We start from the raw sequence: 57,671 nt of genomic DNA on the forward strand, positions 1-57,671 counted from the left end.
GGGGCATGATGTTCCCGTTCCTCGCGGCCGTGTCCGAGGCAAACATCCCCTTGATCTTCGTGTTCGGGGCCCTGGTCCACGGCGGCTTCTACTCCTTCTCCAACGCGACGTGGCCCTCGTTCTACGCCGAAATGTTCCCGACGCCGGTGCGCTCGACCGGTCTCGCACTGGGAACCCAGGTGGGCTTCGCCATATCCGGCGGGTTCGTCCCGGTCATTGCGGCGGCCCTCAACGGCAGCGGCATGGACAACTGGGTCATGCCCGCGCTGTTCGTGATGCTCGTGTGCGTGTGTGTGGCCGTCGTCGCGCTCACGGCCAAGGAAACGGCCAAGCGCCCGCTCGAGAACATCGACAACCTCCACATGTCGCGGACCGAGGCGCTCGAGGTCGTCCGGCTCGAGCGCAAGGGAGGCATCGATCCGGAGAGCTCGAACGCGAGCGGGTCGGCGAAGACCACCGTCATCGACTAGGCCCCGCACGCTTCACTGCGGCTCGCTTCATCGCCGCTCGCTCCATCCCCGCTCGCCGCATCCCCGCACGCTCCTTCCCGTGGCAGGGAGGGCGACCCCTCAGCGGGACAGGAGCGAGTGGGTGTACTGGCTGGCCATGCGGACCGGAGCGTTGGGGGCGCCGTAGCCGCCGTACCCGTCCAATCGCTGCACGACCTCGAAGAACAGGCTTCCCACGGTCTGCGTGTAGAAGTGCAGGAATTCTCCACGACCGTCCCGGTCGTACAGGAGGTTCAGCGAGGAGAGCTCCTCGATCTTGGCATCGGGCAGATCGAACCGTGCCCGCAGGTCCTCGTAGTAGTTGTGCGGGATCGGGAGGAACCGCAGTCCGGAAGCCTGGGCCCTCCGGGCCAGACGGACGACGTCGGTGCATGCGAACGCGATGTGCTCGACCTCGGGCTCACTGCCCAGGTCCGGGGCCACGTTCAACGGGAGCCGGACGCTGCCGGATTCGTTGCGCACGACCTGCGAGCTGACCAGGCCGGTCGGCCCAGGGACGTCTTGGGACGGCTGGACCGTGAGCCCCAGGGCCGCACGGTAGAACAGCACGGACTCGGGATAGTGGTGCTTGGGCTGGGCCAGATTCACGTGGTCAATCCCCGTGATGAGGGGCAGGTCGTGATCCGTTTCTGGGTCCGGCCGACGCCGCGCGGCGACGTCGAGGTGATCCGGCCAGGAGAATTCCGTGAGCCACCGGTCGCCCCCGGCCGACTGGGGAGGGCAGAAGAAGATCTCGGTTCCGTCCGGTGCGAGGTAGGCGGGGAACGGCTGTTCTCCTTCTCGGGTCACGCGGGGGACTTCGGGGACCATCAGGGCCGAGGCGTGTGCGGCCGCGGCGGCGTCGTGCTGGACCTCGAATCCCAGGGAGGCCATGCTCGGTGCATCCTGCGCGCGCGGTTCCTCGTTGATGACCACGCGGGCGTCCCCATGCTCCCAGAGCTGAACCGGTTTGCTCGTGTGTCGTCCACGGTGGTTGAAGCCCAGGTGGGACAGGAGCATCTCGACCTGTTCCGTCTCCTGGCCGCGGACCTCCGCCCACGTGATGCCCTGGGGAACCACGGCTCCCGGCAGCCTGGTGAGTTCGCCGATCCGTGCGGTGGCCCGGCTGACGTTCGTGGTGGTCCCGGTGGACGCCTCGAGCGTGCGTGCCGTCCGGTCCTGGAGCCAGATCAGGGACCGCAGGGCGTCGACCGCGGTGCGGTGAACGCGCGTCTGCCGGAAGGAGTCGTTGAAGATCTCGAGGGAGAGGGGGCCGGAATACCCTCCGGCCAGGAGCTTGATCATGAAATCCACGAGGTCGAATCCGCCTTCGCCCGGGAAGACCCGGAAGTGGCGGGACCACGAGAGGACGTCCAGGGACATCAGCGGGGCGTCAGCGAGCTGGACGAAGAAGACCTTGTCGCCTGGGATGTCAGGAACGGTCTCGGTCGACCACTGCCGCGACAGGATGTGGAAGGTGTCGAGGCAGACGCCCAGGTTCTCCCGGTCGGCCGCCTCGACCAGGCGCCACGAGTGCTCGAAGTCGTTGACGAACCTGCCCCACGCCAGAGCCTCGTAGGCGAGACGGATCCCGTAGTCTGCGGCGAGATCGGCCATGCGTGCCAGCTGGGAGGCGACGACGGCGTCGTCGTCCACGGTGGCGGTCCCGGCGTTGGAGGGGATGAGCATGAGGTCCATGCCCAGGCGATTCATGAGCCGGAATTTCTCCTCGACGCGGCGGAGCGTGTCCTGGAACAGCTGCTCCTCGGTCCCTTCGGCATCCCGGAACGGTTGGTACAGGTCGAGGGTCAGCCCGAGCTCGGCGGCGTAGTTTCGAATGTGTTCCGGCGTCTCGGGCGCGACGACGAGGTCCTGCTCGAAGACCTCGATCCCGTCGAACCCGGCGGCCGCGGCCGCGCGCATCTTCTGGCGCAGGGATCCGGAGAGGCAGACGGTGGCGATCGACGTTCTCACAGCGATTCTCCTTGTTGGGCGGCGATGAGTCGTTCGAAGTGGGTTCGCAGGGATGCGTCGTCGGGCCGGATCCCGGTGATGAGTTCGAAGGCGTCGACGGCCTGCCCCACGGCCATGTAGCCGCCCGGAAGGACCCGACAACCGAGCTCTCGCGCCCGCCGGATGAGCGCGGTTTCCTGCGGGAGGTAGATGACGTCGGCAACCCAGAGATCGGGCCGCAAGAGGTCAAGATCCAGCGGTGCTCCGGGGTGGTGGTGCATTCCGATGGGTGTCGCGTTGACCAGGCCGTCCGCAGCCTTCACGGCGTCGGGAAGGGTCTCTGGGGTGAGGGCGTCCACGGTCGCCGCGGGGAACTGGGCCGACAGCTCGCGTGCCCTGGCTTCGGCGCGGGACCGGTCGAGGTCGTACAGGGACAGGTGGCCGACGCCGCGGGAGAGCAGGGCATAGGCCGTGGCCGAACCGGCACCGCCCGTACCGAGCTGGACGACGTCGTCGAGGGTCGCTCCGGGCAGACCCTGATCGAGCGCGTGGGCGAATCCCGAGAAGTCCGTGTTGTGCCCGATGAGGCGCCCGTCCTCCCGAACCACGGTGTTGACCGCGCCGAGACGCTCGGCATCGGGGGCGAGCTTGTCCAGGTGGGCAATGATGGACTGCTTGCAGGGGAACGTAATGTTGAAGGCGTTGAAGCCCAGTTCGAGGGCGGTCTTCATGAGCTGTGGGGCGCGGTCGACGCCGTCGGCGATGGTGTCCAGATCGATGGGACGGTAAATGTACCGAAGACCCAGACGATCCGCCGCCTCTTCGTGCATCGGGGCACTGAGCGTCGCGGTGATCCCGCTGCCGATCAGTCCGACTACATACGATTCGCCCACCAGGCTCATAACGCTCCGATCCTTCCGGCCACGACGTACCACCCTCACGGTACCCAGCCCGCGGGTCGTATGGCGCATGGACGTTCGAATGGCGCACAGGTTGAGGGGTGGGCGGCGACTTCCGGCTCTTTGGCCGCGAGGTGGCGGATTTGTGCGTTCCTTGCGGCGAGGTGGCAGTTTTGGGACGTTTTCGGGCCGAAAACTGCACGGGATTGCCACTTCGGCCCGGGTCCTGCACGTGGTTGCCACTTCGACGCTGTGTTCCCGGCTGCCGGCCCGCGAGGTGGCAGTTTCGTGCGTTCGTTCCGGCGAGGTGGCAGTTTTGGGATGTTTTCGGGTCGAATACTGCACGGGATTGCCACCTCGCCGCGGGTCCTGCACGTGGTTGCCACCTCGACGCTGTGTTCTCCGCTGCCGGCCCGCGAGGTGGCAGTTTCGTGCGTTCGTTCCGGCGAGGTGGCAGTTTTGGGACGTTTTCGGGCCGAAAACCGCACGGGAGTGCCACCTCGCCGCGGATTCTGCACGAGACCGCCACCTCGACGCCGCCCCGAAACACCGCCCCGTCCCCCCCCCATGTCGACCGGGCGGCTTCGTAGACTGGCCGCATGGCAACTCCCGAAGGAACTTTGAACTGGACTCCGCTCCTGGATGCCCTGGAGCTCGTGGCGCAACCGGTGGCCGACGTCGCCCGCGCCGGGGCCGTACCCGGGGCCCGCGTGGCCGCGATCAGCGAGACTCTGGCGGATACCGCCGAGTTCTGCGAGGCGTACGACGTCGCCCCGGAGGCCTCCGCGAACTGCGTGATCGTGCGCGGCAAACGGGGTGAGTCCGTGATCGATGCCGCCGTGATCGTTCTCGCAACGGATCGGGCCGACGTCAACAAGACGGTCCGGAAGCATCTCGACGCTCGCAAGGTCTCGTTCGCGGATCAGGCATCCACCGAAGAGGCAACGGGGATGACGTCGGGCGGCATTACTCCGGTTGGTCTGCCGGGGGACTGGAGAATCCTGATCGATCGTCGGGTGGTGGATTCCGACGTCGTCGTGGTCGGCGGGGGTGTCCGGGGGTCGAAACTGCTTGTGCCGGGATCCGAGCTCGCCGAATTGCCCGGTGCCGAGGTCCTCGAGCTGGCCGTTCCGGTGCAGGCGGAGTAGCAGGAGCGGTCGGTCCTGGTCGGCATCTGTCCGTAGCCGATTGTGCTTGTCGCCGGCTATCCGGGGCTCTTTCCCGTGGCGATCGTTATCGGCATCATGGGAGCGGTGGCTGTGATCCCGATCAAGTCCGCTCGATAACCGGTCGGCCCGCTCCTGAACCGGTCGGCCCGCCCTCCTGCACCCAACACTTCACCCGACCCCCACCCCACCGACGGACCCCCACCAACCAACCCCCCACCATCGACCCCAACGACCCCACCACAGAATCAGCGACATCGAGGGAGACATCATGACGAACGTCCGAGAACTGACTCTCGAGGACAAGGCAAGCCTGCTCAGCGGCAAGGACTTCTGGACCACCAAAAATATCGACCGGGCCGGTGTCCCATCGATCATGATGACGGACGGGCCCCACGGCCTGCGCAAGCAGACGGGGTCCAGCGACAACTTGGGCATCAATGATTCGATCCCCGCCACATGCTTTCCTCCGGCCGTCGGCCTCGGTTCGGCCTTCGACCCGGACTTGGCCAAGAAGGTCGGCGTCGCCCTGGGTGTGGAGTCCGCGATCGAGGACGTCTCGGTCCTTCTGGGGCCCGGCGTCAATATCAAGCGCTCGCCCCTGTGCGGACGCAATTTCGAGTATTTCTCCGAGGAACCGCACCATGCGGGCGTCGTCGCCACCGGGATGGTGCGGGGCATGCAGTCGCAGACGGTCGGCGCATCCCTCAAGCATTTCGCGGCGAACAACCAGGAGACGGACCGGATGCGCGTCTCGGCCGACGTCGACCCCCGACCGCTCCGCGAGATCTACTTCCGTGCCTTCGAGCGCGTGGTCAAGAACGCGCAGCCCTGGACCGTGATGTGCTCGTACAACAAGGTCAACGGGACGTACGCGTCCGAGCACCCGTGGCTGCTCACCGACGTCTTGCGCGACGACTGGGGCTTCGAAGGTCTGGTGGTCTCCGACTGGGGCGCGGTCAACGACCGGGTCAAGGGCGTCGCGGCGGGGCTGGATCTGGAGATGCCGTCCTCGGACGGTGTTACGGATGCTCAGATCGTCGACGCCGTCCGCAACGGCGACCTGGACGAGGCGTTGGTCGACCGGGCGGCGCAACGGGTTCTGGACCTGGTCGAGAAATCCGGACACCTCGAGAAGCCTGACGACCCGCTCGACGTCGACGCCCACCACGCCCTGGCACGTGAGGCCGCGACACGATCCGTCGTCCTGCTCAAGAACGAAGGGTCGCTGCTTCCGCTCGCCGAGGGACAGGACATCGCCTTGATCGGCGAGTTCGCCCGGACCCCGCGTTACCAGGGCGGAGGCTCCTCCCACATCAACCCGACTCGGCTGGACACGGCGCTGGACAGCTTCACCCAGGCCGTGGGGGACAGGGTCTCCTTCGCTCCTGGCTTCACGTTCGACGGCGAACCGTCGGAGTCCCTGCGCGCCGAAGCGGTCGAGGTGGCCCGTTCGAGCGACGTCGCCGTCCTCTTTCTCGGTCTGCCCGACGCCGCCGAGTCGGAAGGCTTCGATCGCACCACGATCGATCTGCCCGCTGACCAGATCGAGCTCCTGGACGAGGTGGTGGAGGCGAACCCCCGGACCGTGGTCGTTCTGTCCAATGGCGGGGTCGTTTCCTTGCCCTTTGCGGACACCGTACCGGCGATTGTCGAGGGCTGGCTCCTGGGACAGGCCGGCGGCTCCGCGATCGTGGACATCCTCACGGGTGCGGCCGATCCGTCCGGACGACTCAGCGAAACGATCCCGCACCGGCTCGAGGACAACCCCTCATTCGGCAACTTCCCCGGTGAACTGGGGCACGTGAGGTACGGCGAAGGTATCCACGTCGGCTACCGGTGGTACGACAAACGCGGCCTCGACGTCGCCTTCCCCTTCGGCCACGGCCTCACCTACACCGAGTTCGAGTACGGGGAGCCCACGGCCCGGGTGAACGGCCAAGGCGACATCGACGTCTCAGTGGGCGTGACCAACGTGGGCCCGCGCGACGGACGCGAAGTCGTGCAGGTGTACGTCGGGCGAGATGAATCCGCCGTGGACCGGTCCCCGCGCGAGCTCAAGGCGTTCTCCTCGGTCGAGATTGCCTCGGGGCAGACCCGGTTCGTGACGCTGACCGTCGACCGCTCCGATCTCGCGTACTGGGACATCCGGGCAGACCGCTTCGTGGTCGAGGGCGGCACCTACCGCGTGGAAGTCGGCGCCTCGAGTCGGGACATCCGGGGAGAGGCCGAGGTCTCGATCGACGGCGACGACCCCGACGTCGAACTCACCAGGGAATCCTCCCTCGGTGAAGTCCTGGCCCACCCGAAGGCCGGACCCACGGCCCGTCAACGGTTGGCCGAGCTCATGAGCAACCTCGGGGCCGACGACGCCGAACAGAAATCCGGGACCCAACCGGGGGCTGCGGCCGACTCGGACGAACCGGCAGGGAACGAGCCGATGGACCTCGACCTGATGATGGCCTCACTCCCCGTGGGGCGGCTCGTCAGTTTCGGGGTGCCGCAGGACAAGATCGACGAGCTGATCGAGATGGCCCGGAGCTAGCCGACGCAGATCCGGGGGGGGGTAGTGGCTCGGTGCGGTTCCTCCCGCGAGGTGGCAGTTTTGTGTTTCTCCTCCCGCGAGGTGGCAATTTTGGGAGGTTTTCGGCCCGAAAACCGCACGGGATTGCCACCTCGGCGTCGAAACCGCACGGGATTGCCACTTCGACGCCGGCCCCCTCGTTCTCGGCCCGCGAGGTGGCAATTTTGGGACGTTTTCGGCCCGAAAACCGCACGGGATTGCCACTTCGACGTCGAAACCGCACGCTACTGCCACCTCGACGCCGATTTCACCTAGCTGCCCCGATCCCCCCACCCGGCCTCGCCCCACCCCCGACCAGACCCCGCGTCACGCCCGGCGGTAGGTGGCCTCACCGCCCACGAACGTCTGGAGGATCTCGATGTCTTCGATGGAGGGGGCCTCCAACGGGTTCGACCCAAGGACCACGAAGTCCGCACAGTATCCCGGGGTGAGCGTGCCACGGGAATCGCCGAAGCCCGTGGCCGAGGCCGCGTTGACCGTGTACGTCTTGAGCGCATCGTAGGGGGTCATGCGCTCGCCAGGTCCGATGACGAACCCTTCGTCAGTGGTCCGGTCCACGGCGCGCTGAATACCGAGGAGGGGCCGGCCGTCGGCAACCGGTCGGTCCGAGCTTCCCGCCACGCAGACTCCTGCGTCCACGAAAGACTGCCCTCGGTACAGCCACTCCGTCTTCTCGGGACCGACGAGGCCGCTCATGTGCTCCCCGAGGGACCCGATGAACGCTGCCTGGGGCGTGACGGCGACGCCGAGTTCGGCCAGTCGTGACACCTGGCCAGGATTCGTCACGCCCACGTGCTCGATCCGGTTGGGGGTGGGGCCCGGCCCGTGATGCGCCTGGCAGTGCTCGATGGTGTCCATCGCGACGTCCACGGCCCTGTCCCCGATGGCGTGAATGGCCAGGGACCACCCGGCGCGATACGCCTGCTCGGCCACGTCGATCAGCCGATCGGGAGGAATCAGGAATTCCCCGCGGGAGTGGCTGCCACCGCACAGCGCGTCGTGCATCGCCGAGGTCTCTCCCAGCAAGGAACCGTCCGAGAAGATCTTGACCGGCCCGATGCTCAGGCGGTCGTCGCCGACGCCGGTGCGTATGCCCAGGTCAAGGCCTAGGCGGGGGCCGGTGCCCGAAGCCTCGAGTTCACCCGGTTCCGGTAATGCGTGCAGGGTGTCCATCACGGGCATGACTTGGGCTCTTGCGTGGAGTCGACCGCTATCGGCAGCCGCGTGGTACGCCGCGAACTCCGCCGGTGAATGACCGATCCAGCCCAGACCGATCCCCGCGTCCGTGAAACTCGTGATGCCCTCGCTCGCGTAGCGCCGAGTCGCCAGGTCGAGGCCTCGAACGATCAGATCCTCCGGATAGGGCTTGACCAGGTTCTGGATGCATTCCTGCGCGTTTTCCTCGACGAGTCCGGTCGGACGCCCGGCGTCGTCGGTCGGGACGCCGCGGCCACCTGGTGCCTCGAAAGTGCCATCGAAGTATCCGGCCCTGCGCAGCCCCTCGCTGTTGGTGGTCAGCGCGTGACCGGACGTGTGGCGGAGGTACAGGGGGCGGTCGCCGGCGGCATCGTCGAGGCTGGTCAGGTCGCGCTCGCCGGTGAGGGCCGAGGGAGTGAGCCCGGTGCCCAGGATCCATTCCCCGGGAGCGACCCCTTGGGCCCGCTCGCGCACCAGGTCATACACCTCCGACCACGACGCTACGGCGGAGCAATCCAGTCCAAGCAGGGTCTGACCGAACCATGCCGTGTGGCAGTGCGCGTCGATGAAGCCGGGAACCACGGTGGCCCCGCCCAGATCGAGCTCGCGGGCGGCGTGATCGTTGGAGATCTCTTCATCGAATCCGACGATCACGCCGTGCCACACGCCCATGGACCGTGCCTCGGGCCGACCCGGATCCATGGTAATGATCCGGGCGTTGGTGATCAGAAGATCGAGTTTCACGCGATGGCTCCTTCGGCGTCGTCCGTTCCCGGTCGCGTGGTCGCGAGGGCCTTCAGTGTTTCGGTGAACATGCTCAACCCGGCAACCATGTCGGAGTCCTCGGTGAACTCGAGTTCGTTGTGGGAAATGCCCTGGTAGGACGGGACGAACAGCATCACGGTCGGCAGGACGTCCTTGACGTTCGTGGAGTCGTGACCCGCCCTGGTCCGCGTCCGCACTGCCGGAAGGCCCAGGCGCTCGGCGATGGATTCGGCCAGGGTCACCCCTTCCGGCGTGTACGACTGTTCCTCCCAGGCGTGGGATCCCCGCAGTTCGATGCGCACGTTCGCCCGATTCTCGATGTCGTGGAGTGCAGCCCTGAATTCGTCGTCGGCGGCCTGGAGCGTCGACTCCTGACCGCACCGCAAGTCGACCAGTAGCTCGGCACCTCGGGCGACGACGACCGGCGAGTTCGGGAGCACCGTCAGCTGCCCGCAGGAGGTCACCAACGGATTCTGCGGGGTCGTGTACTTCTCACCGATTTCGCGGATGCTGGTGATGATCGATGCCGCGCCGTACAGGGCGTCCTGTCGGTCCTCGAGAAGGGTGGACCCCGTGTGGGACTGGAAGCCGTGCACCGTGAGCTGGTACTTGCGGGCACCCCAGGTCTTCTCCACGACGCCGATGGTGTACCCCTTCTCGTCCATGTCCTTGCCCTGTTCGATGTGGATCTCGGCGTAACTGCTGAACTGGGAGAGGGGAACGTCCGTCGGTTCGGGGAGTTCCGCGCCGTCCAGGGCCTCCCGGACGGTCACGCCGTCGGCGTCCGTCACGGCGAGCATGTCGGCAGCGATGCTCTTGCCGGTGAAGACCGAACTGCCCATCATGGACGGCTTGAATCGGCTGCCTTCCTCGTTGAACCAGTTCACGACGGCGACGTTGTGGCGTGGCGCGTCGAGTTCGCCCGAACGCACTCCGGCGGCGAGCCGCGCGCAGGCGTGGGCCCCGCAGAGTACACCGTAGGCGCCGTCGAAGCGCCCGCCGTACGGCTGCGAATCCAAGTGGGAGCCCAGGAGAACATAGGGCTGGCCAGGGACGAGTTCCCAGAGTCCGAACTGGTTGCCGATGTCGTCGTAGACCACGGTGGCGCCGTAGCCCTCGAGCAGACCGTGGAACCAGTGACGGTTCGCGGTGTCGGCGGTGGTTCCGGCTTCTCGGTGCACGCCTCCGGCCGCCGTCGCCCCGTGCGCGCTCATGGAGCGGAAGTCGGCGAGAAAACGGTCGTCGGTCAGTTCGTAGGTCGTGGGACGGCGTGACGGTGACATGAGGTCCTTTCCTCGTGGTTTCTTAATGCAGGTAACCGGTGATCTTCTGGCTCAGGCGGGGCGCGCAGGCGCCGCAGACCACGGAGATGAGGGAGACGGCAACGAGCAGGAGGGCCGCCGGCCACCAGGCGTTGTCCGCGGCGGCGACGACCGCCGTGGCAATCAGGGGCACGAAGCCGGCCGCGACGCCCGAGAGGTTCTGCGCCATCGCCATCCCGGACAAGCGGGTGGTCAGGGGGAACAGCGCGCTCAGCACCGCGCCCGAGGTCGCGTACGGGTAGGAGAGCGCTGCGACGCCGAGGGTCATGCCCAGAACCACGAGGATCGGCTGCGTCGTCTGGATCAGGAGGAAGGCGGGAAAGGCGAGGATCGCGGAGGCGATTCCTCCCCAGACGATCACCTTGCTCGCCCCGAACCGTGAGCCGAGGTTTCCGCCGGTGATGAGCACCAGGATCTCCACGGCGGCCGCGAAGATCGACCCGAAGAGCAGCAGGTTCGGGGAGATTCCCAGGTGTTGTTTGCCGTAGGAGACCACGAACGTGGTGATCAGGTAGAAGCCGCCGACGCCGAGGAAAGCGGCCCCGGCACCCACCAGAATCTGGAGCCACGAGGTGCGCCAGACCGTCCGCAGGGGTGTGCTCTCCTGCCGTCCGGATTCCTTGACCTGGAGGAACGCGGGCGACTCGTCCAGACGACGCCGCATGACTACCGCCAGCAGGAGCAGGGGGATTGCGGCGAGGAACGGGATCCTCCAGCCGAAGGAGTCGAAGCTGTCCTGACTCGCGAGCGCGGAGACGAGGAAGAACCCGCCCGAGGCCAGGATGGTGCCGATGGGGGAGCCGATCTGGGGAATGGCGGAGAGCTTGGCCTTGCTCTCGGGAGGGGCGTTCTCGATAGCGATGGTCATCGCCCCGGACCACTCGCCACCGACGAAGATGCCCTGACAGAACCGCAGGATCACGAGCATGAGCGGGGCGACGACGCCGATCGAGGCGTAGGTCGGGAGGAGACCGATGAGGGCGGTGGCCACGCCGATTCCTGTCACGGTGATCAGCATGACGGCGCGGCGTCCCACCTTGTCGCCCAGGGACCCGAAGATCATTCCGCCGAGGGGCCTGGCCAGGAAGCCGACCGCGAGGGTCGCAAAAGAGCTCAGGGTCGCGGCGACGGCGTCGTCGTTGGTGAAGAACTGGACATTGAAGACCAGCGCGGCCGCGGTATTGAAGAGGAAGAAGTCGTACCACTCGAGGGCCGTCCCGATCAGGGCGCCGAAGGTGACCTTGCGTGCTTCCTTCGCGGAGAGCGCCGTCGAGAATTCGCCCTCGTCCTCCAGGGGAACCGCCCCTGCATGCTGCGGAGTGCTCATGGTGTGTCCTCGGTCGGAAACAGGTAATGGTGACCAGTATTACAGTTGTAAAAAGCCCAACTGAAGGCGAAATTGCCCCGTCTTTCCGGCAATGGAGTGTGCAGATGACCAAAATGGCGAAGGTTCTGGCCGCGCTGGAACACCACATGGAGGAGACCGTCGAGGCCTACGTGCGACGCGTCCTCGAGTTGGAGGACTACAGGGACGGGCTGGTGAGCACCTCCGATATCCGGGCCACCGCCCGGAAAAGCTTCGCCGTGCTCCTGAACCAGGTCTTCACCGACGCACCGTCCGGCGGCGACCTCGAGGAGACTGCCACGGATCTCGTCGCGCGACGGCGCTCGCAGAATGTGCACCTGGACCCGCTGCTGACCGCGGTGCGTCTCGATTTCACCGTGCTGTGGGAGATCCTGAGGCGCATCTGCCAGCCGGACGACGTCGATGTCCTGGTCGACCTGGCCGAGCCCCTGTGGCGCGCCGTCGAGGACTACGCCAACGGCGTCTACCGGGCCCACCTCGAACTGAGCCGGCGGGAGGTTCGCGAGGAGTCGGTGCTGCGGCAGGAGTACCTGACCCAAGTCCTGAGTCGCGACATGGGCCCGGAGGCCGTGCGGCAGGCCTCGCGCATGGTCGGGTTCGAGACCAACGAACGGTTGGTGCTGTGCGTGGCCCTCGGCGACGAGGGGCGTACCCTTCGGGACGTCGTCTCCACGGCGTTGCGGTCTGCCCTGCCGGTGCACTGGGTCAACTTCGGCGGATACGCGGTGCTGATCTTCCCTTCACGCCTCGGACACGTGCGAGACCTGGTCTCCCGGGTTCCGTGCGCCGTGCTCGACAATCTGCAGGGGCTGGACGGCGTCCGCCAAAAACTCCGTTTGGGCCAGGTGATTGCGGAGGCCGTGGTGCCGAACGACGACGGCGCGCTGACCCCCGATCAGGCGTGGCCGCGTGTGGCGAGGCGCGGGCTCGAGGAGAACGGTTTCGACCTCGCCGAACGCGTGGAGAACGACCTGAGCCGCGCCCGCCCCAGTGAGGCTGCCCGGATCAGGGTCACGGTGGGGCAGTTCTTGCGTTCCGGGTCAGTGGCGGACACCGCCACGGCCGTACCCTGTCACCGCAACACGGTCCAGAACCACCTGAACAGGTTCAGGGAGCTGACCGGGATCGACCCCGGAATACCGCGCGAAGCGGCCCGGCTGGTGCTGGCCTGGGGATGACGGAGCTCCGGACGCCTCCTCCCGCGAGGTGGCAGTCTGGTGCGTCTTCTCCCGCGAGGTGGCAGTTTTGGGAGGTTTTCGGCCCGAAAACCGCACGGGATTGCCACTTCGACGCCGGCCCCCTCGTTCTCGGCCCGCGAGGTGGCAGTTGTGTGCGTCTCCTCCGGCGAGGTGGCAGTTTTGGGACGTTTTCGGCCTGAAAACCCCACGGGGTTGCCACTTCGGCGTCGAGACTGCACGGGATTGCCACTTCGACGCCGTAACCGCACGCTACTGCCGCCTCGCGCGAGCTAATCCGGTTTTCCTCCCACGCGGCCTAGTGCGGGAGCGGCACGTAGATCACGCTGCCGCCCAGGGCCATGAGCGCGAAGATCGAGACCGTGACGATGGGTCCCAGCCATACGCGTCCGGTGATGGTGAAGAACGCCCTGTTGAACAGGGGCAGGATTACCATCATTGGCAGCACGGACTGGAGCATGTTCACGTACAACCAGTCGTCGGTCCAGAAGACCGTGCCGGTGGCGAAGAACGTGACGTACTGGATCACGAAGATTGCCGCGAGCCCGACCGAATTCGCCAGCGCCGCGAGAAGGTAACTCACCCACTTCTTCTGTCCGGCCACACGCATCGATCCGTTGACGCGCAGGGAGTTGCTGAAGAAGAACACGAACAACAGCACGATGTACATGAGCGACACCCAGAACCACCGGGCCGAGAGCGGTCGGGCCGCGACCACCAGGAAGCGGAAATCGGAGTGGAACAGGCCGTAGATCACGGACAGAACCACGTAGAAGCATGTGACCAGCAGAAATCCGAGCAAGAGCGTCTTGCCGAGGTCCCGGCGTCCGATCCTGAGCCCCCAGGTGGCCGCGGATGCGCCCCGTCGTCGTCCGTGGAGCCAGTGGGTGCCGAAGAACAGTGCGAGCCCGAACAGGCCGTTGAACAGCGACCACAACAGCACGCCGTTGACCATGCGGGCCGGGAAGAACCAGGTGTTGATCGAATGGGTCGCGTCCGGGAACACGAACTCGGTGGCGTTGGACAGAGGAATGAAGGTCAAGCAGGCGACCGCCGCGCTCACCGCGAGCGTGCCCCAGAAGATCACCTTCCCGGCGCCTGTCTGCCGGGCCTGCGGGGCCGGGACCGGTTGGGCCGCGGAGTGGAGCGCCGGGATGCGCAACAGCAAGCGGCTCAGGGGAAGGAGCATCACCAGGCCGCCGACCAGGGAGATCAGGTTGAACGCTTCCTTCACGAACCAGGTCTGGTTGCCGCTGGACACATCCGTGTGCCAGTCGAGCGTCGTCGTGAAGAAGTCCATGAGCCCGCCGACCGCAGCGGGCGACATCGGCTGGAAGGGGTGGATCGTCCTGTCATTGTTGGCGATGCGGTAGGTGCGGTCCCCCGGGTCGCCGTAGGGGGAGTCCGTCCTGACCGAGGAGACCTTCTGGTCCTCGGGCAGGCCGGAGTTGACGAAGGATATGGCCTCCGGGGCATCGCGCAGGTCGCCGTCTCCCCGAACGTTTCTGTATCCGCCCTCGTCAAAGCGGGCGTATCCGAGGCCCAGGTTCGAGTGGATGTTCTTGAAGGACTTGTCGTCGAGATTGCGCAGCCACCCGGAGATGTACGCCGAGCGGATCTTGTTCAGGGATTCCGCGTCGGACCGTTCCTGCGCGGTGACCTCCGTACCACCGGGCGACGACGGGTCGGCGGCCTTCTTGAGCGCATCCTTCTCGAGCTTGCCGTAGTGGGAGGCCGCACTCCGGACCTGGCTGCCTCCGGCGGAATGCCCCGTGATGCCGATCCTGTCCTGGTCGACGTAGTTGAAGGCCGAGGTCTTGGTGACGTAGTCGATCGCGGGAATCAGCGCGGATTCCTTGGACCCGGGCGCCTGCGAGGTGGATTCGCCCTGGTTGTACGGGTCCACCACGAGCGTCGCCATGCCGCGTCGGGCGAGTTCCAGGGAGTTGCTGACCTGGGTCTCCTTGGTGCGCTGGAATCCCGGGGTCACCACCACCATGGGCACTTGGTGATCCTCGGTCGCATTGACCGGCTTGTAGAGGTCCGCAGAGATCTTCTGGCCGTTGGGCCCAGGGATGGAGAGGGTCTGGACCTGCAAGGTCCCCGCGTTGGTTTGCACGATGTACGAACCCAATCCGCCGATGAGCACCATCGCGAGGCAGACCAGGAATTTCACGACGTCGCGCCTGGCGGACGACGTCGGAGCGGCGTGTACCGATGAATGGGACATGGTTCGTTCAATCCCTTCCGGACGATCCCAAATGATGAGTGAAGCTATGTTCCGGGGTCGGCGTCGGCCGTGCGGCACGGCGACGTCGTTCCCTGGGCTGAGGCCCTCTATTTGACCGGGGCACCGGGGCCGAGCGGAATGCCCAGCCACCACCACAGGAAGAAGAGGACGACCCAGGCCAAGGTCATGCAGATCGCGAGCGGGAGCGTGTACGCCGCGAGCGTCCCGATGCCGGCCTTCTTCCGGTACTGCTGGAGAAAGCCCAGAGCCATGACGAAGTAGGGGCTCATGGGGGAGATCGACGTCGACCCGGAGTCGGCGATGCGGAAAATTGCCTGCGTGGTGTCCGCGGGGACGTCGAGCAGCATCAGCATGGGCACCAGAACCGGTGCCATGATCGACCACATGGCCGAGCCACTCGTGATGATCACGTTGACCACGGACAGCAGCGCGAACACGAGCAGGAAGATCAGCGTGACCGGAATGTTGCTCTGGTCCAGCAACTGTGAGGCGCCGACGGCGATCACATCACCGAGGTGCGTCCAGTCGAAGTACTGCAGGAACTGGGCGATCGCGAAGAACATGACGAGGGTCGGCGCGAACTGCCGGACGCCCTCGGCCATCATCGGCGGGATGTCCTTCGGGGCGTTGATGACTCCGAGAACCCGTCCGTAGACCATGCCTCCGACCATGAACAGGAAGCCGACCAGCGCGGCGATGCCGTCCAGGAACGGGGAGTCCGCCAGCGACCCGCCGTCCCCGCGCAGCGGTGACCCGGAGGGGATCACGGCGGCGATCACCACGGCAAGCAGGAGGACCACGGTCCCCGAGGCGAGGATGAGACCCCGCGTTTCGAGGCGGCTCAGATGCAGCGTGGTGGTCGCGCCGGTGGCGGCGTCGTCCTCCTCCAGATCATCCCGCTTGGCCAGAATCGTCGTGGTGACCAGGGTGATCACGAGGGCCAGGAGCAGCGAGGAAGCAATGTTGAAGTACCAGTTGCTCACGGGGCTGACGGAAGCGTTCTCGTCCACGATATGCGCGGCCGCCGTGGTGATGCCCGCGAAGATGGTGTCGTTCGGCGTCGGGATCGGGCTCGCATCGTATCCGGAAGCGATCGACGTGTAGGCGACCACGATGCCGAGGATCGGCGACTTGCCGACTGCCTTGAACGCCATGCCGCCCAACGGCACCAGGATGGCGTAGGCCGCGGCCGAAGCCAGGTGGGAAACGGTTCCGGCGAAGGCCACGGAGAACACCACCAGACCGGCGGGAACCCGCGAGATCGAGACCCGCATGACCGCGGAGAGGAATCCGGTCCGCTCCGACACGGCGACCCCCATGATCACGACGACGATGGTGGCCATCGGCGGGAACGAGGCGAAGTTCTTGACCATCGTGGACATCGCCATCGCCACTCCCTCGCCGGAGAGCAGATTCTGGACGTGGACTTCCTTGCCCGACTTCGGGGAAACCACGCTCGAGTCCGCTCCGGCGAGAACCGCGCTGATCACGGCGAGAATGCCGGCGAGGATCCAGAACAGCCAGAAGGGGTGAGGCAGCGCGTTTCCGACCCGTTCGACGACCGAGAGCGCTCGGATCATCCACGGCAGGCGGCCTGTGTTCTTCTCAGGTGCGGTCGATGAGCTCATGATTCACCCGTTGATTCCTCGGTCGATCCCGATCCAGGTCCGGACGTAGTCGCAGATCGTCTCGGTCGCGGTCTCGATGATGTCCGCGCCGAGTTCCTTGGTTGATCGCGTCGGGTCGCCCAGGACCCCGTTGGCGCTCAGGCGGTCCCACGTGACGGAGAGCGAAGGGCGGGCACGGCGTGAGAGCCTCGGCAACGAATCCATCTCATCCAGCCCCGTGGTTCCGGGCTGGAGCAGTTCGTCACGCACCAGGTGGGGTGCGACGTGCAGCATCTGCGCTGTCTCGGCCTCCCCGCAGTGCCCCGTGACCTCGGCGGTCCCGAAAGCGCGGATCCGGTCCGCGGCGAGACCCGTGATGGGTGTCCAGGCGAATTCGAGGGACGGCGCTTCCTGCAGAAGGCGTTGGGCGACGACGCCGAGGGCCGAGTTGTTGCCCCCGTGCCCGGTCACCACCAGAACCCGCTGCCACCCGTTCCTGTGCAGCTCGGTCGCGTATTCCGTGATCACCTGGATGAAGGTCTCCGGCGCGAGGCTCATGGTGCCGGGGAACGTGGTGTGGTGGATCGAGATGCCCACCGGAAGCTCGGGGCCCACGAAAGCCGTTCCTTCCAGGTGCTTCGCGACCGAGTCGCACAGGGCGACGGCGCGGATCTGATCGGTGGCCATGGGCATGGCCGGGCCGTGCTGTTCGAAGGCCCCCACGGGAACGAGAGCCACCGAGCGGGACTTGTCGATCTTCTCGGTGTCGCGACTGGTCATGTCGCCGAGGCGGTACTGGGGCTGTTCGGTCACGATGATGATCCTTGGGGAGAGTGGGCGAGCTGAGTGTGAGCGCGGTGGGCGCAAGTGCGGTGGGGTGAGTGTGGCGGGGGTGCTTCGCCGATGTGCCGCCGAGGGGCGGGCTCAGTCGGTCGGTCGGAGTTGCCGTCGGACGGCGTCGCGCAGGGAACGAAGATGAGCCTCGGCGAGGAATCGCGCCGTTTCGGAATCCTGCTCTTCGATGGCTTCGACGAGCCCCTGATGCTCCGCGTGGTCCGTGTCCGGAACGATGAAGGCCTGGCGCAGCTCCTGTCGTTGTCGCCGGTTGAACACGAGCATCGCCTCGATGGTGTCGTTCAGTACGGGGTTGCCCGTGGCCCGGGCCAAGACCGCGTGGAAGTGGGAAGAGACGTCCTCGACGACGTCGGGCACCGTGGCGTTGTCGCACGCGGCGCGCAAAGCCTCAAGATCCGCCTCGGTGCGGTGCGCGGCCGCCGTGGCCGCAATATTCGGCTCGATCACCAGGCGGGCTTCGATGAGGTCCAGGACCGAGCTCGCCGAAGCGGCGACGTGCGGGTTGGCCACGAGGCCCCGGCCGAATCCGGGTCCCACGTAGGTGCCCGAACCGTGGCGGAAGACGATGACGCCGGTCGCCTCCAACCGCCGCAGGGCCTCGCGCACGGTCGGAGCGGTGACCTCGAAGCGTTCGGCCAAAGCCCGGGCGGAGGGGATCGAGTCCCCGCGGGTTTTGCCTTCCCGCGTGATCATGTCGACGATGCCGTCGGCGATCTTCTCCGAGAGGGACAGGGTGGTGTAAGCCATTTAGTCAATAAATCACTTGCATGATTGTGCGTCAAGTCACCCCGGGCGGACATCTTTCGTCGGGTACGACGAAGCCCCCGCTCCACCGCGCTCGGGGAGCGCAGGGGGCGGGGGCTTTCGAGTCAGCCGCCGGCCGGCCGGGTTGCGAATCCGGCGGTGCCGACGGGTTGCGGACTACTCGGGGATGTCAGAGGATCGCGGAGACTCCGTCGCGGATCGCCTGGATGTCCACGGTGCCGGGGCAGTCGGTGGATACCACGAAGCTGTGCGGAACAATCTGCGACTGGGGGTCGAGCCCGTAGGTGCGGCAGATCGTTGCGCAGAGGTCGATCGACTTGTTGTAGGTGTCCTGAGTTGGTGCACGGGACGGGTCGGCGGAGTGCTCGATGCCGATGCTGCGGAGATTGAAATTCCAGTCGCCGGCGTGCCAGGCGGTATTGGCCTCGTCCACGAACTGGTGGATTTCGCCTTCGCCAATGCCGTAGTGCGCGCTGACTCCCGAATTGGGGTCGCTGAACGTGGTGTCCGCGGCCGCAAGGGTCCCCACGATGTAGTGGATGACGATGCGGTCCACGGCCGTTCCTTCGCGGCCCTCGGTGAAGTTGGGAGAACTGACCTGTACTGCTGCCATGGACTACTTCCCCTTCCCCAACGGGCAGCTCAGCGGCTGCTTGGATTCCATGGTCTTGTTGGCCGTAGCCGGTGCGGCCTGGGCCGCGGGTGCGGTGATGAGTGCTGTTCCGGTGACGGCCGATGCGGCCGCGCCGAATGCGAGCACGTTGCGTCTCGAAATTGCCATAACGGCAAGGTACGTATTCGGCCGTGGGTGCTCAAAACACGCGACAAGTATTACGCCAGAATGAGTGGATTTCTTCACAAATACTGGCGCGCGAGGTATCAGTTTGTTTCTTCGACGATTCGCTTGATCTTGGCGAGAGTTTCCGGGATCCCCGACGCGGCCGCTTCCTGGCGAATTTCGATCTGGTGGTCTGCATCCTCCCCGAAACGTTGCCGAAAGGTTTCGTGGGATTGTTCGGAGAAAGCTGTGTATTCCGTGAGAACACTGCCCTCGCCCTCTGGAGATATTTTGTATCCCCAACGTACACGAGCCGGGACGACCTCCCAAGCGAAGTGGGTTCCGGGCTCGGCGGCGACGACTTCCGACGTCGTCGTCCACTCGCGATCGGGAGTGCGGTTGTGGCCGGTGAAGGTGGCCCCGACGTCGTGCATCCCGGGTCCGTCCCAGTCGCACCGGTAGCACTGCTGGCTCCACTCGCCCGTTCGGGTGACGTCCGAGATCAGGTCGTAGATCTCTGCGGGGGATGCGTCGATGTGGATTGAATCGGAAAGTTCGTAAGTCATGAGTCCAGTCTAGGGTCCCCAAGGCATTGTGCGATTTGTCGATTTCCATAAATATCTCGACAACTCGGGATTAATTCCACGCGTGTTATTCAATGCGGCGGCAGAGGCGACCCGACCCGAGATATCGCGGAGTTTCGGGCTCGCGAACTGTTAACCCATGTCATTTCAAAGACGAATTGTGGTGTGTGGTCCTGGACATAGGTTCCGGTTTGCCATACGGTCGTGGCCATCGCCTTGCGCCTGGCCTATTCACGGTCATGTGCGTGAGGAGTCGGTCGGACCGGGGCCACTTCCCCTCCCGATGCTCATGTTCGCACTCGACACCCCATATTGAGGTACGAAAATGTTCGAATCCGAGACCCGATCCACGAGTCGGAGACTACGGCATGCCCTGAGGCGCCGCGGGGCGGCCTGCCTCGCGGTCTCGACGGCGCTCATCCTTGGTGGAACGCTCCTGGTGGAACCGGCTGCTCAGGCGGCGTCGGACGCTGGACCCAAAGAAGGGATCCAGGGCCGCGATATTTCGGTGAACCAGGGTAACGATTACCCCTGGAGCGAGGTCGCCTCCGCCGGAGTGGAGTTCGGCCAGGCTCAGGCCACCGACGGCGACTGGGCGTCGCCGACCTTCGACAAGCAGTACAAGGCGATCGGGAAGGCCGGTCTGTACAGGGGCGCCTATCATTTTGCTCGCCCCAGTCACAGCAGCGGTTCGGAGCAGGCCCGGTTCTTCATGGACCACGGCGGCAAGTGGGTCAATGACGGCACCACACTCCCGGGCATGGTCGACCTGGAGCCGACGCCGAGCGCCAAAACAGCCGACGAGCAGTGCTACCACCAGACTCCGGCCCAGATGAGAGCGTGGATTCAAGATTTCACGGTCGAGTACAAGTCCGAGACCGGTCGTGCCCCCATGATCTACACGACCAACGCCTGGTGGAACCAGTGCGTGGGCGACACGACCGCCTTCATCGACAGCCCGCTCATGATCGCCAAGTGGGGCAGCGGCTCCTCGGGTGACGTCCCGGCGTCGTGGGGTGACTACGACTTCTGGCAGCACACCGAAAGCAGCAAGGGCAGCATTGCGGACCGGAGCCGATTCAACGGTCCCAAGTCCCGGCTGCAGGAGCTCGCGACCAACCCCCAGTACGTGCCGACGGGGTCCGCCAACAAGCAGCAATCGCCCCTGGGCTACTGATCCCCCGCTTCCGGCCCGCGCGACCGTGTTCTGTGCGGGTCGTATGGGCGGGGCGGGTGGTCCATCATGGGAGACATGACCGTCTCCGAAGCCTACGCCGCCCGCGCCTCCGAGTATGCAGAGGTGCTCGGTTCCATGGATGCGACCGCCGCGGCCGACCGAGTCACCGTGAGCGAATGGGCTCGGGGCCTCACGGGCCCCGTTGCCGACGCGGGGTGCGGGCCGGGGCATTGGACGGAGTTTCTGCGTCGTCACGGATGCAGCGTTTCGGGTTTCGATCCCGTTCCGGAGTTCGTCAGCATCGCGCGACGTGCGTTCCCCGCCGCGGAGTTCCGGCTGGGTGATATCCAGGATCTGGTCGAGGCGCCGTCGCGGTACGGAGGCATCCTTGCCTGGTACTGCCTCATCCACCTGGAACCCGACGTCGTTCCATCGGCCCTGGTTGCCCTGCATTCCGCACTGCGCCCGGGCGGCTCCTTGCTTCTCGGGTTCTTCGACAGCCCCGCGAGTGACGCCGGCGTCGTCGTCGGCCCCGCGGGTGGCACCGCCGACGACGTCGTCGGGTCGGGTCCGGGCGACGGAGTGGCTTCGCCGGATGGTGCCGCATCGAACCGGGTCGACGAAGCGTCCTCGTCGGGTGGCGGTTCTTCCTCCGGGGACGGGGCACGTCAGAGTGGGGTGCAGCCGAGTGGAACGGATCCAAGGGTATGGACTCGGGCTGAACTCCATGACCGGGCCGAACCGTTCGATCACGCTGTGACTACCGCATACAGGTGGCCGTGTGACGTCATGCTCCGGATGCTCCGCGACGCCGGCTTCGTCATTCGATCGGTCCAACAGCGGCAGGACCCAGGGACGCGGCCACATGCGGACGTCCTCGCCGTGCGGCCCGCAGCGGCTCATGGATAGCGAGGCGCTTGCCCGATTCAGAGGCGTTTTCCGCCGTTACGTGGCGCCCCAACCTCCACCCAACGACGGCAAACGCCACCAATTCGGGTAACCCCCACCGAAAGGGCGCTCGGGCGGCGTCGATTCTCGTTGATTTTGTCGGGGAACCCCCACCGAATCGGGAAACCGCCACTGAACGCACGCTGAGAGCCGGTGGGCTTTCGGCAGAACCCGCAAGCAACCGCCACCGAATCGGGAAACCGCCGCTGAACTCGGCGCGAGCGGCCCCGAAGTCTGCGGCTGCGGCCCCGAATTCGGCGTGTGCGGTGTCGAAACGAAGCCCGCGCGTGCTCGAGGTGGCAATTTCGGGCTGTTTATCCCGCGAGGTGGCATTCTCGGGACGAAAAACGCAAGATTTTGTCCCAAAACTGCCACCTCGCGGGCCGCAGCGCTCAGGATTGCCACCTCGCGGGCCGGACCGCTCAGGACTGCCACCTCGCGAGCCGCAGCGCTCAAAATTGCCGCCTCGCCGAAAGTAGACCGCCCGATCGCCCCGACCGCCCGACCGCCGCGACCGCCTGCCCCACGGAACCGCATCCCCCCCCGACCGCTCACCCCCCCCCAACCGAAACCCCCACCCCCTAAACCAGCTCGCCGTCCTCCAAAACATCTGTCACGAGGTCGGCGATCTCCGACCGTTCCGAGCGTGTCAGCGTCACGTGGCCGAAGAGGGGGTGCCCCTTGAGTCGGTCGATCACGGCGGTGATTCCGTCGTGCCGGCCGACGCGCAGGTTGTCGCTCTGGGCGACGTCGTGGGTCAGGACCACCCTGGAGTTCTGCCCGAGACGCGACAACACGGTGAGCAGAACCGTGCGTTCGAACGACTGGGCCTCGTCCACGATCACGAAGGTGTCGTGCAGCGAGCGGCCCCGGATGTGGGTCAGCGGGAGAACTTCCAGGATGTCGCGGGAGACGACCTCGTCGAGCACGTTCTTGCTGACCAGAGCGCTGAGGGTGTCGAACACGGCCTCGGCCCAGGGATTCATTTTCTCCCCTTCCGAACCGGGCAGGTAGCCCAGGTTCTGCCCGCCGACGGCGTAGAGCGGGCGAAAAACCGTGATCTTCTGGTGGGTGCCCTTTTCCAGAACGGCTTCGAGACCGGCCATGAGTGCGAGGGCGGATTTGCCGGTTCCCGCCCGTCCGCCCAGGCTCACGATGCCCACCGACTCGTCGAGCAGAAGATCGATCGCGATGCGTTGTTCCGCGGAGCGGCCGCCCGCACCGAAGACCTGTTGGTCGCCGCGGACCAGCCCTATGGTGTCCGGGCCGACGGCTCGGCCGAGAGCGGACCCCTGGGGCGAGGTCAGCACGAGCCCCGTGTTGACGACTTCCTGGGCGGCGGCGTCGGTGTCGATCGACCCCGACGAGTACAGCCGGTCCATCTCGTCCTGATCCAGGAAGACCTCGGACAGGCCCGTGAACCCGGAGTCGACGGCCTGTTCGGCCAGGTACTGTTCGGCCGCCAGCCCGATCGAGGCGGCCTTGACCCGCATCGGCACGTCCTTGGTCACGACGACGACGTCGGCCCCCTCTGCCTTCAGGTTTCTGGCCACCGCGAGGATCCGGGTGTCGTTCTCTCCGCGATCGAAGGCCACCGGCAATTGGGAGGTCTCGATGTGGTTGAGCTCGACCCGCAGCGTCCCGCCGGTGTCGCCGACCGGTATGTCGTGGTCGAGCCGCCCGAATTCTTCCCTGAACTCGTCCAGGATCCGCAACGCCTTGCGTGCGGTGTACCCCAGTTCGGGGTGATGGCGTTTCCCCTCCAGCTCCGAGACGACGACGAGCGGGATCACCACCTCGTGTTCGTCGAACCGCAACATGGCGCGGGGGTCGGAGAGAAGGACCGAGGTGTCGAGGACGTAGGTGGTGACGGACGAGCTCACGATGAGTTCCCCTTCGACGTCGTGAACGGGGCGCCTCGTGGCGTTCGGCCTCTGCCTGATCGTGTCGAGGCCGAGACCCCGAGCCGGCGGGTGCCGACTGCTCCCAACCTAAAGTCCCGGGAACCCCAGGCGCCCAGCAACACTCGTGCGGGCCGTGACATTTGCGTGAATGCCCGGTGAATCGGGGGCGCGCCCCTCCGACGTCGCCGGCCACACTCCATCCGGGCAGGGCTCGCGATCCGGGCAGGGCGCGCGCGGCCGTGGCCCGGCACCGAGGCGCAATGTCCCCTCCTCGACTATGATCCAGCTCTCAGTGAATGTATTCTGAGGCGACTGAAATCAAGGGGAACCACACACCGCACCGGAGAAGGGAAAACTCACGATGGCCTCATTCCGCCCTGATGGAGCGCAGAGGGAGCGCACCCCGTCGACGTGGCATACCGTCAAGTCGATCCTCGCCGCCTCGAGCGGAAACCTCGTCGAATGGTTCGACTTCTACGTCTACTCCTTCTTCAGCGTGTACTTTGCCCAGCAGTTCTTCGCGGGGGCGGGCCAGACGGGCGCCTTCATGAGCACGGCGGGTGTGTTCTTCGTCGGCTTCCTCATGCGCCCGCTCGGCGGCTTCATCTTCGGTCGGATTTCCGACCGCTACGGGCGCAAGGTGTCCATGCTGTCCTCGATCCTGCTCATGTGCGCCGGATCCCTCGCCATGGCGATCCTGCCGACGGCCGCGACGGCGGGCGTGCTCGCCCCGATCCTGCTGACTCTGGTCCGTTGCGTCCAGGGCATCTCGGTCGGCGGCGAATACGGTTCGACGGCGACCTTCATGTCCGAGGTCGCGACCTCCGGCAAGCGCGGATTCTTCTCTTCCTTCCAGTACGTGACCCTGGTCGGTGGCCAGCTGCTGGCCAGTCTTCTCGCGGTGATCATGACGCACACCCTCGGCGACGACAAGATCTCCGAGGGGTGGTGGCGCCTGCCCTTCGTGATCGGTGCCCTCGCCGCGCTGGTCTCCCTGTGGTTGCGGTCGGGGCTGACGGAGACGACGAAGCCTTCCGAACGCAATGCCAAGGGCTCGGGAAGCCTTCTCGAGGTCTTCCGGCATCCCCGCGCCTTCTGGGTGGTCTTCGGGATCACGAGCATCGGCTCCCTGGTCTTCTACGTGTTCACCACCTACATGCAGAAGTACTTGATCAACACCGGCGGCTTCGACAAGGGACGGGTCGCGGACACGATGACCGTGTGCCTCCTGCTTTTCATCCTGATGCAGCCGGCGGCCGGTGCCGTCTCGGACAAGATCGGTCGCAAGAACTCGATGCTGATCTTCGTGATCGCGATGATTGTTCTGCCGGTCCCGCTGCTGGCCCTGATCGGTTCGCAGAGTTCGATCCTGGTCTCCGGGGTGTTCATCGTGATCGTGATGTTCTTCGTCAGCTTCTACACGTCAATCTCCGGCGTCGTGAAGGCGGAGATGTTCCCGGCCCACGTGCGCGGGCTCGGCGTCGGGTTCACGTACGCCATCGCCAACTCGCTGTTCGGTGGGTCGGCGGAGTATGTCGCCCTGTTCATGAAGAACCAGGGGATCGCCGGAGTGTTCCCGTGGTACGTAGTCGTGATGGCGGTCCTCGGCCTGATCGCCGTGGTTGCCATGCACGACAATCGCAAGCACTCGACGCTGGACAACCCCGAAGGCAGTGCGTACGCGGTGCGATCGCGGGAATCGGTGACCTCCGGCGCCGAAAGCGACCGGTCGTGACGTCGGGGGAGATCGACCGGGCCGACGTCGTCGACGGCCGGCTCCGGGTCGCCCGCTGCCGCGGACAGGAATCATTCGGCATCCCCGGTGACGACCAGGACCCTGCGGAGATCGAGGAGACCACGTGGGTGACCGCTGAGGACGACGACGTCCTCTCGGCCTCCGCGCGCGGCGTCGTCGCCACGCTCGCGGACAAGGGGACCATCCGGCGGAATCGACCCAGGCCGCGCGCGGTCCTGTTCGATCTGGACGACACCTTGGTGCACACCAGGGTCGTCAAATGGAAGCACCATCAGGAAGTGGCTCGCCGCTTCTACGGCATCGACCTCACCGAAGCCGAGCTCGCGGAGGCCTGGGGCATGCCTTTCGACTCGATGATCGCCCGGTTGTACCGGAATTCCGCTCCGATCGACACCATGCGTGCCGACAACCAGTCGATCGCCTCGGACTTCCACAAGACCGAGATCCACGGCGCCGTGCGGGCGGTGACCGGTCTGCTCGACCGCGGGTACGAGGTGGGGGTGGTGACGTCCACGAACACCGACTTCGCGAACGCGGACCTGGAACGCCTCGGATTCCCTGTGTCGCGCTTTCTCGGGGTCCAAGGGGCCGATCGTTCCGCGTTCCACAAACCGGATGGCAGGGTCTTCGACGAATTCTTGGCCCAGCTCGCCTCACGAGGCATCGGTCCCACGGAGACCGTGTACGTGGGCGATTCCCTCGCCGACCGTGCGGCCGCTCTCGCCGCGGGGCTCGACTACATCGGTATCGAATCCGACCTGCCGCGCGACGCCGCCCCGGAAGGGCACCGGCCGCCCGTTCTCGGCACCGTGGCGGAGGTTCCGGCCGCTCTGGGTGAACACTGAGTGCCTGCCCACGTCGCGTGCTTAGTCTGACGTGGTCGGCAACTCCAACCACCGAGGAGGCGGCATGACCGCACAGGAACATTGTGCTGGAGGCCCCACCACGGTGAACGTCCGGCCGCTCTCGCGCACGCTCCGTGGGTCTCCTGCGCCCTTCTTGCGTGCCTCCTGCGCGAGGTGGCAGTTTTGTGCGGATTTTGCCGTGATTTCCGCACAAGAGTGCCACTTCGCGCCGGGGCCCGACGACGCCGCGGCCCGACGACGCCGGGGCCCGACGACGCCGCGCGGGTTCGGCCGCGCTGGTCCGGCCGCGCTGGGCGCTTCGTTGGGAGCCGGTTACCCGAATGGGTGGCGATTGCCGCCGTTAGGTGGCTGCGTAACCCACACCTGACGGCGGGAACTGCCACTGTTTCGGGTAACCGCCACCAAGTTCGGCTGAGTCGCCGGGCCAAAAAGGCTGCTAAACCCCACGCGATCCGGTAACCGCCACCGAATGCGGCTGGGTCGACGGGGCAAAGGTGTCGCCAACCCCCACGCGATCGGGTAACCGCCTCCCATCCTGAGCGGCCGTCGGGCGATCCCCCAGTGCGCGATCCCAATCCCGGAGCGAAACCCCGAATACCGCAGCCCCGCAGCTCCGCAACCCTCAAACGGCGCAGCCGCGCAGCCCCCAAACCGCGTAGCCGCGCAGCCCCAAACGGAGCAACTCCCAAACCGCGCAGCTCCGCAACCCCCAAACGGCGTAGCCGCCCAACCCCCGGAGCCGCACCCCGAACTCTCCCAACCGCGCGTCCCAAACCCCATCGGCCCCAGACGCACGAAGGCCCTGGCTGCGCCGGTGCGGGACAAGCCCGCCCGGCGGAGCCAGGGCCATGAGATTCAGTCGATGCCGAATCTGCTGTGCGGAATCAGGCCTTGGCCATTTCCGCTTCGTATTCCTCGTTGAGGTCGGCGACGTGCTCGCGGGCCTCAGGCTTGGACTCGGCCGAGGGCGTCGAGCCCCACAGCGGCCGGCCGTTGCTCTCCGGGGTGAAGTAGACCGCGATCAGGCCGATGGCGCCCGCAGCCATGAGGTAGTACGCCGGCCACATCAGGTTCTCGGTGCCTCCCACCAGCGCGTTCATGACGGTCGACGTCGTTCCGCCGAAGAGCGAGATGGCAATGTTGAACGAGATCGACAGCGCGCCCGCGCGGACCAGTGTCGGGAACAGGGACGGCAGGGTCGAGGGCATCATCGCGCTGAAGCAGATCAGGCTGAGGCCCATGATGAGCAGACCCAGCATCACCGTGAGGTCCGCGTTCCCGCGAATCAGGAGGATGGAGGGGATCGAGAGCACGATCGGTGCGATCGAACCGACCACGATGATCGTCTTTCGCCCGATCCGGTCCGAGAGACGGCCCAGCATCGGGATGGTCACCAGGCAGACGGCCATGACGATGATCTGAAGGATCGACGAGGTGAACTCGGAGACGCCGCCGTCACCCTGGATCGACTTGACCGAGTCGAAGTACACCGGGATGTACGAGGTCAGCATGTAGTTGGTGACGTTCCACGCGAGAACCAGGCCGGTGCAGATGAGCATCGAGGGCCAGAGCTTGAGGATGTTCTTGAACTCGCCGCCCTTCTTGGCACCGCCGCGGTTCGATTTCTCGGCCTTCTCGGCCTCTTTCTCGAGCTGCAGGTAGGCCGGGGTATCGGCCAGCTTGGAACGCAGGTAGACGCCGACGAAACCAAGCGGCAAAGCGATGAAGAACGGCAGACGCCAGCCCCAGCTGAGCATCTGCTCGTCGGTGAGCACCCCGGTCATGATGGTCGCGATGATGGCGCCCATCAGGTAGCCGCCGAAGGTTCCGACCTCGAGCAGGGAGCCGAAGAAACCGCGCTTGCGGTCCGGGGCGTACTCGGCGATGAAGGTCATCGCGTTTCCGTACTCACCACCGGTCGAGAAGCCCTGCAGCAAACGGCACGCAAGGAGCAGGATCGGTGCCCACAGGCCCACGGTCTCGTATCCGGGAAGAATACCGATGGCGAAGGTTCCCAGCGCCATCATGATCATGGTCATCGCGAGGACCTTGTTGCGGCCGATCTTGTCCGAGAGCGGGCCGAAGACCATGCCGCCGATGGGACGGACCAGGAAGGCCACCGCAAACAACGCAGCCGTGATGATCTTGCCGATCGCGCCATCCAAGTCGGGGAGGAATACCTTCTCGATCGTGACCTGAAGATATGCGTAGACGCCGAAGTCGTACCACTCGGTGATATTGCCGATGGCGGCCGCGCTGATGGCGCGCTTGATGACATTCGGCTTGGTGACCGTCACATCGTCGACGTTCCACCGCCGACGGACGTTCTCTGGTCCGAACATGTCCTACAACCTTCCATAAGGGGAGTGAAGTCCTGGGCGCACGAAGCGGGCAGGACCAAAAAATCAAATACTGATAGCCGACCCTACAACTCATAAGAAGGCTATGTATACGGCTCGAAGCCGCCATACCGGGCGAGAGGAGGCATGTCGATGCCGCTGCATCCCACTGTTCGCAAGGGAAGGAGCGGGTTTCGACTGTGGTTCCGACCACTGATCAGGATGCTTGTCATTTGTGTGCAAACTCATCGTTTTGCTCACCGGCAACCGAGCGGATCGTGAGTGGTCACCAAAAATTTGCCCAAAAATATTCACAGGCAATGTGATCTGGGTCTACTCTCGGAGCATCAGACGACAGCGTCCCGGAAAGGAGCCCACCGTGGCAGGGAAGTTTGAGATCTACGAGGACAAAGCAGGAAAATTTCGGTTCCGTCTGAAGGCCGGCAACGGCGAAGTCGTTGCAACGGGCCAGGGGTACGAGAGTCTTGCCTCGGTGAAGAAGGGCGTTTCCGCGGTTCAGCGAGCGGCCGACGGCGCCACGGTGAACGAGCTCGAAAAGGAAGACTGATCCCGAGCGACTTGTTGCCCCCTGTCGCGTCCACCAGGACGTGACAGGGGGTTTTGCATGTTCACCCCGGCGATCGGCGCAACATTGGGCAAACCGTTCACCCGCGGGGCGGCGCTCACTAAGATCGAGATGTGCCTGAGGTCGGCTCGGGCCGTCCCTCGGTAAGGAAGCAGGTGGCGAACGGTGACCGAATGGGATCCGAGTATCTGGTTCCGGATCGTCGACGTCGGGGCGGTCGTGACCAACGGGCTCCTCGGCGGTGCACTCGCCCGGGCGTTCAGGTTCGACGTCGTCGGCTTCGTGGTGCTGGCCATCGTGACCGGAATGGGCGGCGGCATCATCCGCGATGTCCTCCTCAACACGGGGTTCCCCATCGCCTTGACGGACGGCGGGTACTGGATTGCCGCCATTGTGGCCTCCGGGCTCGCGTACACCATTGATCTGGGGACGCGGTGGGCCGACCGCACCCTGATCCTCGTCGATTTCATCGGTATGGGGTGCTGGGCGGCCACGGGCACGTCCAAGTCCCTGGCCCTCGGGCTGCACTGGATTCCCTCGGTGATGCTGGGCGTGACCACGGCGGTGGGTGGGGGAGTCATCCGCGACGTCATGGTCAACAGGATCCCCTTCGTCCTCGGCGGCAGCTCCCTCTACGCGACCGTGGCCGTGGTCGGTGGTCTCGAAATGGTGGTCTTCTCCGAATTCTTGCACCGGCCCGACGCCGGTATGGCCGTTTCGATCCTGACGTGCGGCGTCGTCGGGGTCCTGGCTCGTTGGCGGAACTGGAAGTTGCCGGAGCCCATCGATCTCAAGGTGCCTCGTCCGCGGTTGACGCTTTCCTTCGGTTCCCGCTCCCGTCGCGCCCGGCGCATGGAGGGCTGGACCCCGGGCGAGCCGCTCACGAAGAACCTGGAAGCCGTCACCGAGGAACAGATCCAGGCGCATCGGGAAAAGAAAAGGCGTCGGCTCCGTCGAAGGCGCAATGGGGACTGACCAACGGCCGGAGCTGCGCAATCGTCGACACCGAGTGCGCGCGGGCCCGGCGCGTTGAACCCGGAGGTGGGGAACATGGATGCTGACATCATCGTGGTCGGAGCCGGCTTGGCCGGCCTCGTGGCCGCGTCGGAAGCGGCCGACGCCGGTCGTTCCGTCCTGGTGCTCGACCAGGAACCGGAGCAGTCCGTGGGCGGTCAGGCCCACTGGTCGCTGGGCGGGCTGTTCTTCGTCGATTCTCCGGAGCAGAGGCGCATGGGCATCCGGGATTCCTCGGATCTGGCACACCAGGACTGGATGGGTTCCGCGCAGTTCGATCGCGAATGCGACTATTGGCCCCGGCAGTGGGCGGAGGCATACCTCGATTTCGCGGCTGGGGAGAAGCGATCCTGGTTGCGGGGCATGGGGCACCGGGTGATCCCGATCGTCGGTTGGGCCGAACGAGGCGACGGCCGAGCGGAGGGGCACGGCAATTCCGTGCCCCGGTTCCACATCACGTGGGGCACCGGCCCGGGCCTCGTGGCTCCGTTCGAGCGTCGGTGCCGCGAGCACGCCCGGTCCGGCAGGCTCCGGTTCGCGTTCCGACACCGCGTTGAGGCGCTGGTGAAGACCGGGGGAGCGGTCACCGGAGTCCGCGGTGACGTGCTGCGACCCGACCTCACGCGGCGGGGGACGGCGAGCAACCGCGACGTCGTCGGCGGTTTCGAGTACTCGGCCCAAGCCGTCGTCGTGACCTCGGGCGGCATCGGCGCCAACCACGATCTCGTGCGCGAGAACTGGCCCGAACGCCTCGGAACCCCACCGAAGACCATGGTTTCGGGGGTTCCCGCCCACGTGGACGGGAGGATGCTGCGCACCGCCCGGACCGCGGGGGCGAACGTCATCAATCCGGACCGGATGTGGCACTACGTCGAGGGGATCCGGAATTGGGATCCCATCTGGGACAACCACGGGATACGCATTCTTCCCGGCCCATCAAGCTTGTGGCTCGACTCCGACGGCGTCCGCCTCCCAGGCCCGAACTATCCGGGATGCGACACCCTGGGCACCCTCGGTCACCTGCGGCGCACGGGCCACGAGTACAGCTGGTTCGTGCTCACCCAGAAGGTCATCGAGAAGGAATTCGCACTCTCGGGATCCGAACAGAACCCCGATCTGACGGGCAAGGATTTCAAACTTCTGGCTTCCCGTGCGTTCTCGAAGGGAGCACCGGGGCCGATCGAGGACTTCAAGAAGCACGGAGAGGGCTTCGTGGTCGCGGAAGACCTGGAGGACCTCGTGGACGGCATGAATCGCGTGGGCGACCCCGAGCGGGAGATCGACGTCGTCCGGTTGAGGAAGCTGATGGAGGATCGCGACCGTGAGCTCGCGAACCCCTACGGCAAGGATGCCCAGCTGACGATGGCGCGCTCCCACCGCAAGCATCTCGGTGACCGCATTCTGAGGACTGCCCCGCCCCACGCATTCCTGGACCGACGGAATGGGCCGCTCATCGCGGTGCGCCTCAATATCCTGACCCGAAAGACCCTCGGAGGCCTGGAGACCGACCTGCTCGGCCGGTGCCTGGACGTACAGGGGGATCCGGTTGCTGGGCTCTATGCCGCGGGCGAGGTCAACGGGTTCGGTGGCGGAGGAATGATGGGGTACAACGCCCTGGAGGGAACCTTCCTGGGCGGATGCTTGTTTTCCGGTCGGGCTGCGGGGCGCGCGGCCGCCGACGCCGTCGTCTGAGGCACCGCCGCCGGGACCGCCCCGGGCCGCCATCGCGAGGGGCGTTACTGCTTGTCGACGAAGACCCCGCGGGAGCGGTCCTTGGATACCGACCCCGCCTCGAAGATGCGACCGCTCATCGAGATGTACACCCCCGGTTCGAGCAGCTGGACGCTGGCCACCGCTGAGCCGAGGTTGAAGGGCGCGTCGGTCTGCCGCATGCAGGACGGCTGCATGGCCCCGGTCAGCACGATCGTCTTGCCCGCGATCGCCTCCTCATGTCGTGCGAGGTATTCGGCGGTCTCTGGCATCGTGTCGGTCCCGTGGGTCACGACCACGCGGCTCGCCCCGGCGTCCACCAGTGCCCGGACGAGCTCGGCCCGGTGCTCGTCGGTCATGTCCAGGCTGTCAATGGCGACGAAGGGGCGCACCTCGGTCTCGACGTTCGTCGCCGCCTGGTCCAGGATGGGCCCGATCGTGGGCTCGTCGATCTCGAGCTCGCCGGCCACCGAATAGTATTTGTCGATCGTTCCGCCCGTGGTCAGAACGAGGATCGGCTGGGCGGTGCTGGGTGCGGGCACGGGTGGCTCCTTCGGGGACGACGTCGATATCGGATGTGGCCGAACAGGCCCGGCGCACGATAACAGCCTATCCGGGCTGCCGAACCCTCGAGGCGTCGGTGTCGTGTTATGCAATAGGTCACAAAAGATGCTGCAATGTGCGAGAGATTCGTCGCGTCTCCGCGGCGGGGCGGCGAGGTTCGGCCGATGGGGGCCAAGGCTTGGAAAACAGGCGCTTGACTAGGAAAAACGCGGCTCTTGGAGGTTCTTTGCGCGGCGCGCGGCCGGGGGCTTCGAGCTCTCGGGACGTGGAACTCAGGCCGTCCCACCGGTTGCACCCGAAGGTCAGTGGAGTACAGTGGCACGCGTTTGTCGAAAAGAAAGCGTACTTATGAGTGATTCTCAAACTTCACAATCACCCTCCCTAACCGCTGACGATATCCACGTTGTCGACCAGGCCGAGATGAAGAAGGCGCTTCGTGCGACCCTCCTGGGGAACTTCATGGAGTGGTTCGACATCGGCGTCTTCGCCTACGTGATGACCTACATCGCGTTGGTCTTCTTCCCGTTGCCCGCCCCCTGGGACAGCTTGGCGACGTTCGCGACCCTGGCGGTGACCTTCCTGGTCCGTCCGCTCGGTGGTCTGATCCTCGGTCCCATTGGTGACAAGGTCGGTCGACGCAAGGTCCTGGCCTTCACCATCCTCATGATGTCCCTGGGCACGTTCCTCATCGGTTGCCTGCCGGGATACTCGACCATCGGCGTTCTCGCGCCGATCCTGTTGATCCTGCTCAAGTTCGTGCAGGGTTTCTCCACCGGTGGCGAGTACGCCGGTGCCGCTACCTTTATCGCTGAATACGCTTCCGACCGTCGTCGTGGCTTCTGGGGCTCCTTCCTGGACTTCGGTTCCTACCTCGGCTTCGCTGCCGCCGCCACCCTCGCGACCGTGATCGAGGTCGTCGGTGGCGAACAGTTCATGACCGACTGGGGCTGGCGCATCTGCTTCTGGGTTGCCCTCCCGCTCGGACTCGTGGGTATGTACATGCGAACCCACATCCAGGAATCCCACGCCTTCGAGGCGCAGAAGGACGCGCAGGACGAAGAAGCGAAGAACGAGAACAAGAGCCTGATGGACGAGCTCAAGGAGGTCGTGCGCGGGCACTGGCCGCGCCTGCTCATCGGCTCGGCCATGGTCATGTGTGCCCAGGTCGTGGGCTATGCCGTGACCACGTACATGCCCGAATACCTCTCCGACGTTCTGGGCTACGACACCCTGCACGGCAACGCCCTGCTGGTTCCCGTCCTGATCATCGTGTCCGTGAGCCTTCCGATCTTCGGCGCGATCTCGGACCGCGTGGGACGCCGCCCGGTCATGCTCACCGGCTGCGTGGTCGGCGTCATCGGCTCGATCCCGTCCTTCGTGCTCATGACGATGGGGCACACCTGGTCGACGTTCCTGGGTCTGCTGATCATGGGCATCATCATGATGTTCCAGGTTTCGATCCAGGCATCGGCGTTGCCCTCGCTGTTCCCCACCAAGGTGCGGTACACCGCGATGGGAATCATGTTCAACCTGGCGGTCGCCATCTTCGGCGGTACCACCGGCTTCGTGATCACGGCGTTGCAGAACGTATTCCACTCCGACCTGATGGGCGCGTACTACATCATGCTCGCCTGCATCGTGGGTGCCATCGGCGTGTACTTCATGAAGGAATCCTCGGGGCGCAACCTCCACGGCTCGATGCCCGCTGTCGAGGACGAGGAAGAAGTCTCCGACGTCATCGAGAACATCGAGGAGAACGAGAAGTACGACCTGTCGACCATGCCCATCGACATCGTCGACGACCCTCGCGCCGACAAGGAAGGTGCGCTCTGATAACAGAGCAACCTCCGGCCTGAGCCCTTCGGGCTGGCCGGCCTTCGGGTCGGTGGCCTTCGGGTCGGTGGCCTGGGTCGGCGGCTTGAAGCCGGTGTCCTTCGGGCCTGCAGTCCTCGGGCCTGCCGGCTTTCGGGCCTGCCGGTCTTCGGGCCTGCCGGTCTTCGGGTTAGCGGCCCGGGCCGGCATCATCACGGGGCCGGTCTCCCCATGGGAGGCCGGCCCCGTTGTCGTATTCACCGACATTCCCTGTGCCGGGCCGCGGCCGCGGCGTGCACCTGGTGGTGTGGGCGTGCGCTGACCGAGACCGGGTGCGGGGCGCGCTGACCGAGACCGGGTGCGGGGCACGCGGGGGATGCGGGACGTGGCGTGCATAAGGGACGTGCGGCGCGTGCGGGTCATCCGTCGTGCGGCCGAGGTGGCATTGTCGTGCTCCCCGGGGCGCGAAGTGGCAGTCTTGTGCAGAAATCACGCCACATTCCGCACCATCCTGCCACCTCGCGCCGGAGCGGGTGCCGCGAGTGCACGGGATTGCCGCGTCGAGGTAGTCGCCGCCGACGCTCGACGCCCGCCGCCGACGCCGCCTCGCTCCCGTCGACGTCTCGCACCCGCCGGCGTCTCGCACCCGCCGGCGTCGTGCAGCGGGAGGTCGCCGACGTCGTGCGTGACGCCTGGCCCCGGTCCAGGTGCCGTTCGGAGGTGGTTACCGGATTGAGAGGTGGTTACCGCCGTTAGGTGGCGGCCAAGACCCCACCTAATGACTGGAAGCGACACCGAATCGGGTAACCGCCACCCAACGGCGCTGTACTTTGGGCCATTTCAGGCGCGAATTTGCCGGTAACTGCCACCGAATCGGGCAACCGCCACCCCACGGCGTCGTACCTCGCGGCGTCCCGGTGCCTCGCCGCCGGTAACTGCCACCGAATCGGGCAACCGCCACGCGACTCGTGAGCCCCCGACACGCACCACCCTTCCACGCACCGCCACCCCACGCCCCTCCCGCCAGACCCGTACACCCGCACACACCCACCCCCACGAGCACACACCCACACCCACACCCACCCACACCCCGGATCGAACTCGCCGAGGTGACGTGCGGTTATGGGGCTGTTCACCCTTACGTGGCCTGTGTTTAAAGGGTCGAGGCTAATATTTTTGGATGTGACTGTACCGACAATTCCCGGCCTAGAAGGCTCCGCACCGGGGAAGGAGCCGCCCCGACGTCGTCGACGGAGGGGATCTCGACGCACGCTGTTGGCAACCGCTTTGGTGGCACCGAACTTGCTGCTCTTGCTGCTGTTCACCTACCGGCCTTTGCTCGACAACATTCGCCTCTCGTTCTTCACCTGGAACATCTCGGCCACCAGACCTGCGGTGTTCGTCGGTCTCACGAACTACATCGAGTGGGCCAAGGATCCGGAGAGCTGGCAGATCGTGCTCCAGACGGTGGTCTTCACGGTCTCGGCCGTCGGCGGCTCGATGGTGCTCGGTCTGGCGTTGGCCCTGTTGCTCGATCGGCCTCTTCGGGGCCGCAATGTGGTTCGTTCCCTGGTCTTCGCGCTGTACGTGATTTCCGGGGCGGCGGTCGGCGTCGCGTTCCAGTTCGTGTTCGACCCCAAGTACGGGATGATCCAGGATCTCCTGGCCAGGATCGGCATGGAATCTCCCGAGTTCTACACCCACCCACGGTGGGCCCTGTTCATGATCATCACGACCTACGTGTGGAAGAACCTCGGGTACACCTTCGTGATCTATCTGGCGGCACTCCAGGGGCTCCGCAAGGATCTGGATGAGGCCGCCGAAATCGACCGGACGTCGGGCCTCCGCAAATTCTTCCGCGTGACCCTCCCGCAATTGCGCCCCACGACCTTCTTCCTGTCCGTGACCGTGCTGCTCAATTCGATGCAGGTCTTCGACATCATCAACGTGATGACTCAGGGCGGCCCGTTGGGCAACTCGACCAGCACGATGGTCTATCAGGTCTACCAGGAGACCTTCGTGAACGGCCGGGCGGGTTACGGCGCCGCCGTCGCGACTCTCATGTTCCTGGCCGTCCTGGTGGTCACCGTGGTTCAGGTTCGTCTGCAGGACCGGAAGGGATAGTCATGCGCAACACAGATCCGACGACGCCGTCGACCGCGGCCATCCCGTCGACGACGACGCCCCGCACCTCCGCGGGGACCACCGGCCCAGCAAGAACAACCGGCCCAGCAAGAACAACCGGCCCAGCGCCCCTGCCGTCTCGCCCGGACCCGACGCCGAGGACCGACGAAGCCGAGAAGGACCGAGCCCGCCGACGGGCCCGGAAGCAGGCCAACGGCCTGTTGGGCGTGAAGGTCGTGAGTTACCTCGGTGCTCTGCTCGCGGCCCTCGTGATCGCCCTGCCGCTGTATTTCGTGGTCGTCACGTCCTTCAAAACACACCCGGACATCTATTCGGATCCGATTTCCTGGATCCCGCATCCGTTCGCCCCGGAGAACTACTCCTACGTGTGGAACGAGGTGGACTTCGGGCAGTTCCTGCGCAACTCGGTGGTCATCACCGCCGTCCTGACCGTGGTCAAGGTCGTGCTGGGCGTGCTGAGCGCGTACGCCTTCGCTTTCCTCAGGTTCCCGGGCCGGAACGTGCTGTTCCTCTTGGTGGTCGGCACCCTCATGGTCCCCAACGAGATCACCATCATTTCCAACTACGCCGCGGTCGCGCAGCTCGGGTGGAGGGACTCGTTCCCCGGCATCATCGTGCCGCTCGCAGGCGTGGCCTTCGGGACGTACCTGATGCGGAACCATTTCCTGTCCCTGCCCACCGAGATCATGGAAGCCGCGACCATGGACGGCGCGGGATTCCTGCGCACGCTCTTCCGCGTGGTTCTGCCGATGTCCTGGCCGACTCTCATGGCCTTCGTCCTCATCACCGCCGTCACCGAATGGAACCAGTACCTCTGGCCGTTCCTGATGTCGGACACAGGCCGCGTCGCACCATTGCAGGTTGGCCTCACGCTGCTCCAGAACAACGAAGGACCCACCAACTGGGGTCCCGTCATGGCAGGAACGCTGCTCGCGAGCATCCCGATGATCGTCATCTTCCTTCTGCTGCAGCGCTCGATGATCAAGGGCCTGACCGCGGGCGCGGTCAAGGGCTAGCTGCGCGGTCGATTCACCGCATCCCTCATTCCAACCTTCCGAGAAGGAGAACTTCGTCATGGCCACTTTGAGCCGTCGTCACGTCCTGGGCCTTGCGGGGCTGGGCGCCGCGTCCCTGGCTCTTTCGGCGTGCGCGGGCACCGGCAGCAGCGCGAACCGGCCGAAGCAGAAGGGCAACGGCACGTTGCAGTTCTGGTCCAATCACCCCGCCGAGTCGAAGAAGACCGAGCAGAAGATCGTGGAAGCCTGGAACGCCGCCCACCCGGACACCCCCGCTCAGCTCGTGGACGGAGGCAAGAATTACGAGGAGCTCTCCCAGAAGTTCAATGCCGCGCTCGCGGGCGGAGACCTCCCGGACGTCATCGTCGCCTCCGACGTCACCTGGTTCAATTTCGCATTCTCCAAAGCGACGACGCCGCTCGACGACCTGTGGGCCGAGAACGGGATCGACCCGAAGTCGTACGTCTCCACGTTCGTCGAGGACTACACCTACGAAGGCAAGCACTACGGAGTGCCCTACAGCCGGTCGACCGCTCTGCTGTACTTCGACCGGTCGGTCCTGGAGAAGGCCGGGTTGCCTCTGGACCGGGGACCGAGCACGTGGCAGGAATTCGACGAGTGGGCCCCTCGCATCATGGATGCAGGCGGCGGCAAGCCCGCCCTGACGATCCCTGACGGAACCGCCTACCTGGACTGGTATTTCGAGGGCATCGCGTGGGCCTTCGGCGGTCGATATTCGGAGGAGTGGGATCTCAAGTTCACGGATCCACGGACGATCGACGCCGGTCGGTTCCTGCAGGACCAGGTCCGGAAGGGGCACATCGAAATCACCAAGGATGCGATCAACAATTTCGGTATCGGCACCGCGAGCGGACTTCTCGAGTCGACCGGATCCCTCGGCGGTCTCAAGGAGATCGCGGGATTTCCGATCACGACGACGCCGCTGCCCGGCCCTGCGCCCGGGTGCCCGACGGGTGGTGCGGGCCTGTCCATCCCCGACGGGATCAGCGACGAGCGCAAGAGGACGGCGATCCAATTCGTCGACTTCCTGACCAATACCCAGAACACGATCACTTTCACGCAGGCCACCGGTTACATTCCGGTGCGCATCGCGGCCCACGAGGATCCGGAGGAGGTGGCCTTCCTCAATCAGAACCCGAATGCGAGGACCGCTTTCGGTCAGCTGCAGGGAAACACCAAGCCTCAGGACTACGCCCGGGTATTCGTCAACGGTGCCGGCCGTCGTATCGGGGGCGCCTTCGACAAGATCACGACTGGCGACGCCGACGTCGAGAAAACCTTCGGCAGCCTCCAGGCGAGGATCGGTGACGCCATCAACCGCGACATCAAGCCCTACCTGTAGAAACTCCGCTCCCACGAACCAAGTCAAGGAATCAACTCATCATGGTCGAAGTCCATCTCCAGCACATCTCTCGCATATTCGACGAAAAGAAGCGCCCCGCGGTCAACCGGGTGTCCCTCGATGTCCGTGACGGCGAATTCCTGACCCTGGTGGGGCCCTCCGGCAGCGGCAAGTCAACGTGCCTGCGCATGATCGGCGGTCTGGAGCCCGTGGACGAGGGCACGATCCTCATCGGAGGCAAGGACGTCACGGAATCCCGGGCACGGGACAGGAACGTGGCAATGGTCTTCCAGTCCTACGCGCTGTACCCCAACATGACGGCGCGCCAGAACATGGCTTTCGCCCTCGAGAACGCGAAGGTTCCCAAGGCCGAGGTTGCTGCGCGGGTCGACAAGGTGGCGCGGATGCTCGAACTCGAGGATCTTCTCGATTCCAAGCCGGCGGCGATGTCCGGCGGCCAACGGCAACGCGTGTCGATGGGGCGGGCCATTGTTCGAGAACCCCAGGTCTTCCTGATGGACGAGCCGCTGTCCAACTTGGACGCCAGGCTGAGGGTTTCGACCCGTGCCCAGATTGCCTCGCTCCAGAGGGAACTGGGCGTGACGACCATCTACGTGACCCACGACCAGACCGAGGCCATGACCATGGGGGATCGGGTTGCCGTGCTCAAGGACGGCGAATTGCAACAGGTCGACGCCCCGTTGCACTTGTACCAGTACCCCGGCAACACGTTCGTGGCCGGATTCATCGGTTCGCCGTCGATCGGATTGTTCGAGGCCGTACCGGTTGACGAGGGGACGGCTCGTTGGGGCGGCGTCGCGGTCTCACTCCCGGAGCATCTGGTCGGCCGCGCGAAGGACAGGGTCATTGTGGGTGTGCGCCCCGAAGAATGGGACATCGCCCCGCAGGCCCCGTGGGCCCGGGAACGGACCGAGGCCGAGGGTACCGAAACCGCATCCGAAGCGACCAGGATGCGGTTGAAGGTTGAGCACATCGAGCAATTGGGGTCCGAGGCTTACGCCTACTGCGTCCCGGTCCAGGAATCCGACGTTCGGTTGCGGGGCGGGCGGATCGCGCTCCGGGTCGAGAGGTCCGGGGAGATCGAGATCGGCGACGTCGTTGACGCGACACCCCGTACCTGTTCATTCTTCGACGCCGAGTCGGAAATCAACCTGGAGTACCTCGGGGAGTAGCCCCGAGGGAGGGCAGGCTCGGGCAACGGAGTCGGTCCGGCAACGGAGCCGGCTCGGGCAACGGAGTCGGTCCGGGGAGCGGAGTCGGTCCGGGGAGCGGGCTTCAGGAAGCGGCGCCGGCCCGGGCGCTGGGCCGGGCAGGCTCGGGCTCGGTGCCCGTCAGGAGCCTGACGTGCGGCGTTGACTTTCCTTTTCGAGGGCCTCGGCCAGTTCGTCCTTGCTCATCTCCGAGCGGCCCTCGATCCCGAGCTCCTGAGCCTGGTCGTACAGGTGCTCCTTGGACGCGTTCGCATCAACGCCGCCTGCGGTTTCTCCGCGGTCCCGCCGGGACGACTCGGCACGGTCGTCCGAGTCCCCGTACTCCTCCTTCTCCTGCCATGCGTCGCCGACCTTTTCGTGCGTGTGCTTCAGCTGGGCGTAGGCGGTCCGTGCGGCGCGTTCGGCGTCCCCGTACTCGTCCATCGCGGAGTCGTAGGTCTGAGCAAACGTGGTCTGTGCTTTGCGGTCCGATTTCTTGATGGTCTCGGGCAACTCATCGCGAATCGGTTCGCCGTTCTGGTTCGTTTTCGGCATGATCAGTTCCTTTCTCTTTTTCGACGTGGCGTGCGAGGCGGCAGGAGTTCCAGCACGTCCGGGATCGCCCGGACGTCCTTCGAGTCGAAACCGTCGCGCACGAATCCGGCCCAGGCGGCCCGGAGCGCGCGGCCGGCGTCGTCGAGGGCCTCCGCGTCGAAGGTTTTCATGAGGTCGGGGCCCGTGACGCCGGCACCCGCGTTCTCCCCGCTCTCGGTCCAGGATGTCCCTGGGAAGAGCAGGGGCAGCTCGGCAATGTGACAGCACGAGAGGGCGGCGTCGGGCTTGCCGAACACGAAGCGGTACAGGCCTGCGCGTCCGCCCGCGTTGGCGAGTCGTTGCGCCCAGATGGCGTTGTCGGCGGCGTAGACGAACTGGGTCACGGCACGCACGATCGGTTCGACGACGCCCTGTCGCCCGCGCCGGAACCCGGCCAGAACCTCGAGCAACGGGACCCGGCCGGTATAGAGCGCGGCCTCGCGCGCCGTCGTCCCCATGAGGACGTCGACCTTCCCGGCCAATTCCTTCCACCGTTTCTTGAGGAGCTTCTCGGGCGGCAGGGGCCGTTGGCCGTACCTCGGGGAGAAGGGCATGAGGGCGGCGCGTCCGTGGAACGCCGCCTTGCGGTTGATGACGCTTTCGGCTTCGGCCAACTCGGTCGTGGTCGCCTGACGCATCCGACCGGTCTTCTCGGGGCCGGGGGTGATCGCATTCCACGCGCGACGTCGCCCGTGGACGATCCCGAGCGGCGCGCTCTGAGGGATGGCGCGTCTGATCATGCCCTGAATTTCGGGAACCATGAGCAGGTCCCAGCACGCGTGCCCACCCGCGGACTGGCCGGCGATCGTGATGCGAGACGGGTCCCCGCCGAAGGCTTCGATGTTCTGGTGGACCCATTTGACGGCCTCGACCTGGTCGAGCAGGCCGGGGTTGGCCTCGCGGGTCCGTCCGTCGCCGAGGTACCCGAACAGCCCGAGACGATAGGTCACGTTGACGACCACCAGGTCCTGCTCCTGCACCAAGGCCGTGGGATCGTAGTGGGGCAGGTCCCCCGCGCCGCCGATGTAGGAGCCGCCGTGGATCCAGACCATCACGGGAAGCCCGGATCTGCGGTTCTCGGGCCGGGTGACGGTCAGCCGCTGACAATGCTCATCGAGCCCGAGCCGCTGGAGCTCCAGATCGGTCTCATCGAATCGCTGCGGGCAGGCCGGCGCCGGGGTATCGGCGGTGAAGGGCTCGGCGTAGGTGTAGGCGATCGGCGCCCCGAAACGCTCCGCACGGGCATACCTGATGCCCCACGCCTTCACGACGCCACCTTGCCGAACCGTCTCGAACGTCCCTGCGGGAGCACTCACCCTGTCCCACGGTCCGACCGGCCTGTTCCCCGGGGCCGAGGAGTCCGCGGCGGATTCCGTGGCGGGTGCAGAGGGCTGGGGAAGAGCAGTTCCGTTGCTGGTATCCGTCATGGTCCCGAGTCTAGGACGCGAAGCTACGAAGTAACACAGAATCCGCTGTTGGTCCGCCTTGGTTCGAGGCGGGGGCGGGGGCGGGGCGTGGCGAGGCGGGGCGCGGCGAGGCGAGACGTTCTGCGCGAGGTGGCAATCCCGTGCACTTCGACCCGCGAGGTGGCAGTTTTGTGCGTTTTTGGCGGTCGATTTCGCACAAACCTGCCACCTCGGCCCGGCGGACGCACGGGATTGCCACCTCGAGACGGGGCTTGGGGTGTGGACGCACGGGATTGCCACTTCGAGACGGTTGCCGACGACGTCGTCCCCATATCGTGCCGTGGTGGCCCGCTTCGGGCGATACCGGGTGGCGGTTACGCGAATTGGAGGCGTTTTCCTTCGCTAGGTGGGGCTTTGGCCTCCACCTAACGACTGTAATTGCCACCGAATCGGGTAACCCCCACTCAGCGCGGCGGTCGCACAGCCCAGCGGCCCGCCCGCGACGCCGCCTGCGCTCGAACCTGCCCCAACGACCGCAACTGCCGCCCCACCAGCACCCGCCCCACCTCGCGCAGAACGTCTCGCCTCGCCACGCCCCACCAGCACCCGCCCCAACGCTCGTACCCGCCGCCGCAAGGCCCGCACCAGCCACCGCACCAGCCACCGCCCAAGCCGCCGCACAAAAATTTACCGACCGATCGGTCGCTTAAATCAGATACGATACCGTATTCTCACCTTCTATGAGTCATAGATCACACTCGCCCGAACCCGAAGGGGTCGCAAGCCCCAGTCAGTCGGTCGACCAGCCGAACAACAGCCTGAAATCGCGTCACCTCGTGATGATGGCCCTTGGATCGGCGATCGGCACAGGCCTGTTCGTCGGCACAGGCTCCGCGATCAAAGCCGCCGGTCCGGCCGTCATCGTTTCCTACCTCGTCGGTTGCCTGCTCCTTGTCCTCGTCATGAGGGCGCTGGGTGAGATGGCGGCTGCGGATCCGGCCTCCGGGTCCTTCTCGACCTACGCGGGCAAGGCGCTGGGCCCCACGGCTGGCCGTGCGTTGGGTTGGCTGTGGTGGATCCAGATGGTCATCGTCATCGCGGCGGAGTCCACCGCGGCGGCCCAGATCGTCAACGAGGCGTGGCCGGTTCTCCCGCAGTGGGTGCTCGCCCTCGTGTTCATGTGCGCATTCACCCTGGTGAATCTCCTGCATGTGGAGACTCTCGGGGAAACGGAGTTCTGGTTCGCCCTGTTGAAGGTCCTTGCCGTCCTGGCCTTCCTGGTGGTGGGCGTCCTCCTGCTGATCGGCCTGCTCCCGACTCCGTCCCCCGGCACGAGCAACCTGACGGATCACGGCGGATTCATGCCGCACGGTGTCTCGGGTGTGGCGGCGGCGCTGCTGGTCGTCGTCTTCGCCTTCGGCGGCACAGAGCTGGCGACGATTGCTGCCGCCGAAACCAACGAACCGGCCAAGAACGTCACGACGGCGATTCGCACCATCCTGATTCGCGTGCTGGTCTTCTACGTCGGCGCGGTGGCTGTCATGGTGCTGGTCATGCCGTGGGACGACGACAGTCTCTCCGCCAGCCCGTTCGTCGCGGTGCTGAGCGTGGCCGGGCTGCCCGGCGCGGACAAGGTCATGACCGTGATCATCGTGCTCGCCCTGTTGTCGGCGCTCAACGCCAACATCTACGGCGGATCGCGCATGCTCTACTCGCTGGCAAGGAGAGGCTCCGCCCCGCGCCGCTTCGCCGCCATCTCGGACAAAGGCGTCCCCTATTCGGCGGTCATTCTCTCCGTGCTCGGTGGTTTCGTGGCCGTGGTGCTGAACTACCTGTGGCCCGAGGTGATCCTCAACATCATGCTCAACATCATCGGTTCCACGATCCTCGCCGTGTGGACCTTCGCGCTGATCTCGCAGATCGTTCTGCGCAAGCGAGCGGAGAAGGAAGGGCGCAAGCTGCCGCTCAAGATGTGGGCCTTCCCCTGGGGCTCTTATCTTGCGTTGCTGCTGGTCGCCGTGATCGTGATCCTGGGCCTGACCGACACCGAGGTGCGCTTCCAGCTCATTGCGACGACGGTTCTCATTTGCGTCATTGCGATCCTGTCCAAGCTGCTGATCAAGAACAAGGACGCCTCCGAGTTCAACGACCTCCCGCCCAACACGGCCGCGATCCAAAAGATCGAGAACCGCGAAGGGGAGTAGCGGGAGCATCGTCGGGCTCGGCGACGACGTGGATCAGGCGGCGTCGTCGAGCCCCCAAGCCTCCGCGAGGATCTCCATCGAGCGGGAGGACTCCTCGGTGGACGGCGACTGGAGCGAAATCATCAGCTCATCTGCCTGGGCCATCGCGGCGAAACGGTCGAGGTAGTCCTTGATGTCGGGCCCGGTGCCCTGCGCGGTGAACCGGAGCATCTCGATGATCTGTTGTCCGGCCGGAGAATGAACCAGCATGTCCAGCTCGGACTCGGTCAGATCACGACCGCGACCCACCATGGCCTCGACCCGCTTCCTCCGGACCTTGCGGGTCTGTTCCGCCGCTTCCTCCGCTGTATCGGCAGCCGTGACATTGACCGCAGCGATCACATACGGCTCGCTCAGATGCTCGGACGGCTGGAAATTCTCGCGATAAGCCGTCGTAGCCTGCTCGAGGGCAGCCGGCGCGAAGTGGGAAGCGAAGGAATACGGGAGCCCGAGTTGTGCGGCCAGCTGCGCCCCGAAGAGCGAGGACCCGAGGATGTACAGCGGGACGTTCGTGTTCCTGCCGGGGATGGCCTGAACCCCCTCAATGCGTGACCTCCCTTCCAAATACCCCTGGAGTTCGACGACGTCGCTCGGGAAGCGGTCCGCATCCTGGGGGTCACGGCGCAAAGCCTGAACCGTCTTCATGTCGGTCCCAGGAGCCCGACCCAGACCGAGATCAATGCGGTCCGGGTACAGCTCCTCGAGGGTCCCGAACTGCTCCGCAATGACCAAGGGCGAGTGGTTGGGAAGCATCACACCGCCCGAGCCGAGACGAATGCTCTCGGTCTGGGAGGCGATGTGGGAGATCAGGACCGCCGGCGCCGCGGAGGAAATATGGGGCATGTTGTGGTGTTCCGCGTACCAGATGCGTGAGAAGCCCAGTCGCTCGGCCTTGCGGGCCATGTCCACGGAGCGCCTGAAGCTGTCCCGGGGAGTTTCCCCGCTGTAGACGGTTGCGAAGTCAATGAGGGACAGAGGGAGCACGATCTTGCCTTTCGACGATGTTGGTCTACCCGTTCAACGCCGGGGCCGCTCAACTCATTCCGGGCTGTTTTTCCTTGTGGTGGTGGGGTTGTGTGGTTTGTGTTGTGTTTCACTCGGGTGTGGGTTGGTGTTTGGTGGTGGTGGTGTGTAGAGTCTTTTGTTGTCGCCGCGAGGCTCGGGGGCTTGTTCTGACAGGTTCTTCCGGTTCTGGTCTTGGTGCGTGACTGTTCTCGAAGGTTTTTCTTCATTCTTTTGCCTGGTGTGCTGGGTGCGGCTGTGTGTCGTGGTCTGGTGGGCTGGGTAGGGGGTTCGGGTTCGGTTTGCGGGCTGGGTTTGGTTCTGGTAGGTTGGAGAAGTTGCCGCGATGGTTTTTCGTGGTGGTGCGACCGGCACTGGTTTTTCCTCATTTTTTGTGTGGGGTTGGTTGGTGTGTGGTTTGTTGTTTGAGAACTCAATAGTGTGCTTTGTTTGAATGTTGTACCAAGTTTTTTGAATTCTTGTTGGTTTCAACATTGCCTGGCAGGCGTGGTGCTGTCACCTCCGTGATGGTGGCCTGTTGGGGTTTTATTTTGTTGGGCCACGGGTTTTTCTTTTTGTTTTTTAACGGAGAGTTTGATCCTGGCTCAGGACGAACGCTGGCGGCGTGCTTAACACATGCAAGTCGAACGCTGAAGCTGGGTGCTTGCACCTGGTGGATGAGTGGCGAACGGGTGAGTAATACGTGAGTGACCTTCCTTGGACTCTGGGATAAGCCCGGGAAACTGGGTCTAATACCGGATACGACCAGTCCTCGCATGGGGTGCTGGTGGAAAGGGTTTGTACTGGTTCTTGATGGGCTCACGTCCTATCAGCTTGTTGGTGAGGTAATGGCTTACCAAGGCGACGACGGGTAGCCGGCCTGAGAGGGTGACCGGCCACACTGGGACTGAGACACGGCCCAGACTCCTACGGGAGGCAGCAGTGGGGAATATTGCACAATGGGCGCAAGCCTGATGCAGCGACGCCGCGTGGGGGATGACGGCCTTCGGGTTGTAAACCTCTTTCAGCAGGGAAGAAGCGAAAGTGACGGTACCTGCAGAAGAAGCGCCGGCTAACTACGTGCCAGCAGCCGCGGTAATACGTAGGGCGCAAGCGTTGTCCGGAATTATTGGGCGTAAAGAGCTCGTAGGCGGTTTGTCGCGTCTGCTGTGAAAGCCCGGGGCTCAACCCCGGGTGTGCAGTGGGTACGGGCAGGCTGGAGTGCAGTAGGGGAGACTGGAATTCCTGGTGTAGCGGTGAAATGCGCAGATATCAGGAGGAACACCGATGGCGAAGGCAGGTCTCTGGGCTGTTACTGACGCTGAGGAGCGAAAGCATGGGGAGCGAACAGGATTAGATACCCTGGTAGTCCATGCCGTAAACGTTGGGCACTAGGTGTGGGGGACATTCCACGTTTTCCGCGCCGTAGCTAACGCATTAAGTGCCCCGCCTGGGGAGTACGGCCGCAAGGCTAAAACTCAAAGGAATTGACGGGGGCCCGCACAAGCGGCGGAGCATGCGGATTAATTCGATGCAACGCGAAGAACCTTACCAAGGCTTGACATACACCGGATCGCAGCAGAGATGTTGTTTCCCTTCGGGGCTGGTGTACAGGTGGTGCATGGTTGTCGTCAGCTCGTGTCGTGAGATGTTGGGTTAAGTCCCGCAACGAGCGCAACCCTCGTTCTATGTTGCCAGCACGTTGTGGTGGGGACTCATAGGAGACTGCCGGGGTCAACTCGGAGGAAGGTGGGGATGACGTCAAATCATCATGCCCCTTATGTCTTGGGCTTCACGCATGCTACAATGGCCGGTACAATGGGTTGCGATACTGTGAGGTGGAGCTAATCCCAAAAAGCCGGTCTCAGTTCGGATTGGGGTCTGCAACTCGACCCCATGAAGTCGGAGTCGCTAGTAATCGCAGATCAGCAACGCTGCGGTGAATACGTTCCCGGGCCTTGTACACACCGCCCGTCAAGTCACGAAAGTTGGTAACACCCGAAGCCGATGGCCCAACCCTTGTGGGGGGAGTCGTCGAAGGTGGGACTGGCGATTGGGACTAAGTCGTAACAAGGTAGCCGTACCGGAAGGTGCGGCTGGATCACCTCCTTTCTAAGGAGCTCAACTTTTGGTTGGCCATGTCCGTGCACGAGTGTTGTGCGGGTGGTTTGCTCATGGGTGGAATGCGATATTCAGTGGTTGCATGGTGGCATCGTTGTGGTGTTGTTGTGTGGCTGGGCAGAGTGCACTGTTGGGTTTTGAGGCAATGAGCCGTGTGGTTGTTGTCTTGGTGCCTGTGCGCCGTGCTGGGTGCCTCCTGGTTGGGGGTGTTTGGTGTGGTGTGATGGGTTGTTGTTTGAGAACTATATAGTGGACGCGAGCATCTTGGGGTTCCTGCCTGTTGTGGGTGGGTTCCCTGGTGATTGTTTATGTGAATGCCTTTGTGGTGATCATTTGTGTGTAAATCGTTAAGGGCGCACGGTGGATGCCTGGGCACAAGAAGCCGATGAAGGACGTGTGAATCTGCGATAAGCCTCGGGGAGTCGATAACTGGGCTGTGATCCGAGGGTGTCCGAATGGGGAAACCCCGCTGCTTGTCAAGGGCAGTGACCCGCACCTGAATGTATAGGGTGTGTGGAGGGAACGGGGGGAAGTGAAACATCTCAGTACCCTCAGGAAGAGAAAATAATAATGATTCTGTTAGTAGTGGCGAGCGAACGCGGATGAGGCTAAACCTGTGGTGTGTGATACCGGCAAGGGGTTGCATCACGGGTGTTGTGGGGCGCACTTTTACTGGTTCTTGTCTGGCTGGTGGTGTGCAGTGTTGTGGTAGGCGAATCATCTGGGATGGTGGACCGGAGTGGGTGAGAGTCCCGTAGTCGAAACCATGGTACTGGCATTGTGTGTGTTCCCGAGTAGCACGGGGCTCGTGGAATCTCGTGTGAATCTGCCAGGACCACCTGGTAAGCCTGAATACTTTCTTGTGACCGATAGTGTATCAGTACCGTGAGGGAATGGTGAAAAGTACCCCGTGAGGGGAGTGAAATAGTACCTGAAACCGTGTGCCTACAAGCCGTCAGAGCATCGTTGTGGTGTGATGGCGTGCCTTTTGAAGAATGAGCCTGCGAGTTAGTGCTGTGTCGCGAGGTTAACCCGTGTGGGGTAGTCGTAGCGAAAGCGAGTCTGAAGAGGGCGTATCAGTGGCACGGTCTAGACCCGAAGCGGAGTGATCTACCCATGGCCAGGTTGAAGCGTGTGTAAGAGCGCGTGGAGGACCGAACCCACTTCAGTTGAAAATGGAGGGGATGAGCTGTGGGTAGGGGTGAAAGGCCAATCAAACTCTGTGATAGCTGGTTCTCCCCGAAATGCATTTAGGTGCAGCGTCGTGTGTTGCTTGTCTGAGGTAGAGCTACTGGTTGGCTGATGGGCCTTTACGGGTTACTGACGTCAGCCAAACTCCGAATGCGGGCAAGTGTAAGCGCGGCAGTGAGACAGTGGGGGATAAGCTTCATTGTCGAGAGGGAAACAGCCCAGATCATCGACTAAGGCCCCTAAGCGTGTGCTAAGTGGGAAAGGATGTGGAGTTGCTGAGACAACCAGGAGGTTGGCTTAGAAGCAGCCATCCTTGAAAGAGTGCGTAATAGCTCACTGGTCAAGTGATTCTGCGCCGATAATGTAGCGGGGCTCAAGCACACCGCCGAAGTCGTGACAATACCGTTGTGGTGTTGGGTAGGGGAGCGTCGTGTACTGCGGTGAAGCTGTCGTGTGAACGTATGGTGGAGTGTACGCGAGTGAGAATGCAGGCATGAGTAGCGAATGATGCGTGGGAAACGTATCCGCCGAATGATCAAGGGTTCCAGGGTCAAGCTAATCTTCCCTGGGTTAGTCGGGGCCTAAGGCGAGGCCGACAGGCGTAGTCGATGGATAACGGGTTGATATTCCCGTACCGACGAAGGACCGTCCATACCAAGCCGGTGATACTAACCGTCCGGGTCGTGCTGTGTGCTTCCTTGTGGAGTGCTGGTGCGTGCCTGCACGGGACCTGATCCGGGGCGGTAAACGCATTAACGGGTGTGACGCAGGAAGGTAGCCGGGCCACGCGGTGGTTGTCGTGGTCTAAGCATGTAGGGTTGGTCGTTGTTAAATGCGCGGCCCGTGTGCCTGAGATGTGATGGGACCCCTTATTGTGGGGGGATCCGGTGATCCTATGCTGTCGAGAAAAGCATCGGCGTGAGGTTCTAGTTGCCCGTACCCTAAACCGACACAGGTGATCAGGTAGAGAATACTAAGGCGTTCGAGAGAATCATGGTTAAGGAACTCGGCAAAATGCCCCCGTAACTTCGGGAGAAGGGGGACCTTGAGCGTGAGCTGCCCGTGCGGTGGTGAGCGTGTAGGGGTCGCAGAGACCAGGGGGAAGCGACTGTTTATCAAAAACACAGGTCCGTGCGAAGTCGCAAGACGATGTATACGGACTGACTCCTGCCCGGTGCTGGAAGGTTAAGAGGACTCGTTAGGCCCCTTTTTTTGGGGGTCGAAGCGGAGAATTTAAGCCCCAGTAAACGGCGGTGGTAACTATAACCATCCTAAGGTAGCGAAATTCCTTGTCGGGTAAGTTCCGACCTGCACGAATGGAGTAACGACTTCCCTGCTGTCTCAACCATGAACTCGGCGAAATTGCAGTACGAGTAAAGATGCTCGTTTCGCGCAGCAGGACGGAAAGACCCCGTGACCTTTACTATAGTTTGGTATTGGTGTTCGGTGTGGCTTGTGTAGGATAGGTGGGAGATTGTGAAGCTACGGCGCTAGTCGTGGTGGAGTCGTTGTTGAAATACCACTCTGGTCATATTGGATGTCTAACCTCGGCCCATGATCTGGGTCAGGGACAGTGCCTGATGGGTAGTTTAACTGGGGCGGTTGCCTCCTAAAGAGTAACGGAGGCGCCCAAAGGTTCCCTCAGCCTGGTTGGCAATCAGGTGTTGAGTGCAAGTGCACAAGGGAGCTTGACTGTGAGACTGGCAGGTCGAGCAGGGACGAAAGTCGGGACTAGTGATCCGGCGGTTCATTGTGGAATGGCCGTCGCTCAACGGATAAAAGGTACCTCGGGGATAACAGGCTGATCTTGCCCAAGAGTTCATATCGACGGCATGGTTTGGCACCTCGATGTCGGCTCGTCGCATCCTGGGGCTGGAGTTGGTCCCAAGGGTTGGGCTGTTCGCCCATTAAAGCGGCACGCGAGCTGGGTTCAGAACGTCGTGAGACAGTTCGGTCCCTATCCGCTGCGTGCGTTGGAGAATTGTGGAGGCCTGTCCTTAGTACGAGAGGACCGGGACGGACGAACCTCTGGTATGTCAGTTGTACCGCCAGGTGCATGGCTGATTGGCTACGTTCGGGAAAGATAACCGCTGAAGGCATCTAAGCGGGAAGCTTGCTTCGAGATGAGTTCTCCTTGCCCCTTTTGTGGGTGTGAGGCTCCCTGTAGATGACGGGGTTGATAGGCCGGGTATGGAAGCCAGGACTGAAGACTGGTGGAGTTGACCGGTACTAATAGGCCGAAGGTTTATACACAATACACTCCCCGCTTTGTGGTGGGGCTGTTGGGTGGTTGCTGCGAGGGTTTGTAGATGATTGTTGTGTGTTCGTGTTCACTGTATGGTTTTGAAACAACAACCTGTTGTGGGTGTGTTGTTTGATTGGTTTTCACCATGCCAGTCCCGCGTGTTGTGTGGGTTGGTGTGTGTGGTTGGTTTTTTCGGTGGTTATGGCAAGAGGGGTACACCCGGTCTCATTCCGAACCCGGTAGTTAAGGCTCTTAGCGCTGATGGTACTGCACCCGGAAGGTGTGTGGGAGAGTAGGTCGCCGCCGAAAATATTCTTTGGGGGAGTGCGTACGTGCGCGAGGGGTTTTTGCTCCTTGTGTGTGTGCTCACTCCCCCCTTTTTTGTTTAAGGGGTTTTTGCCGGCCCCCGGCCCCGAGCCCCGGGCTGGTACCCGGTGTGTGGGTGTCGGTGCGGGTCGGTGGGGTGATCACACCCGACGCCGCATCGGGACGTGCGGGATCCCCGCCTCGACGTCGGGATCGCCGGATCGCGTGAACCCGAACCGCTCGTACCAGTTCTCGAGATATGCCTGGGCGTGCAGGTCGATCGTCTCGCCGTCGTGATCCGCTACGGCCGCGCGGAGCAACGATCCCGCGAGGCCGCGCCCCCGGTGAGTGGGCGACGTCGCCACCCGTCCAATAGCGGGCAGCCCTGACGGGCCCCGCAGAACCCGCAAGGTCGCTACGGGCACACCCTCGTCCTCGACCCAGTACGTGGTCGTTGTCGGGTCGAGGTCGGCACCATCCAGGTCCTGCTCGGACGTGATGCCCTGTCCCATCGTGAAGACCTCATACCGCAGCCGCGCGAGCCCGTACGTGGTCCTGGGGTCCAGGTCGAGCCAATGTCCGCGGTGCACATCCAGGTCGTGAGCGGACCGGTTCGGGCGCGCGTGGTCGGCGAATTCTGAGTTCATATATCCACGGTATCCAACGGCACGGTGACGCATCCCGGTCCCGCGCCGAGGGGCCGCGACTCACGCTTATACTTTCTTGAGGTGCTTCATCCGTTTTGTCCAGAGCGTTGGTGTACTTTAGCTCAGTCCGGGCCGATGCCCGGTTCGTCTGATGATCCTCGGAGTTCTACGTGGTCCTTGCCTTCGTCGTAAGCGCTTTGTGCCTTGTCATACCTGGGTTGTTGATCACCTGGGCGACCAAGGTCCAAGGATTCGACGCATTGGCCCTCGCCCCGGTGGTGTCGTTGTTCTGCCTGGGCTCGAGCGCCTTGATCGGTGGCCAGCTGGGGCTCCGATGGGGCTGGTGGATGCCCCTCGGCTTCGCCGTGGTCCTCGCGGCCATCCTGGCCCTGATCGTTCGCCCGACCTACCGTCGTCGTCTCGGTGGTAGGGAGCCCGAACCCCAATCGACGATCACGGCGGCCCTGCCCGTCATCGGCAATCGGAAATTTTCGGGCGCGGCCTGGATTGGGCTGGCCTTCGGCGTCGCCGTCGGCATCTGGCAGACGGGCCACATCACCGGGGGAATGGAACACTTCTCCCAGGCATTCGACAACACGTTCCACCTCAACGCCGTTCGGTACATCGCCGACCATGGGAACGCGTCCCCGCTATTCGTCGGCACCCTGAATGCCGGCGGGTCGCCCGGATTCTTCTAGCCCTCGGTCTGGCATTCCCTCGGTGCGATCCTGGTGACGACGACGGGCATCTCCGTCCCCGCGGCCACGAACGTGGTCACCTTCTGCACCACGGCGCTCGTGTGGCCGATCAGCATCATGTTCCTGATCCGCTCGCTCACCCGCAACCGCTACTCCTGGCTCGTGGCCGGAGCCCTTTCGGGGGCGTTCGTGGTTTTCCCGGTCCTGCTCCAGACCTACGGGATCCTGTACCCCAACCTCCTGGGCAACGCCGCCGTCCCGGCAGGTCTGGGGCTCGTGGTCTGGGCGTTGCGCGGCGGACCCGATTCCCGACTTCTCCGCCCTCAAGCGTTGACCCTGGGTGCCATCGCAGGAATCGGGATTTCCCTCTCGCATCCGAATGCGATCGTTTCCCTGATCGCCGTCGCCGTCCCCGCGACGATCGCGCGGATCACGTCCCTGGTCGCCGGGATGCTCAAATCCACGGGAAGCCGCTCCCTGCCCGCCGCTCCGGAGAGGCGGAGGCATCCGATCCCGGAAATCCTGCTTCTCCTGGTATGCCTCGCGGCCGTGCCCGTGGTGTGGACGATGCTTCGTCCGAAGACCTTCCAGCCCGAGACGATCAAGCAGATTCCGGTATCCGGGTCCGTGCTGGATGCACTGAGCCTGGCGCCCTCCGGGTACAGCATCTCCTGGGTGATCGTCGGGTTCATCGTCGTCAGCGCCGCGGTTCTTCTGTACCTCCGGCGTCACGCGTGGATGGTTTTTGCTTACGCGATCCTCGTGGTGCTGTACATAGCCGTCGAATCGATGCCCTGGGAATGGAGGGATGCCCTCACGGGCGTCTGGTACAACGATCCGTATCGGTTGACGGCCCTGTTCCCCGTCATCGGAATCCCCATGATTGCCATCGCGGTCGGTTGGGCCGTCCAGGACCTCTACGCCAGCATCTCCGGGTGGCGGGCCGTGGGCGTGCACCGGCCACTCGAGGGCGAAGCGGAAGGTTGGATGCCTCCCCGCCCCAAGGCTCGGCCCGCCCTCGCCCAAACGGCCAAGATCGTTCTGGGGCTGGTTGCCGTGGTTGCGGTGTCCGTGCCGATCTTCGCGGCAGACTCCATGAAGGAAGGCCGCGCCCTCGCCCACGAGCGATTCGAGACCACGCCGAGCTCCGAACTGGTGACCTCGGACGAACTCGACGTCCTTCACCACGTCCCCGACTACGTTCCGCGCGACGACACACTCATGGTCAACCCATGGACCGGAGGGTCTCTGGCCTATGCGCTGACCGGGCAGAAAGTCAGTTCCTACCACCTCCTCGAGACGCGCACCCCCGAGATCGATCGGCTGGACAAGACGCTGAACACCGCCCTGGTGGACCCCAACGTGTGCCAGGACGTCCAGCACGTCCGCGGGTACTACGTCCTGGATTTCGGCACCCGCGAGATGAACGGCGTCAATCACGCCTCCGTCTACGGCGGCCTGCGCGGACTCGAGCAAACCGGCGTCGCCCAGACCGTGTACCAGACCGGGAACGCGAGGCTTCTGGAGGTCACCGCCTGCGGCTGACCCCGGCGGTTAGATATTTCACGATGACCCGGCAACCGCACGTTGGCGAAGCTACTAGGATTGTTGGAGTTTGCTCGAAATGCACCACTACTGATCGGAGCCATGGAGTCCATGGAATGGTTGAGCCTCGTCCCCGCCCTGGCCGTCTGCATCATTCTGCTGATCGTGCCGGGCCTCCTGGTCACGCTCGCCGTTCGCATGCGCGGATTCGACGCGGTCGCACTGGCTCCCGCGGTGTCGATCGGCCTGATCGCCGTCAGCGCCGTACTTGCCCCCATCGCTGGGATCGGGTGGGCCCTCTGGGTCCCGTTCGCGGGCGGAATCGTGACGGCACTCGTCTTCGGGCTCATCGCGTGGGGATTCAGGGCCGCCCGGATCGAGGACTACCCGGTCCGTTCGAGGCCCCGAGGCAGAAAAAAGCACGCTGGTTCTGCGGGCCACGACGACGTCGAACAGGCCCCGTGGAACTCCGAGGCGGGAACGGACGAATCGGCGTCCTCCCGCGGCTCCTTCCGTTGGACCGGCCCCGGGCGTCTCGGCGGTGACTTGGTGCCGGCCCGGTGGTTCTCGCGGGGCCAACTCGCCTACTGGGCATCCTTCGTCATCGCAGCCCTGGTCATGCTCCGGACCATCACGAATGCCATCGGCGCACCGGGCCGGTTTTCCCAGACCTTCGACAACAATTTCCATCTCAACGTCATCCGGTACATCGTCGAGCAACACAACGCCTCGTCCCTGACGGTCAGCGCAATGACCGCGGGCGGGGGTGCACCGACGTTCTACCCGGCGGCTTGGCACGACGTCGTGTCCTTGGTCTTCATGTCCACTGGACAGGGTTCGATCCCCATGGCCACCAACGCCATGATCGTGACGGTCGCCGTCGTCGTCTGGCCCTTGTCGGTTCTGTACCTGATGCGATCGATGATGCGGTTCAACCTTCCGACCGTGCTCACGGCCGGCGCCGTCCTCTCGGGCTTCGCGGCGTTCCCGGTCCTGCTGATGTACTTCGGGGTGCTCTACCCGAACTTCCTGGGTATCGCGCTGATCCCGGCGGGTCTCGGGCTCCTGATCAACGTGCTGCGGGTTTCGGCGATTCGCAGGGTGACCACGATCCAATCGATCCTCCTCGGCATCGTGGTGGCGCTCGGCATCGGATTCGCTCACCCCAACGCCGCCATGTCCCTGGTCATCATGACCGTCCCGATTCTTCTGGTGCGCGGGGCCGTGCAGATCTGGCGCGCGGCGAACCGCAGGACGAGCGTCGGCGTCGTGATCGTCCAGGTCATCCTGATTGCCGCGGGACTCTGGCTCATCTGGTACCTGTGGGGCATCGTCCGACCGGAGGCCGGGGCCGCAACGTGGGGCCCGGCGACCTCGGACACCCAGGCCTTCGGCGAGGCTCTGCTCAACAGCCCCCTGAGCCTCACCCAGGCGCAGTGGGTGCTCTCGATCCTCGCGATCCTGGGCACCCTCGTGGTCCTCTACACCCGACGCAACGTCTGGCTCGCCCTCGTCTACGGGGTGCTGATCTATTACTACATTTGCGTGCGCTGGCTCCAGTGGGACCAGGACCGGATGTGGGCGACCGGCGTCTGGTACAACGACCCCTACCGTCTGGCGGCCCTGCTGCCCGTGGCCGCGGTGCCTCTGGCCCTGATCGGCATCCACTGCATCACGCAGGCCCTGATGGGTTCGGCCGTGGTCGAGCGGTGGAAGCACCGGGGACCGCAGGTGCTTGGCGTCGTCTCGGCCCTCACCGTGATCCTGGCGCTTGCGCTCACGCAGTTCGCCCGGCCCCTCAACGACATGGTCAACGCGTCCTACTGGAGCTATTACGCCTCCGAGGACGCCCAGCTGGTCGACAGCGACGAACTCGACGTCATCCATCACATCGACGATTACGTTCCGGACGAGGACACCGTCATCGTGAACCCGTGGACGGGCGGGGCACTCGCCTACGCCCTGGCCGACCGGCACGTCACGGCCGCACACACGCTCTACACACCCACCGACAACGCGAAGATCTTCGACGGCTCCCTCAACCAGGCGAACCAGGACCCGAAGGTCTGCCAGGCCGTCAAGGACGACGACGCCAAGTACGTCCTGGACTTCGGAACCGACGAGGTCAACCAGGGCGACCACTCGGGCGCGTTCCAGGGTCTGCAGAACCTGGAGGAGAGCGGCGTGGCGATCCCCGTCTACCAATCCGGGGACGCCAAGTTGCTCAAGATCACGGCGTGCGACTGATTCGTCGATCGGGCCGACCTCGTCGATCCGGTCGGCGCGGGGAGCGGATTCAGGGGAGCATCGCGGTCTCGGCGATTCCGCCCCGGGCGAAGGACGGCGGCACGGTGGGCCAGCGGACCCGCCGACATCCGGCACGTAGCCTCGAGGCACTCAACGGAATGCTGAAGGAAGGAAGCGGAGAATGACACGGAAGATTCTCGTCGTAGGAGCCTCGGGGCTCATCGGGCACGCGGTGGCAGACGAACTGTCCAAGAACCACGAGGTGATTCGGGCCTCGCGGAACGGCGACGAACGCGTGGACATGTCGGACATCGACTCCGTCCGTGCCCTGTTCGAGAGGATCGGGCACGTCGACGACGTCGTGTGCTGCGCCGGTGCGGCACCGTTCAAGCACGTCACGGAGCTCTCGGCCGAGGACTACGAGGACGGGCTTCGGAGCAAGGCCATGGGCCAGATCAACGTCGTCACCGAAGGAATGAAGCGAGTCGCCGATGGCGGCTCCTTCACGCTCATCTCGGGCATCCTGACCACGGTCCCGATCCATGGAAGCGTGGCATCGGCCGTGGCGAACGGTGCCGTGGAATCCTACGTGGTCACTGCGGCGTCGGAGCTTCCCCGGGGGCTGCGCATCAACGCGGTCAGCCCGACCGTTCTGAAGGAGGCCACTGGATACCACTCGGCCTTCCCCGGCTTCAAACAGGTTCCGGCAGAAGACGTCGTTCAGGCCTTCGTCCGGTCGGTCGAAGGCGTCGAGAGCGGACAGGTCCTGACCGTCTGGGGCTGACCCTCGGGCGCATGCCATTCTGTGCGCGAGTCACGAGAACCGAATCGCATCGGGTGCCCGGTCCCACACGTATTCTTCGCCGGTCCTCAGGGAGTTCCAGGGCGCAACCGGTAGGCTAAGGACCACTATGGCTAAAATTCCAGACGCTCACCCCACGTTGAGCTGCCTCATCATCATGCCCGCATGGAATGAGGAAGAAGTCATCGGGTCGACGATCCGTGAGCTTCAGTCCACCATGCCCGCCTACGACCTGCTGGTCGTCGACGACGGTTCGACGGACGACACCTCGCGCATTGCGCGCGCCGCGGGCGCGAGCGTTCTGCAACTGCCCTACAACATGGGCGTTGGGGGAGCGATGCGCGCGGGGTTCAAATACGCCCAGCGCCTGGACTACGACCGGGCGATCCAGGTGGACGCTGACGGCCAGCACGACCCCCGCGACATCGAACGGGTCC

Annotated in this window: 39 protein-coding genes, 3 rRNA genes and 1 pseudogene (2 of these 43 running past the window's edge); 24 read left to right on the plus strand and 19 right to left on the minus strand. The window is 64.5% G+C overall.

Translation table 11 applies throughout. The features are described from left to right. On the plus strand, positions 1-470 hold the end of the coding sequence (locus ACTSLZ_RS02320) for an MFS transporter (protein WP_443095579.1). The gene continues 967 nt to the left of window position 1, outside the view; only the last 470 of its 1,437 coding nucleotides appear in the window; its start codon lies off the left edge, out of view; it ends in the stop codon at positions 468-470. A 99-nt stretch (positions 471-569) separates the two neighbouring features. Here the strand turns inward: ACTSLZ_RS02320 and ACTSLZ_RS02325 are convergent, their stop codons facing one another. Both ACTSLZ_RS02325 and ACTSLZ_RS02330 read right to left on the minus strand, forming a co-directional pair. After that, the gene (locus ACTSLZ_RS02325; protein ID WP_443095580.1) at positions 570-2,462 is read right to left on the minus strand and encodes a bifunctional sugar phosphate isomerase/epimerase/4-hydroxyphenylpyruvate dioxygenase family protein; all 1,893 of its coding nucleotides are present in this window, start codon (positions 2,460-2,462) and stop codon (positions 570-572) included. Further along, positions 2,459-3,343: a shikimate dehydrogenase gene (locus ACTSLZ_RS02330; protein WP_443095581.1), complete on the minus strand. Its 885-nt coding sequence runs from the start codon at positions 3,341-3,343 to the stop codon at positions 2,459-2,461. The genes ACTSLZ_RS02325 and ACTSLZ_RS02330 overlap by 4 nt, the downstream gene beginning before the upstream one ends. 596 nt (positions 3,344-3,939) lie before the next feature. On the opposite strand from ACTSLZ_RS02330, the gene ACTSLZ_RS02335 reads away from it, so the two are divergent. After that, on the plus strand, positions 3,940-4,488 hold the full coding sequence (locus ACTSLZ_RS02335) for a YbaK/EbsC family protein (RefSeq protein ID WP_443095582.1): 549 nt from the start codon (positions 3,940-3,942) through the stop codon (positions 4,486-4,488). Positions 4,489-4,777: 289 nt separating this feature from the next. Further along, positions 4,778-7,051, plus strand: a complete 2,274-nt coding sequence (locus tag ACTSLZ_RS02340) for a glycoside hydrolase family 3 C-terminal domain-containing protein (RefSeq protein WP_443095583.1) — start codon at positions 4,778-4,780, stop codon at positions 7,049-7,051. 345 nt (positions 7,052-7,396) lie between these two features. Here ACTSLZ_RS02340 and ACTSLZ_RS02345 read toward each other — a convergent pair whose 3' ends face one another. Genes ACTSLZ_RS02345 through ACTSLZ_RS02355 form a run of 3 tightly spaced genes read right to left on the minus strand, consistent with a single transcriptional unit; the run spans position 7,397 to position 11,701 of the window. Continuing rightward, entirely contained in the window at positions 7,397-9,031 is a 1,635-nt protein-coding gene (locus tag ACTSLZ_RS02345) for an amidohydrolase (protein ID WP_443095584.1), read from the minus strand. Next, positions 9,028-10,335: a M20 family metallo-hydrolase gene (locus ACTSLZ_RS02350; RefSeq protein ID WP_443095585.1), complete on the minus strand. Its 1,308-nt coding sequence runs from the start codon at positions 10,333-10,335 to the stop codon at positions 9,028-9,030. Before ACTSLZ_RS02350 ends, ACTSLZ_RS02345 begins: the two co-directional genes overlap by 4 nt. A gap of 22 nt (positions 10,336-10,357) precedes the next feature. Beyond that, positions 10,358-11,701, minus strand: a complete 1,344-nt coding sequence (locus ACTSLZ_RS02355; protein ID WP_443095586.1) for an MFS transporter — start codon at positions 11,699-11,701, stop codon at positions 10,358-10,360. Between the two features lie 104 nt (positions 11,702-11,805). On the opposite strand from ACTSLZ_RS02355, the gene ACTSLZ_RS02360 reads away from it, so the two are divergent. Then, positions 11,806-12,918 carry a helix-turn-helix domain-containing protein gene (locus ACTSLZ_RS02360; RefSeq protein ID WP_443095587.1) on the plus strand — a complete coding sequence of 371 codons (1,113 nt, stop codon included), beginning with the start codon at positions 11,806-11,808 and terminating at the stop codon, positions 12,916-12,918. A gap of 316 nt (positions 12,919-13,234) precedes the next feature. On the opposite strand, the gene ACTSLZ_RS02365 is transcribed toward ACTSLZ_RS02360, so the two are convergent. The 7 genes from ACTSLZ_RS02365 to ACTSLZ_RS02395 form a co-directional block, all read right to left on the minus strand. Beyond that, positions 13,235-15,166, minus strand: coding sequence for an alpha/beta hydrolase family protein (locus tag ACTSLZ_RS02365; protein WP_443095588.1), 1,932 nt, complete (start codon positions 15,164-15,166; stop codon positions 13,235-13,237). Positions 15,167-15,273: 107 nt separating this feature from the next. Beyond that, positions 15,274-16,815, minus strand: a complete 1,542-nt coding sequence (locus ACTSLZ_RS02370) for an AbgT family transporter (protein ID WP_443095589.1) — start codon at positions 16,813-16,815, stop codon at positions 15,274-15,276. 3 nt (positions 16,816-16,818) lie between these two features. Beyond that, positions 16,819-17,607, minus strand: coding sequence for a creatininase family protein (locus ACTSLZ_RS02375; protein ID WP_443095590.1), 789 nt, complete (start codon positions 17,605-17,607; stop codon positions 16,819-16,821). A 111-nt stretch (positions 17,608-17,718) separates the two neighbouring features. Continuing rightward, positions 17,719-18,396 carry a FadR/GntR family transcriptional regulator gene (locus ACTSLZ_RS02380; protein WP_443095591.1) on the minus strand — a complete coding sequence of 226 codons (678 nt, stop codon included), beginning with the start codon at positions 18,394-18,396 and terminating at the stop codon, positions 17,719-17,721. A 187-nt stretch (positions 18,397-18,583) separates the two neighbouring features. Beyond that, the gene (locus ACTSLZ_RS02385) at positions 18,584-19,027 is read right to left on the minus strand and encodes an N-acetylmuramoyl-L-alanine amidase (RefSeq protein WP_129316539.1); all 444 of its coding nucleotides are present in this window, start codon (positions 19,025-19,027) and stop codon (positions 18,584-18,586) included. A gap of 3 nt (positions 19,028-19,030) precedes the next feature. Then, positions 19,031-19,195, minus strand: coding sequence for a hypothetical protein (locus ACTSLZ_RS02390; protein WP_156265588.1), 165 nt, complete (start codon positions 19,193-19,195; stop codon positions 19,031-19,033). 98 nt (positions 19,196-19,293) lie between these two features. Then, the gene (locus ACTSLZ_RS02395; RefSeq protein WP_436595100.1) at positions 19,294-19,758 is read right to left on the minus strand and encodes an SRPBCC family protein; all 465 of its coding nucleotides are present in this window, start codon (positions 19,756-19,758) and stop codon (positions 19,294-19,296) included. A 343-nt stretch (positions 19,759-20,101) separates the two neighbouring features. Between ACTSLZ_RS02395 and ACTSLZ_RS02400 the strand changes: the two genes are divergently transcribed. Continuing rightward, complete coding sequence (locus ACTSLZ_RS02400; protein WP_443095592.1) at positions 20,102-20,953, plus strand: GH25 family lysozyme; 852 nt, start codon at positions 20,102-20,104, stop codon at positions 20,951-20,953. 66 nt (positions 20,954-21,019) lie between these two features. Beyond that, positions 21,020-21,862 carry a class I SAM-dependent methyltransferase gene (locus ACTSLZ_RS02405; protein ID WP_443095593.1) on the plus strand — a complete coding sequence of 281 codons (843 nt, stop codon included), beginning with the start codon at positions 21,020-21,022 and terminating at the stop codon, positions 21,860-21,862. Positions 21,863-22,482: 620 nt separating this feature from the next. Here the strand turns inward: ACTSLZ_RS02405 and ACTSLZ_RS02410 are convergent. Next, positions 22,483-23,721: a PhoH family protein gene (locus ACTSLZ_RS02410; protein ID WP_443096081.1), complete on the minus strand. Its 1,239-nt coding sequence runs from the start codon at positions 23,719-23,721 to the stop codon at positions 22,483-22,485. A gap of 445 nt (positions 23,722-24,166) precedes the next feature. Here ACTSLZ_RS02410 and ACTSLZ_RS02415 point away from each other — a divergent pair, with 445 nt between their 5' ends. Both ACTSLZ_RS02415 and ACTSLZ_RS02420 read left to right on the plus strand, forming a co-directional pair. After that, entirely contained in the window at positions 24,167-25,540 is a 1,374-nt protein-coding gene (locus ACTSLZ_RS02415) for an MFS transporter (protein WP_443095594.1), read from the plus strand. Continuing rightward, the gene (locus ACTSLZ_RS02420; protein WP_443095595.1) at positions 25,537-26,406 is read left to right on the plus strand and encodes an HAD family hydrolase; all 870 of its coding nucleotides are present in this window, start codon (positions 25,537-25,539) and stop codon (positions 26,404-26,406) included. The genes ACTSLZ_RS02415 and ACTSLZ_RS02420 overlap by 4 nt, the downstream gene beginning before the upstream one ends. 905 nt (positions 26,407-27,311) lie before the next feature. On the opposite strand, the gene ACTSLZ_RS02425 is transcribed toward ACTSLZ_RS02420, so the two are convergent. Next, positions 27,312-28,769 (minus strand): MFS transporter, encoded by a 1,458-nt coding sequence (locus tag ACTSLZ_RS02425; RefSeq protein ID WP_443095596.1) that lies wholly within the window; start codon positions 28,767-28,769, stop codon positions 27,312-27,314. A 376-nt stretch (positions 28,770-29,145) separates the two neighbouring features. Here ACTSLZ_RS02425 and ACTSLZ_RS02430 point away from each other — a divergent pair, with 376 nt between their 5' ends. The 3 genes from ACTSLZ_RS02430 to ACTSLZ_RS02440 all read left to right on the plus strand — a co-directional run bounded on the left by ACTSLZ_RS02430 (position 29,146) and on the right by ACTSLZ_RS02440 (position 32,058). Further along, on the plus strand, positions 29,146-29,334 hold the full coding sequence (locus ACTSLZ_RS02430) for a YegP family protein (RefSeq protein ID WP_178980525.1): 189 nt from the start codon (positions 29,146-29,148) through the stop codon (positions 29,332-29,334). 183 nt (positions 29,335-29,517) lie between these two features. Further along, a complete protein-coding gene (locus tag ACTSLZ_RS02435; RefSeq protein WP_443095597.1) occupies positions 29,518-30,327 on the plus strand; it encodes a trimeric intracellular cation channel family protein in 810 nt (269 codons plus the stop codon). 75 nt (positions 30,328-30,402) lie between these two features. Further along, on the plus strand, positions 30,403-32,058 hold the full coding sequence (locus tag ACTSLZ_RS02440) for an FAD-binding dehydrogenase (protein ID WP_443095598.1): 1,656 nt from the start codon (positions 30,403-30,405) through the stop codon (positions 32,056-32,058). Between the two features lie 44 nt (positions 32,059-32,102). On the opposite strand, the gene ACTSLZ_RS02445 is transcribed toward ACTSLZ_RS02440, so the two are convergent. Next, complete coding sequence (locus ACTSLZ_RS02445) at positions 32,103-32,618, minus strand: asparaginase domain-containing protein (RefSeq protein ID WP_443095599.1); 516 nt, start codon at positions 32,616-32,618, stop codon at positions 32,103-32,105. Between the two features lie 370 nt (positions 32,619-32,988). Here ACTSLZ_RS02445 and ACTSLZ_RS02450 point away from each other — a divergent pair, with 370 nt between their 5' ends. From ACTSLZ_RS02450 to ACTSLZ_RS02470, 5 genes are all read left to right on the plus strand, one after another. Next, a complete protein-coding gene (locus ACTSLZ_RS02450) occupies positions 32,989-34,473 on the plus strand; it encodes an MFS transporter (RefSeq protein ID WP_129316486.1) in 1,485 nt (494 codons plus the stop codon). Positions 34,474-35,742: 1,269 nt separating this feature from the next. Then, entirely contained in the window at positions 35,743-36,576 is an 834-nt protein-coding gene (locus tag ACTSLZ_RS02455; RefSeq protein WP_443095600.1) for a carbohydrate ABC transporter permease, read from the plus strand. 2 nt (positions 36,577-36,578) lie between these two features. After that, a complete protein-coding gene (locus tag ACTSLZ_RS02460; protein WP_443095601.1) occupies positions 36,579-37,613 on the plus strand; it encodes an ABC transporter permease subunit in 1,035 nt (344 codons plus the stop codon). 58 nt (positions 37,614-37,671) lie between these two features. Beyond that, on the plus strand, positions 37,672-38,976 hold the full coding sequence (locus tag ACTSLZ_RS02465; RefSeq protein WP_443095602.1) for an ABC transporter substrate-binding protein: 1,305 nt from the start codon (positions 37,672-37,674) through the stop codon (positions 38,974-38,976). A 41-nt stretch (positions 38,977-39,017) separates the two neighbouring features. After that, positions 39,018-40,169, plus strand: coding sequence for an ABC transporter ATP-binding protein (locus tag ACTSLZ_RS02470; protein WP_443095603.1), 1,152 nt, complete (start codon positions 39,018-39,020; stop codon positions 40,167-40,169). A gap of 159 nt (positions 40,170-40,328) precedes the next feature. Here ACTSLZ_RS02470 and ACTSLZ_RS02475 read toward each other — a convergent pair whose 3' ends face one another. Continuing rightward, positions 40,329-40,742, minus strand: a complete 414-nt coding sequence (locus ACTSLZ_RS02475; protein WP_443095604.1) for a ChaB family protein — start codon at positions 40,740-40,742, stop codon at positions 40,329-40,331. 2 nt (positions 40,743-40,744) lie between these two features. Beyond that, a complete protein-coding gene (locus tag ACTSLZ_RS02480; protein WP_443095605.1) occupies positions 40,745-42,208 on the minus strand; it encodes a carboxylesterase family protein in 1,464 nt (487 codons plus the stop codon). A gap of 719 nt (positions 42,209-42,927) precedes the next feature. On the opposite strand from ACTSLZ_RS02480, the gene ACTSLZ_RS02485 reads away from it, so the two are divergent. After that, the gene (locus tag ACTSLZ_RS02485; RefSeq protein ID WP_178980518.1) at positions 42,928-44,391 is read left to right on the plus strand and encodes an amino acid permease; all 1,464 of its coding nucleotides are present in this window, start codon (positions 42,928-42,930) and stop codon (positions 44,389-44,391) included. A gap of 33 nt (positions 44,392-44,424) precedes the next feature. On the opposite strand, the gene ACTSLZ_RS02490 is transcribed toward ACTSLZ_RS02485, so the two are convergent. Continuing rightward, a complete protein-coding gene (locus ACTSLZ_RS02490; RefSeq protein ID WP_443096082.1) occupies positions 44,425-45,417 on the minus strand; it encodes an LLM class flavin-dependent oxidoreductase in 993 nt (330 codons plus the stop codon). Between the two features lie 597 nt (positions 45,418-46,014). On the opposite strand from ACTSLZ_RS02490, the gene ACTSLZ_RS02495 reads away from it, so the two are divergent. The 3 genes from ACTSLZ_RS02495 to rrf all read left to right on the plus strand — a co-directional run bounded on the left by ACTSLZ_RS02495 (position 46,015) and on the right by rrf (position 51,298). Then, positions 46,015-47,544: ribosomal RNA gene (locus tag ACTSLZ_RS02495) — 16S ribosomal RNA — on the plus strand. Positions 47,545-47,890: 346 nt separating this feature from the next. Continuing rightward, positions 47,891-50,997: ribosomal RNA gene (locus ACTSLZ_RS02500) — 23S ribosomal RNA — on the plus strand. A gap of 183 nt (positions 50,998-51,180) precedes the next feature. Next, a 5S ribosomal RNA gene (gene rrf, locus ACTSLZ_RS02505) occupies positions 51,181-51,298 on the plus strand. The 16S, 23S and 5S rRNA genes sit together here, the layout of an rRNA operon. Positions 51,299-51,456: 158 nt before the next feature. Here the strand turns inward: rrf and ACTSLZ_RS02510 are convergent. Then, on the minus strand, positions 51,457-51,942 hold the full coding sequence (locus ACTSLZ_RS02510) for a GNAT family N-acetyltransferase (protein WP_443095606.1): 486 nt from the start codon (positions 51,940-51,942) through the stop codon (positions 51,457-51,459). A 170-nt stretch (positions 51,943-52,112) separates the two neighbouring features. Between ACTSLZ_RS02510 and ACTSLZ_RS02515 the strand changes: the two are divergent. From ACTSLZ_RS02515 to ACTSLZ_RS02530, 4 genes and pseudogenes are all read left to right on the plus strand, one after another. Continuing rightward, a pseudogene (locus ACTSLZ_RS02515) lies at positions 52,113-54,185 on the plus strand (DUF6541 family protein). A gap of 111 nt (positions 54,186-54,296) precedes the next feature. After that, the gene (locus ACTSLZ_RS02520) at positions 54,297-56,432 is read left to right on the plus strand and encodes a DUF6541 family protein (protein WP_443095607.1); all 2,136 of its coding nucleotides are present in this window, start codon (positions 54,297-54,299) and stop codon (positions 56,430-56,432) included. Positions 56,433-56,613: 181 nt separating this feature from the next. Next, positions 56,614-57,216: a short chain dehydrogenase gene (locus ACTSLZ_RS02525; RefSeq protein ID WP_443095608.1), complete on the plus strand. Its 603-nt coding sequence runs from the start codon at positions 56,614-56,616 to the stop codon at positions 57,214-57,216. Between the two features lie 127 nt (positions 57,217-57,343). Beyond that, positions 57,344-57,671, plus strand: partial view of a glycosyltransferase family 2 protein gene (locus tag ACTSLZ_RS02530; protein ID WP_238692467.1) — the beginning only. 428 nt of this gene lie beyond the right edge of the window; only the first 328 of its 756 coding nucleotides appear in the window; it begins with the start codon at positions 57,344-57,346; its stop codon lies off the right edge, out of view.

Origin of the sequence: Rothia koreensis, from assembly GCF_052232265.1 — a bacterium.
GTDB classification, from domain to species: domain Bacteria; phylum Actinomycetota; class Actinomycetes; order Actinomycetales; family Micrococcaceae; genus Rothia; species Rothia koreensis.

Bases quoted from the DNA above. Each gene is read 5' to 3' on its own strand.
- ACTSLZ_RS02450 (WP_129316486.1), top strand. From the start codon at position 32,989: ATGAGTGATTCTCAAACTTCACAATCACCCTCCCTAACCGCTGACGAT.
- ACTSLZ_RS02390 (WP_156265588.1), bottom strand. From the start codon at position 19,195: ATGGCAATTTCGAGACGCAACGTGCTCGCATTCGGCGCGGCCGCATCG.
- ACTSLZ_RS02330 (WP_443095581.1), bottom strand. From the start codon at position 3,343: ATGAGCCTGGTGGGCGAATCGTATGTAGTCGGACTGATCGGCAGCGGG.
- ACTSLZ_RS02410 (WP_443096081.1), bottom strand. From the start codon at position 23,721: ATGTTGCGGTTCGACGAACACGAGGTGGTGATCCCGCTCGTCGTCGTC.
- ACTSLZ_RS02370 (WP_443095589.1), bottom strand. From the start codon at position 16,815: ATGAGCTCATCGACCGCACCTGAGAAGAACACAGGCCGCCTGCCGTGG.
- ACTSLZ_RS02355 (WP_443095586.1), bottom strand. From the start codon at position 11,701: ATGAGCACTCCGCAGCATGCAGGGGCGGTTCCCCTGGAGGACGAGGGC.
- ACTSLZ_RS02475 (WP_443095604.1), bottom strand. From the start codon at position 40,742: ATGCCGAAAACGAACCAGAACGGCGAACCGATTCGCGATGAGTTGCCC.
- ACTSLZ_RS02465 (WP_443095602.1), top strand. From the start codon at position 37,672: ATGGCCACTTTGAGCCGTCGTCACGTCCTGGGCCTTGCGGGGCTGGGC.
- ACTSLZ_RS02520 (WP_443095607.1), top strand. From the start codon at position 54,297: ATGGAATGGTTGAGCCTCGTCCCCGCCCTGGCCGTCTGCATCATTCTG.
- ACTSLZ_RS02405 (WP_443095593.1), top strand. From the start codon at position 21,020: ATGGGAGACATGACCGTCTCCGAAGCCTACGCCGCCCGCGCCTCCGAG.
- ACTSLZ_RS02365 (WP_443095588.1), bottom strand. From the start codon at position 15,166: ATGTCCCATTCATCGGTACACGCCGCTCCGACGTCGTCCGCCAGGCGC.
- ACTSLZ_RS02380 (WP_443095591.1), bottom strand. From the start codon at position 18,396: ATGGCTTACACCACCCTGTCCCTCTCGGAGAAGATCGCCGACGGCATC.
- ACTSLZ_RS02340 (WP_443095583.1), top strand. From the start codon at position 4,778: ATGACGAACGTCCGAGAACTGACTCTCGAGGACAAGGCAAGCCTGCTC.
- ACTSLZ_RS02480 (WP_443095605.1), bottom strand. From the start codon at position 42,208: ATGACGGATACCAGCAACGGAACTGCTCTTCCCCAGCCCTCTGCACCC.
- ACTSLZ_RS02440 (WP_443095598.1), top strand. From the start codon at position 30,403: ATGGATGCTGACATCATCGTGGTCGGAGCCGGCTTGGCCGGCCTCGTG.
- ACTSLZ_RS02425 (WP_443095596.1), bottom strand. From the start codon at position 28,769: ATGTTCGGACCAGAGAACGTCCGTCGGCGGTGGAACGTCGACGATGTG.
- ACTSLZ_RS02360 (WP_443095587.1), top strand. From the start codon at position 11,806: ATGACCAAAATGGCGAAGGTTCTGGCCGCGCTGGAACACCACATGGAG.
- ACTSLZ_RS02525 (WP_443095608.1), top strand. From the start codon at position 56,614: ATGACACGGAAGATTCTCGTCGTAGGAGCCTCGGGGCTCATCGGGCAC.
- ACTSLZ_RS02485 (WP_178980518.1), top strand. From the start codon at position 42,928: ATGAGTCATAGATCACACTCGCCCGAACCCGAAGGGGTCGCAAGCCCC.
- ACTSLZ_RS02415 (WP_443095594.1), top strand. From the start codon at position 24,167: ATGGCCTCATTCCGCCCTGATGGAGCGCAGAGGGAGCGCACCCCGTCG.
- ACTSLZ_RS02385 (WP_129316539.1), bottom strand. From the start codon at position 19,027: ATGGCAGCAGTACAGGTCAGTTCTCCCAACTTCACCGAGGGCCGCGAA.
- ACTSLZ_RS02335 (WP_443095582.1), top strand. From the start codon at position 3,940: ATGGCAACTCCCGAAGGAACTTTGAACTGGACTCCGCTCCTGGATGCC.
- ACTSLZ_RS02510 (WP_443095606.1), bottom strand. From the start codon at position 51,942: ATGAACTCAGAATTCGCCGACCACGCGCGCCCGAACCGGTCCGCTCAC.
- ACTSLZ_RS02460 (WP_443095601.1), top strand. From the start codon at position 36,579: ATGCGCAACACAGATCCGACGACGCCGTCGACCGCGGCCATCCCGTCG.
- ACTSLZ_RS02350 (WP_443095585.1), bottom strand. From the start codon at position 10,335: ATGTCACCGTCACGCCGTCCCACGACCTACGAACTGACCGACGACCGT.
- ACTSLZ_RS02395 (WP_436595100.1), bottom strand. From the start codon at position 19,758: ATGACTTACGAACTTTCCGATTCAATCCACATCGACGCATCCCCCGCA.
- ACTSLZ_RS02470 (WP_443095603.1), top strand. From the start codon at position 39,018: ATGGTCGAAGTCCATCTCCAGCACATCTCTCGCATATTCGACGAAAAG.
- ACTSLZ_RS02400 (WP_443095592.1), top strand. From the start codon at position 20,102: ATGTTCGAATCCGAGACCCGATCCACGAGTCGGAGACTACGGCATGCC.